The organism is Anaerolineales bacterium (genome assembly GCA_019637805.1).
Classification (GTDB): domain Bacteria; phylum Chloroflexota; class Anaerolineae; order Anaerolineales; family UBA11579; genus JAMCZK01.
The window spans coordinates 225,467-278,722 of the sequence record JAHBVB010000001.1 but is presented as its reverse complement, the minus strand read 5'-3'; the positions used below and the strand labels follow the sequence as shown (position 1 = coordinate 278,722).

General features: G+C 60.1%; 64 protein-coding genes and 2 tRNA genes (2 of these 66 only partly in view). 31 read left to right on the top strand and 35 right to left on the bottom strand.

The window, feature by feature from the left end; all coding sequences use genetic code 11:
- The 4 genes in view from KF885_01375 to rpmH are tightly spaced (at most 27 nt apart) and all read right to left on the bottom strand, a layout consistent with a single transcriptional unit that may run on beyond the window.
- Positions 1-94: the beginning of a PQQ-binding-like beta-propeller repeat protein gene (locus KF885_01375; protein MBX3047805.1), read on the bottom strand. 971 nt of this gene lie to the left of the window's left edge; the window shows 94 of its 1,065 coding nt (coding positions 1-94); its start codon is at positions 92-94; its stop codon lies off the left edge, out of view.
- Positions 95-121: 27 nt separating this feature from the next.
- Positions 122-421 carry a membrane protein insertion efficiency factor YidD gene (yidD, locus tag KF885_01370; protein MBX3047804.1) on the bottom strand — a complete coding sequence of 100 codons (300 nt, stop codon included), beginning with the start codon at positions 419-421 and terminating at the stop codon, positions 122-124.
- A complete protein-coding gene (gene rnpA, locus KF885_01365) occupies positions 418-780 on the bottom strand; it encodes a ribonuclease P protein component (protein MBX3047803.1) in 363 nt (120 codons plus the stop codon). The genes yidD and rnpA overlap by 4 nt, the downstream gene beginning before the upstream one ends.
- A 26-nt stretch (positions 781-806) precedes the next feature.
- On the bottom strand, positions 807-983 hold the full coding sequence (rpmH, locus tag KF885_01360) for a 50S ribosomal protein L34 (GenBank protein ID MBX3047802.1): 177 nt from the start codon (positions 981-983) through the stop codon (positions 807-809).
- Between the two features lie 120 nt (positions 984-1,103).
- On the opposite strand from rpmH, the gene KF885_01355 reads away from it, so the two are divergent.
- On the top strand, positions 1,104-1,376 hold the full coding sequence (locus tag KF885_01355) for a hypothetical protein (protein MBX3047801.1): 273 nt from the start codon (positions 1,104-1,106) through the stop codon (positions 1,374-1,376).
- Here the strand turns inward: KF885_01355 and KF885_01350 are convergent, their stop codons facing one another.
- Positions 1,377-1,799 (bottom strand): hypothetical protein, encoded by a 423-nt coding sequence (locus tag KF885_01350; protein MBX3047800.1) that lies wholly within the window; start codon positions 1,797-1,799, stop codon positions 1,377-1,379.
- Positions 1,799-2,362 (bottom strand): cob(I)yrinic acid a,c-diamide adenosyltransferase, encoded by a 564-nt coding sequence (locus KF885_01345; GenBank protein ID MBX3047799.1) that lies wholly within the window; start codon positions 2,360-2,362, stop codon positions 1,799-1,801. Before KF885_01345 ends, KF885_01350 begins: the two co-directional genes overlap by 1 nt.
- Before the next feature lie 55 nt (positions 2,363-2,417).
- Between KF885_01345 and KF885_01340 the strand changes: the two genes are divergently transcribed.
- The 5 genes from KF885_01340 to KF885_01320 all read left to right on the top strand — a co-directional run bounded on the left by KF885_01340 (position 2,418) and on the right by KF885_01320 (position 8,254).
- Positions 2,418-3,134 (top strand): hypothetical protein, encoded by a 717-nt coding sequence (locus tag KF885_01340; GenBank protein MBX3047798.1) that lies wholly within the window; start codon positions 2,418-2,420, stop codon positions 3,132-3,134.
- On the top strand, positions 3,131-3,457 hold the full coding sequence (locus KF885_01335) for a hypothetical protein (GenBank protein ID MBX3047797.1): 327 nt from the start codon (positions 3,131-3,133) through the stop codon (positions 3,455-3,457). Before KF885_01340 ends, KF885_01335 begins: the two co-directional genes overlap by 4 nt.
- A 227-nt stretch (positions 3,458-3,684) precedes the next feature.
- Positions 3,685-5,601, top strand: coding sequence for a diguanylate cyclase (locus KF885_01330; protein MBX3047796.1), 1,917 nt, complete (start codon positions 3,685-3,687; stop codon positions 5,599-5,601).
- A gap of 61 nt (positions 5,602-5,662) precedes the next feature.
- Positions 5,663-7,171 (top strand): diguanylate cyclase, encoded by a 1,509-nt coding sequence (locus KF885_01325; protein MBX3047795.1) that lies wholly within the window; start codon positions 5,663-5,665, stop codon positions 7,169-7,171.
- Positions 7,172-7,255: 84 nt separating this feature from the next.
- Complete coding sequence (locus tag KF885_01320; protein ID MBX3047794.1) at positions 7,256-8,254, top strand: hypothetical protein; 999 nt, start codon at positions 7,256-7,258, stop codon at positions 8,252-8,254.
- A 55-nt stretch (positions 8,255-8,309) separates the two neighbouring features.
- On the opposite strand, the gene KF885_01315 is transcribed toward KF885_01320, so the two are convergent.
- Positions 8,310-8,921: a hypothetical protein gene (locus tag KF885_01315; protein ID MBX3047793.1), complete on the bottom strand. Its 612-nt coding sequence runs from the start codon at positions 8,919-8,921 to the stop codon at positions 8,310-8,312.
- A 215-nt stretch (positions 8,922-9,136) separates the two neighbouring features.
- On the opposite strand from KF885_01315, the gene KF885_01310 reads away from it, so the two are divergent.
- Positions 9,137-9,334: a hypothetical protein gene (locus KF885_01310; GenBank protein ID MBX3047792.1), complete on the top strand. Its 198-nt coding sequence runs from the start codon at positions 9,137-9,139 to the stop codon at positions 9,332-9,334.
- A gap of 56 nt (positions 9,335-9,390) precedes the next feature.
- On the opposite strand, the gene KF885_01305 is transcribed toward KF885_01310, so the two are convergent.
- The 3 genes from KF885_01305 to KF885_01295 all read right to left on the bottom strand — a co-directional run bounded on the left by KF885_01305 (position 9,391) and on the right by KF885_01295 (position 11,417).
- The gene (locus KF885_01305; protein ID MBX3047791.1) at positions 9,391-10,065 is read right to left on the bottom strand and encodes a hypothetical protein; all 675 of its coding nucleotides are present in this window, start codon (positions 10,063-10,065) and stop codon (positions 9,391-9,393) included.
- Between the two features lie 79 nt (positions 10,066-10,144).
- Positions 10,145-10,951, bottom strand: coding sequence for a hypothetical protein (locus KF885_01300; GenBank protein ID MBX3047790.1), 807 nt, complete (start codon positions 10,949-10,951; stop codon positions 10,145-10,147).
- Positions 10,952-11,198: 247 nt separating this feature from the next.
- A complete protein-coding gene (locus KF885_01295; protein MBX3047789.1) occupies positions 11,199-11,417 on the bottom strand; it encodes a cold-shock protein in 219 nt (72 codons plus the stop codon).
- A gap of 209 nt (positions 11,418-11,626) precedes the next feature.
- Between KF885_01295 and KF885_01290 the strand changes: the two genes are divergently transcribed.
- Both KF885_01290 and KF885_01285 read left to right on the top strand, forming a co-directional pair.
- On the top strand, positions 11,627-11,995 hold the full coding sequence (locus KF885_01290) for a response regulator (GenBank protein MBX3047788.1): 369 nt from the start codon (positions 11,627-11,629) through the stop codon (positions 11,993-11,995).
- A 111-nt stretch (positions 11,996-12,106) separates the two neighbouring features.
- Positions 12,107-12,664: a sigma-70 family RNA polymerase sigma factor gene (locus tag KF885_01285; GenBank protein ID MBX3047787.1), complete on the top strand. Its 558-nt coding sequence runs from the start codon at positions 12,107-12,109 to the stop codon at positions 12,662-12,664.
- Here the strand turns inward: KF885_01285 and KF885_01280 are convergent.
- Positions 12,641-12,772, bottom strand: a complete 132-nt coding sequence (locus KF885_01280) for an SWIM zinc finger family protein (protein MBX3047786.1) — start codon at positions 12,770-12,772, stop codon at positions 12,641-12,643. The genes KF885_01285 and KF885_01280 overlap by 24 nt on opposite strands.
- Between KF885_01280 and KF885_01275 the strand changes: the two genes are divergently transcribed.
- Both KF885_01275 and KF885_01270 read left to right on the top strand, forming a co-directional pair.
- Positions 12,732-13,583 carry a hypothetical protein gene (locus KF885_01275; GenBank protein ID MBX3047785.1) on the top strand — a complete coding sequence of 284 codons (852 nt, stop codon included), beginning with the start codon at positions 12,732-12,734 and terminating at the stop codon, positions 13,581-13,583. The two genes, KF885_01280 and KF885_01275, sit on opposite strands and share 41 nt — an antisense overlap.
- Positions 13,580-14,101 carry a hypothetical protein gene (locus KF885_01270; GenBank protein MBX3047784.1) on the top strand — a complete coding sequence of 174 codons (522 nt, stop codon included), beginning with the start codon at positions 13,580-13,582 and terminating at the stop codon, positions 14,099-14,101. The genes KF885_01275 and KF885_01270 overlap by 4 nt, the downstream gene beginning before the upstream one ends.
- On the opposite strand, the gene KF885_01265 is transcribed toward KF885_01270, so the two are convergent.
- A complete protein-coding gene (locus KF885_01265; GenBank protein MBX3047783.1) occupies positions 14,090-15,772 on the bottom strand; it encodes a HAMP domain-containing protein in 1,683 nt (560 codons plus the stop codon). The genes KF885_01270 and KF885_01265 overlap by 12 nt on opposite strands.
- Before the next feature lie 152 nt (positions 15,773-15,924).
- On the opposite strand from KF885_01265, the gene KF885_01260 reads away from it, so the two are divergent.
- The gene (locus KF885_01260) at positions 15,925-16,134 is read left to right on the top strand and encodes a cold-shock protein (protein ID MBX3047782.1); all 210 of its coding nucleotides are present in this window, start codon (positions 15,925-15,927) and stop codon (positions 16,132-16,134) included.
- A gap of 66 nt (positions 16,135-16,200) precedes the next feature.
- Here the strand turns inward: KF885_01260 and KF885_01255 are convergent, their stop codons facing one another.
- The 8 genes from KF885_01255 to rdgB all read right to left on the bottom strand — a co-directional run bounded on the left by KF885_01255 (position 16,201) and on the right by rdgB (position 22,046).
- Positions 16,201-17,412 carry a tetratricopeptide repeat protein gene (locus tag KF885_01255; GenBank protein MBX3047781.1) on the bottom strand — a complete coding sequence of 404 codons (1,212 nt, stop codon included), beginning with the start codon at positions 17,410-17,412 and terminating at the stop codon, positions 16,201-16,203.
- Between the two features lie 99 nt (positions 17,413-17,511).
- Positions 17,512-18,249: a hypothetical protein gene (locus KF885_01250; protein ID MBX3047780.1), complete on the bottom strand. Its 738-nt coding sequence runs from the start codon at positions 18,247-18,249 to the stop codon at positions 17,512-17,514.
- A gap of 91 nt (positions 18,250-18,340) precedes the next feature.
- On the bottom strand, positions 18,341-19,165 hold the full coding sequence (locus KF885_01245) for an SH3 domain-containing protein (GenBank protein MBX3047779.1): 825 nt from the start codon (positions 19,163-19,165) through the stop codon (positions 18,341-18,343).
- 28 nt (positions 19,166-19,193) lie between these two features.
- Complete coding sequence (locus KF885_01240; protein ID MBX3047778.1) at positions 19,194-20,021, bottom strand: hypothetical protein; 828 nt, start codon at positions 20,019-20,021, stop codon at positions 19,194-19,196.
- 231 nt (positions 20,022-20,252) lie between these two features.
- Positions 20,253-20,429 (bottom strand): hypothetical protein, encoded by a 177-nt coding sequence (locus KF885_01235; GenBank protein MBX3047777.1) that lies wholly within the window; start codon positions 20,427-20,429, stop codon positions 20,253-20,255.
- Between the two features lie 3 nt (positions 20,430-20,432).
- Positions 20,433-20,936 (bottom strand): hypothetical protein, encoded by a 504-nt coding sequence (locus KF885_01230; GenBank protein MBX3047776.1) that lies wholly within the window; start codon positions 20,934-20,936, stop codon positions 20,433-20,435.
- Positions 20,937-20,995: 59 nt separating this feature from the next.
- Entirely contained in the window at positions 20,996-21,424 is a 429-nt protein-coding gene (locus KF885_01225) for a PaaI family thioesterase (GenBank protein MBX3047775.1), read from the bottom strand.
- A gap of 7 nt (positions 21,425-21,431) precedes the next feature.
- Complete coding sequence (rdgB, locus tag KF885_01220) at positions 21,432-22,046, bottom strand: RdgB/HAM1 family non-canonical purine NTP pyrophosphatase (protein MBX3047774.1); 615 nt, start codon at positions 22,044-22,046, stop codon at positions 21,432-21,434.
- 210 nt (positions 22,047-22,256) lie between these two features.
- On the opposite strand from rdgB, the gene KF885_01215 reads away from it, so the two are divergent.
- The 3 genes from KF885_01215 to KF885_01205 all read left to right on the top strand — a co-directional run bounded on the left by KF885_01215 (position 22,257) and on the right by KF885_01205 (position 25,013).
- The gene (locus tag KF885_01215; GenBank protein ID MBX3047773.1) at positions 22,257-22,772 is read left to right on the top strand and encodes a DUF177 domain-containing protein; all 516 of its coding nucleotides are present in this window, start codon (positions 22,257-22,259) and stop codon (positions 22,770-22,772) included.
- A 39-nt stretch (positions 22,773-22,811) separates the two neighbouring features.
- The gene (locus tag KF885_01210; protein ID MBX3047772.1) at positions 22,812-23,948 is read left to right on the top strand and encodes a sigma-70 family RNA polymerase sigma factor; all 1,137 of its coding nucleotides are present in this window, start codon (positions 22,812-22,814) and stop codon (positions 23,946-23,948) included.
- A gap of 96 nt (positions 23,949-24,044) precedes the next feature.
- Positions 24,045-25,013, top strand: a complete 969-nt coding sequence (locus tag KF885_01205) for a hypothetical protein (protein ID MBX3047771.1) — start codon at positions 24,045-24,047, stop codon at positions 25,011-25,013.
- Positions 25,014-25,181: 168 nt separating this feature from the next.
- Here the strand turns inward: KF885_01205 and KF885_01200 are convergent, their stop codons facing one another.
- The 3 genes from KF885_01200 to KF885_01190 all read right to left on the bottom strand — a co-directional run bounded on the left by KF885_01200 (position 25,182) and on the right by KF885_01190 (position 27,330).
- Positions 25,182-26,114 (bottom strand): magnesium transporter CorA family protein, encoded by a 933-nt coding sequence (locus KF885_01200; GenBank protein ID MBX3047770.1) that lies wholly within the window; start codon positions 26,112-26,114, stop codon positions 25,182-25,184.
- Positions 26,115-26,323: 209 nt separating this feature from the next.
- Complete coding sequence (locus KF885_01195) at positions 26,324-26,665, bottom strand: hypothetical protein (GenBank protein MBX3047769.1); 342 nt, start codon at positions 26,663-26,665, stop codon at positions 26,324-26,326.
- Positions 26,666-26,667: 2 nt separating this feature from the next.
- Positions 26,668-27,330 (bottom strand): NifU family protein, encoded by a 663-nt coding sequence (locus KF885_01190; protein ID MBX3047768.1) that lies wholly within the window; start codon positions 27,328-27,330, stop codon positions 26,668-26,670.
- Positions 27,331-27,465: 135 nt separating this feature from the next.
- Between KF885_01190 and KF885_01185 the strand changes: the two genes are divergently transcribed.
- The 3 genes from KF885_01185 to KF885_01175 all read left to right on the top strand — a co-directional run bounded on the left by KF885_01185 (position 27,466) and on the right by KF885_01175 (position 31,036).
- Complete coding sequence (locus tag KF885_01185) at positions 27,466-28,251, top strand: phosphatase PAP2 family protein (GenBank protein MBX3047767.1); 786 nt, start codon at positions 27,466-27,468, stop codon at positions 28,249-28,251.
- 242 nt (positions 28,252-28,493) lie between these two features.
- A complete protein-coding gene (metG, locus tag KF885_01180; GenBank protein ID MBX3047766.1) occupies positions 28,494-30,275 on the top strand; it encodes a methionine--tRNA ligase in 1,782 nt (593 codons plus the stop codon).
- A gap of 2 nt (positions 30,276-30,277) precedes the next feature.
- A complete protein-coding gene (locus KF885_01175) occupies positions 30,278-31,036 on the top strand; it encodes a hypothetical protein (GenBank protein MBX3047765.1) in 759 nt (252 codons plus the stop codon).
- Between the two features lie 52 nt (positions 31,037-31,088).
- Here the strand turns inward: KF885_01175 and KF885_01170 are convergent, their stop codons facing one another.
- Positions 31,089-31,535, bottom strand: a complete 447-nt coding sequence (locus KF885_01170) for a hypothetical protein (GenBank protein MBX3047764.1) — start codon at positions 31,533-31,535, stop codon at positions 31,089-31,091.
- On the bottom strand, positions 31,529-31,711 hold the full coding sequence (locus tag KF885_01165; GenBank protein MBX3047763.1) for a hypothetical protein: 183 nt from the start codon (positions 31,709-31,711) through the stop codon (positions 31,529-31,531). Before KF885_01165 ends, KF885_01170 begins: the two co-directional genes overlap by 7 nt.
- Before the next feature lie 85 nt (positions 31,712-31,796).
- On the opposite strand from KF885_01165, the gene KF885_01160 reads away from it, so the two are divergent.
- A complete protein-coding gene (locus KF885_01160) occupies positions 31,797-32,366 on the top strand; it encodes a TetR/AcrR family transcriptional regulator (protein ID MBX3047762.1) in 570 nt (189 codons plus the stop codon).
- Between the two features lie 653 nt (positions 32,367-33,019).
- Here KF885_01160 and KF885_01155 read toward each other — a convergent pair.
- The 5 genes from KF885_01155 to KF885_01135 all read right to left on the bottom strand — a co-directional run bounded on the left by KF885_01155 (position 33,020) and on the right by KF885_01135 (position 36,664).
- The gene (locus KF885_01155) at positions 33,020-34,246 is read right to left on the bottom strand and encodes an RNA polymerase sigma factor (GenBank protein MBX3047761.1); all 1,227 of its coding nucleotides are present in this window, start codon (positions 34,244-34,246) and stop codon (positions 33,020-33,022) included.
- A 23-nt stretch (positions 34,247-34,269) separates the two neighbouring features.
- Positions 34,270-34,689, bottom strand: a complete 420-nt coding sequence (locus KF885_01150; GenBank protein MBX3047760.1) for a hypothetical protein — start codon at positions 34,687-34,689, stop codon at positions 34,270-34,272.
- Between the two features lie 111 nt (positions 34,690-34,800).
- Positions 34,801-35,700, bottom strand: a complete 900-nt coding sequence (locus tag KF885_01145; GenBank protein MBX3047759.1) for a DNA alkylation repair protein — start codon at positions 35,698-35,700, stop codon at positions 34,801-34,803.
- Positions 35,701-35,843: 143 nt separating this feature from the next.
- A complete protein-coding gene (locus tag KF885_01140; protein ID MBX3047758.1) occupies positions 35,844-36,224 on the bottom strand; it encodes a DUF1801 domain-containing protein in 381 nt (126 codons plus the stop codon).
- Positions 36,224-36,664, bottom strand: coding sequence for a nitroreductase family deazaflavin-dependent oxidoreductase (locus KF885_01135; GenBank protein ID MBX3047757.1), 441 nt, complete (start codon positions 36,662-36,664; stop codon positions 36,224-36,226). The genes KF885_01140 and KF885_01135 overlap by 1 nt, the downstream gene beginning before the upstream one ends.
- 108 nt (positions 36,665-36,772) lie before the next feature.
- Between KF885_01135 and KF885_01130 the strand changes: the two genes are divergently transcribed.
- The 3 genes from KF885_01130 (at position 36,773) to lgt (ending at position 38,236) form a co-directional block, all read left to right on the top strand.
- Entirely contained in the window at positions 36,773-37,147 is a 375-nt protein-coding gene (locus KF885_01130) for a hypothetical protein (protein ID MBX3047756.1), read from the top strand.
- Entirely contained in the window at positions 37,144-37,344 is a 201-nt protein-coding gene (locus tag KF885_01125; protein ID MBX3047755.1) for a helix-turn-helix transcriptional regulator, read from the top strand. Before KF885_01130 ends, KF885_01125 begins: the two co-directional genes overlap by 4 nt.
- An 88-nt stretch (positions 37,345-37,432) precedes the next feature.
- Complete coding sequence (gene lgt / locus KF885_01120; protein ID MBX3047754.1) at positions 37,433-38,236, top strand: prolipoprotein diacylglyceryl transferase; 804 nt, start codon at positions 37,433-37,435, stop codon at positions 38,234-38,236.
- A 156-nt stretch (positions 38,237-38,392) separates the two neighbouring features.
- On the opposite strand, the gene leuS is transcribed toward lgt, so the two are convergent.
- The 4 genes from leuS to KF885_01100 all read right to left on the bottom strand — a co-directional run bounded on the left by leuS (position 38,393) and on the right by KF885_01100 (position 42,109).
- A complete protein-coding gene (gene leuS, locus KF885_01115) occupies positions 38,393-40,831 on the bottom strand; it encodes a leucine--tRNA ligase (GenBank protein MBX3047753.1) in 2,439 nt (812 codons plus the stop codon).
- Between the two features lie 410 nt (positions 40,832-41,241).
- Positions 41,242-41,742, bottom strand: coding sequence for a hypothetical protein (locus KF885_01110; GenBank protein MBX3047752.1), 501 nt, complete (start codon positions 41,740-41,742; stop codon positions 41,242-41,244).
- 102 nt (positions 41,743-41,844) lie between these two features.
- A tRNA-Ala gene (locus KF885_01105) sits at positions 41,845-41,917 on the bottom strand.
- A 119-nt stretch (positions 41,918-42,036) separates the two neighbouring features.
- Positions 42,037-42,109: transfer RNA gene (locus KF885_01100), tRNA-Ala, on the bottom strand.
- 133 nt (positions 42,110-42,242) lie between these two features.
- Between KF885_01100 and KF885_01095 the strand changes: the two genes are divergently transcribed.
- The 7 genes from KF885_01095 to KF885_01065 all read left to right on the top strand — a co-directional run bounded on the left by KF885_01095 (position 42,243) and on the right by KF885_01065 (position 49,813).
- Positions 42,243-43,610 carry an MFS transporter gene (locus KF885_01095; GenBank protein MBX3047751.1) on the top strand — a complete coding sequence of 456 codons (1,368 nt, stop codon included), beginning with the start codon at positions 42,243-42,245 and terminating at the stop codon, positions 43,608-43,610.
- Positions 43,611-43,858: 248 nt separating this feature from the next.
- Entirely contained in the window at positions 43,859-44,830 is a 972-nt protein-coding gene (locus tag KF885_01090; GenBank protein MBX3047750.1) for a substrate-binding domain-containing protein, read from the top strand.
- Positions 44,831-44,850: 20 nt separating this feature from the next.
- On the top strand, positions 44,851-45,804 hold the full coding sequence (pstC, locus tag KF885_01085; protein MBX3047749.1) for a phosphate ABC transporter permease subunit PstC: 954 nt from the start codon (positions 44,851-44,853) through the stop codon (positions 45,802-45,804).
- Positions 45,801-46,670, top strand: a complete 870-nt coding sequence (locus tag KF885_01080) for an ABC transporter permease subunit (GenBank protein ID MBX3047748.1) — start codon at positions 45,801-45,803, stop codon at positions 46,668-46,670. Before pstC ends, KF885_01080 begins: the two co-directional genes overlap by 4 nt.
- A gap of 10 nt (positions 46,671-46,680) precedes the next feature.
- The gene (gene pstB, locus KF885_01075) at positions 46,681-47,433 is read left to right on the top strand and encodes a phosphate ABC transporter ATP-binding protein (protein MBX3047747.1); all 753 of its coding nucleotides are present in this window, start codon (positions 46,681-46,683) and stop codon (positions 47,431-47,433) included.
- 263 nt (positions 47,434-47,696) lie between these two features.
- On the top strand, positions 47,697-48,824 hold the full coding sequence (locus KF885_01070) for an aminopeptidase P family protein (GenBank protein MBX3047746.1): 1,128 nt from the start codon (positions 47,697-47,699) through the stop codon (positions 48,822-48,824).
- A gap of 2 nt (positions 48,825-48,826) precedes the next feature.
- Positions 48,827-49,813, top strand: a complete 987-nt coding sequence (locus KF885_01065; GenBank protein ID MBX3047745.1) for a phosphatase PAP2 family protein — start codon at positions 48,827-48,829, stop codon at positions 49,811-49,813.
- Positions 49,814-49,855: 42 nt separating this feature from the next.
- On the opposite strand, the gene KF885_01060 is transcribed toward KF885_01065, so the two are convergent.
- Positions 49,856-51,922, bottom strand: coding sequence for an elongation factor G (locus tag KF885_01060; protein ID MBX3047744.1), 2,067 nt, complete (start codon positions 51,920-51,922; stop codon positions 49,856-49,858).
- A 206-nt stretch (positions 51,923-52,128) separates the two neighbouring features.
- Between KF885_01060 and KF885_01055 the strand changes: the two genes are divergently transcribed.
- Both KF885_01055 and KF885_01050 read left to right on the top strand, forming a co-directional pair.
- Entirely contained in the window at positions 52,129-53,049 is a 921-nt protein-coding gene (locus tag KF885_01055; protein MBX3047743.1) for an alkaline phosphatase family protein, read from the top strand.
- A gap of 5 nt (positions 53,050-53,054) precedes the next feature.
- Positions 53,055-53,256: the beginning of a hypothetical protein gene (locus KF885_01050; GenBank protein ID MBX3047742.1), read on the top strand. Its footprint extends 2,018 nt past the window's final position; only the first 202 of its 2,220 coding nucleotides appear in the window; its start codon is at positions 53,055-53,057; its stop codon lies beyond the right edge, outside the window.

The following is a 53,256-nucleotide window of genomic DNA, read 5'->3' as shown; positions in this document are numbered from 1 at the left end:
TGACGCCAGGCCAGCTGCCCGCGTCCTGCGGCGTGCCGCAGGCGGCCAGCAACAGCATCAGGGGCAGCAAAATAAACACATGCGTTTTCTTCATCGGGTAGATCAATCCATTTCTGTGGAGTTAGGGTACCGGGTCGTAGCCGCCTTTGCTGAGCGGGTTGCAGCGCAAAATGCGCAGAAAGCCCATCCAGCCGCCTTTGAGTGCACCATATTTGTAAATGGCCTGATAGCTGTAGTGCGAGCAGGTGGGGTAGTAGCGGCAGGTGTCGGCCGGTAAAGTGTGCGAAAGGGTCTTCTGATACAGGCGGATAGGCGCAAGCAGCGCCAAGCGCGGCAGGTTTTGTACGGAAAGCGGCAGAGATTTGAGCGACGGCGAACGGTGCTCTTGGATCTCTACCTGGGGGTGGGTGTGAGTGCTCATTCTTGCTTTAGCAATCCGGCCTTGCCCAGCAAGGCCTCCAGAGCTGTTTGCACCTGGGTGCTTTTGGCATCCCGAATGCCCGTGCGCGCCATCAGCACTAGGTCCAAATCCGGTTGCAGCCGCTTGATCAGCGGCTGCAACCCGGCACGGATGATGCGTTTGGCGCGGTTGCGTTGTACCGCTCCGCCAAGTGCCCGGCTGGCACTAATGCCAATGCGCAGGCCCAAATTTTCGTTGCTCAGCCAAAACAACACCAGATAGGGGTGAGCGGCCGATTGGCCGCGCCGCCGCACACGCTTGAAATCATCGTTCTTGCGAAGACTTGAACCACGTTCCACCTGGCGGTGCGCCTCGCTCAAGCCCGTGGGCTGTACAAGCTCCCGGGCTAGCTGTTCCAGTTGACCTTTTTGACGTGCTGGTTGGCGCTCACGGTCAGGCTGTGGCGTCCGCGCAGGCGGCGGCGTTTCAGGACCGCGCGGCCATCTGCACTGGCCATGCGTTTGCGGAAGCCATGCACACGCAAGCGACGGCGAATCTTGGGTTGATAAGTTCGTTTAGGCATCGTATTTCCTTACTCTTTCGCAATCAAACTTTGCGATTATACCGCATAGCTGGGATCTCTTTCGAGAATGCGCAGCCGTCGGGACTGCTATAATGGCGGCGAATTTCTGGAGGTTTAACTATGAGTGAAACGACAAATGTCCCAGAGTACGGTCCGCCTCCGATGGATGTGCTCATCTCTGCGCTCGGCGCCTTGGTGATTGGCGCGGTAATCTGGGCTGGCGGCTTTGCCACCTTTTGGGGCGTGGATTACCTGACCTCAATGTTCGGTATCTATCCGCCTGCCGATCAGCTGCTCAACAGCGCCATACGCGGCGCCTTCGTGGGGATCCCCATCCTGGCTGGCTTGGGCGCGGCCTGGGCTTCTTTCCGCTTTTTGCTTAAGCTCGACTGATTACTCGTCTTCCGGGGCAGACATGCCGGGCTGCTGGACCTCCAGCAGCTCCCCGTGCAGGTTAATGCGCACGCGGAAGCCGCTCATCCCCAAATAGGCTCGGCTGCCCTCTGGCAGCCCTGACTCGAGAACCTGGTCGAATTGCTCATCCATGTTCTCGAGTTGTTTTTCTATCGCCGCTCGCGTGAAGATATCTTCTTGGCCCAACATTTTGGCCGCTTGCTCGCTCAAAATGTCTTCATGGCCTTGCAGCAGCGACTTCAGCTGGGCCAGCACCTGCCGGTCCACTTGCTCTGAAGGCACATGGCGGCGAAAACCGGCGTCGTTGACCACGTAGAACGCTTCTTCGCCTACGTTGGTGGTGTCCACCGGCTGGTCAAACTCGTCCACCACCAGCCCGCCAAACAAGGCTTGCCTGGCCATCAGGCGTGGGTATCCCAGAGCGGTTCAGAAATCCCCTTCTGCTGGTTTTCGTAGCGCGCCATCACGAATAAGGCATCCGAGAGCCGGTTCAAGTAGTGCAAAGCCTCTGGGCGCACCACGTCCTCGCGTCCGAGGGTCACCAGGCGGCGTTCTGCCCGGCGGCACACGGCCCGGGCTAGTTGTAAACTGGCCGCGCCGGGGCTGCCGCCCGGCAGAATGAAATTTTCCAGCGGACCCAGTTGTGCGTTCAGTTCATCGATCAGCTCTTCCAGGGCTTCGATATGTTTTTGCGCAATGTGGGGCAGCTTGTACTCTGCGCCTTCATCGGCAGGGAAAGACAGCTCCGCCCCCAGGTGAAAGAGCAGGTTCTGCACCACCGGCAGGGTCTCGGCCAGGCGGGGCGCCAACCCCTGAGCCAAGGCCAGGCCCAGCAGAGAGTTGACCTCATCCACCGCGCCGTAGGCGCGTACACGCGGGTGGTCCTTAGGCACGCGTTGCTTGCTGCCCAGCGCGGTGCTGCCATCGTCTCCGGTACGGGTATAGATCTTGGTTAATCGCGGCATGGCGCGATTATACATGCCCCAAAATCCCAATGGGCTTATGCGTTATCATGGCGGCATGTGGCTACGCCCACGCCCCTCGCCCACAGGACAGCTCGACGAATACGGTCAGCGCATCCGGCGCATTGAAGAGCTGGTGCGCCGCCAGTTGGCCCGCCGCCTGCATGACGGGCCGACCCAGTCGGTTTCGGCTCTGGCCATGCGGGCGGACATCGCCCGCCGCCAGCTGGCTGACCCCCAGGTGGCGCAAGATGAACTGGCCAAGCTCGAAGCCCTGGCCCGCCAAACCGCCGCCGAACTGCGCTATATGCAATTTTTGCTCATCCCCCAATCACTGGCCGTGGCTGGGCTGGAGACGGCTTGGGAAGACCTGGCCAGCCAGTTGAAGGAACGCTATGGCCAGGATCTGATCATGGATGTGGACAAACGCGGTGTTCGGGCGCTGACCCCGCAGCAGCAAGAGCTCTTGTACTACATCAGCGCCGAGGCACTGGAGAACAGCTGCCGGCATGCTCGCGCCTCGCAGATCGGACTCAGCCTCAGCTGGCCCGAGGCGGACGTCGTGCTGCTGGAAGTCAGTGATAACGGACAAGGTTTCGATGCGGACCTGATGTTGCAAACCGGCGAGGAGAAACGCAAGTACGGCCTGGCCATCTTGTACGAGCGGGTTAAGCTGCTGCCCGGCGAGCTTTCGATCGCCAGCGAAGCTGGGGAGGGCAGCAAGCTGCGCGTGGCGCTGCTGGCCGCCCGCGGGCGGCTGAACAACGAAGCATGAAAGTTTGGGCGGCGCTCTGGTTCTTCGCCTTCTTTGTCTGGATCCCCGTTGAAGATACGCATATAGGCTTCGTGCTCAGTCTAGCAGCCGCAGCGGCCGGCTGGCTGGCCCTGCGCTGGCACACCATGACGCCCTTACGCGGCGCCTTGTTGGGCTTAGCCATGCCGCTTTTCGCTGTGGGGCTGATGGCCTTTAAAGGTGGGCTGCACGGCCATGCTTTTCCAGACTTCACCGTACATCAAATCTTGACCATCTTGTATGCCGCGCCCTACACCCTGTTGGCGGGTTTGGTCTTAGGCTGGAGTATTCGGCGCCTTTCATAAGTGAAAGGCAAAACTTGTCCTGAACGCTTGTCAAAAACCCATTAAAATCAAATGCCATGCAAGTACTCCGTGTTTTGCTACAAGCGCCGGAATTTGGGGAAGAACGGCTAAGCTCCACCACCAAGCTGCTTCACAGTATCACTATTATTCTTTTGGGGTTGACTTCAGTTCTTTTTTTCCTGAATTACTTCTATATATTTTCAGGCCCAATCCAACTGGGCTTTATTTTGACCGCCCTCTTTGTGGAACTGCTGGCTTTTCAGCAGCTTAAAACCGCACGCATTCAAAATGCCCGCCGCATCCTGGTATATGGCCTTTGGATAGTGATCACAGTCTTCATCCTGACGGTAGAAGGCGTCCGAGGCTCTACGGTATTTGGTCAGTTCTTAGTCGTCTTCCTTAGTGGAGTGCTGGTCGCCGAAGGCACCGCCATACTCTTGGCGGTGCTTTCGATTTTGGCGAATTACCTGGCCGCGCTGCTCGAAAGCGGTCCCGGGCTGCTGTTCGGCGCAGGTTTGCCTTCGCTGGCATCGCATTGGGCCCTGCAAGCCGGCTATTTGCTGCTGGCTGTGGGGTTGGTCATGCTGCTGGCGCGCAGTGGCCAGGCCGCCACGGCCGAGCGTGAAAACAATGAAGATGATCTGCTGGAGCGCCTGGATGAACTGAGCGTGGCCAAGGCCCAATTGGAGATCAGCGAACGCAACCTCAGGCGGCGTGAAGGCGTTTTGGCCGCCATCCGTGACGCCGCCGAGCTTTTGCTGCGGGACGAATCGCTGGAGGCGGCCATCCTGGGCCTGCTGGCGGATCTGGGCGCCTCCACAGATGTGGACCGGGTGTACCTGTACGAAAATTATCAAGACGCGCAGGGCAAACTGAGCATTCGGCTCAAGCATGAATGGGTGGGCGACCTGGCTGGGCTGCCATCAGAACGGGCTAACGCCAATGCACGTCTTGAGGAAATCGGTTTTGCAGACTGGTCAGAGATTTTACGGAAAGATCTGGTGGTACGGTTGCAGGCCAGCAATGCTCCAGAACCGGTGGCTGGTTTACTGCGCGAATGTGGCGTGCAGTCTGTGCTGGCGGCTCCGATATTCTCTGGAGAGACCTGGTGGGGCATTATCGGCTTCCAGCAGACCCGCTGGGAGCGAGAGTGGGGACCGTTGGAAGAAGATGCATTGCGGGGTGCGGGAAGCATCTTGGGCGGGGCGCTTCAGCGCCGAAATATGCAGGCCGAACTCAACCAGAGCGAACTGCGCTATTTGGGCATTTTGCAAGACCAATTCGATCTGATCTGTCGTTTCAGCCCAGACGGGAAACTGGTCTTTGCCAATGATGCCTACCTGCGCTTTTTTGGCTTGCGCCGGGAGGACTTGTCTACGTTGAATGTCTGGAGCTATGTGCAGCCGACACATCATGAACCATTGCGCCGGCGGATTGCCTCGCTCAGCCAGCAGCGTCCGGTGCTGGCCAATCACATCCTGACGCGCCGCGGCGACGGTGTGATGGTGTGGATGGACTGGACCGAGCGCGGAGTCTTTGACCACAATGGCCAATTGCAGGAAGTGCAGTCTGTCGGCCGTGATATCGACCAGGAGATGCGCCTGCGCAAGCAGCTGGAAGAGAACCTGGCGCGTACGGAAAACCTGGCGATGACCGATGCTCTGACCGGGTTACTGAACCGCCGGGCCATCATGGAGCACGCCGAGGCAGAGTGGCAGCGCTCAGACCGGGAGAAAAGCCCGCTTAGTTTGATCTTGGTCGATCTGGATAACCTTAAGAAAGTGAATGACACCTATGGCCACCTGGCGGGCGACCAGGCCATCTCCTATATTGCCTCTGTCATGCACGGCAGCATGCGCCGCTACGATTGGGCCGGCCGCTGGGGTGGGGATGAATTCCTGCTGATCCTGCCTGGCGCAGACAGCCGCGAATCCGCCATGATAGCCGAACGGCTGCGCAGCAAGGTGAACTCCTTCTCCTTGTCGGACGGGAGCACCTTGCAGGTAAGGGTCAGTCTCGGTGTGGCCAGCCGGGATGCGCAGCACAAAGTGCCGGACCTGGAACAACTGCTCACCCAGGCAGATCAAGCACTTTATCTCGCCAAGCAGAAAGGGCGGGATCAGGTCGCCTTGGCTGGTGAGTAACATTCCATATATAATTAGTTTTCTTCAAGAGTTGTTTCTGGTGGGTAAGGGACCAGACATTGTGCATTCCCCAAATTTGCTTACTCGCGCCATCAAATTTAACCAAATAGACGGTATTTCCGCAGAGCTGCGAGAGCGGCTGTTTCTGAGGGCCTTTGGCGGCGTAGCCGTATTGATCGTGCTTGGTCTGCTTCTGTCCGGCGCCCTGATGGGTGGTGACCTTGCAGCTCAAATTGCCGGAATCACGTGTATTGCCCTGCTCATACTCGTTTGGGCTTTGTATGCCCTGCGCCGGACCTATGCCGCGCTTTTCCTGATGGTCTGGGGCGTTTGGCTGATCGTGACCACCATGATCATCAGCGAAGGCGGCAGCACCGGCATTTGGATGTTGCCCCAGTTCCTGATCGTGGTCTTTGCGCGGTTCGTATTGACCGGACGCGTCGCCACCGTATTGGGTGTGCTGACCGCCCTGATCGACTTAGCAGTTTATCAGTTTCAGTTGTATCGCTTCTTGCCCAATGGACTGGGGGGTATGGCTCTGCAAAACGAAGGGCTGGCGATTGCCAGCAGCTTGTTCTTTGTTTTGCTCATCTTTCACCTGACCGATATCGTCTTGCGTGAAACCGTGCGCCAGAATCAATTGAGTGAAGGCCGCTATCGTTCCCTGTTCGATAACATTACCGACGCGGTGCTGCTGATTGATAAGGACTACTGCTTTCTGGAAGTTAACCAGCAAGCAGAAGAACTGCTGGGGGTCTCAAAAGAAACCCTGGCCGGCCGCTCGCTGTTTGATGTGACCACTCAAGAGGAGTCGAAGATCTTGCAAGGACACTTTGATCGCCTCGAAAGCGAAGGCAGCCTGGCGCCCTTTGAGCGACCGCTGGCACGCGCAGATGGAAGCCGCCGTGTGGTGGAGACCACCCTGAGCATGGTCACCGACGAAAAGGGAGCGCCGCGTTTTTACCAGGCCGTAATCCGCGATATTACAGAGCGCAAGCGCCTGGAAGATGATCTGCGCCTCTCGCTGGGCGAAATGGAATCGCTGGCCATGCAGGATTCATTGACGGGCTTGCTCAACCGCAGAGCGATCATGGAACACGCTGAGGCCGAATGGCATCGCTCACGGCGTGAACATCGACCTATGTGCATCATGCTCGTCGATCTGGATAACTTCAAGAATGTGAATGACACCGTGGGCCACCTGGAGGGCGACAAAGTCATCCGCCAGGCTGCCCAAGTGATCCAGTCTTGTCTGCGCCGCTACGACTGGGCAGGTCGCTGGGGCGGCGACGAATTTTTGCTTATCTTGCCCGGCACCAGCCTCAGTGACGCCGGGCAGGTGGCTGAGCGCCTGCGCAACGAATACGTGGCTTTGGAAGAGCGCAACCGGGTCGTCCTGCATTTGCAGCCTTACCTAAGCATTGGCATCTCTGTGTTTTCGGGCCGCGCCGCAGATGAGACCAGCTTGAACGAGTTGTTTGCCCAAGCGGATAAAGCCTTGTATCTTGCCAAGCATCAAGGCAAGAACCGGGTGGAGATCTTTCGCCAAGCGGATGAGACTCTCATTTGATTTTTAGGCCCAGGTCCTGGTCTGGGGTATTCAGCCGGTAGAATCGCTGCTCGTCCTTCCTCATAGACTCACGGAGGTGAACCTTTGAAGATTCGAATTCCGCTTTTCTTGGGGATTGTTGCAGGTCTGTTGGCTTTGGTGCTTGTCTACCACGCCCAGGCCGAGACGCTCAGCGAACAGCCTGCAGAGGAAGCCAGCCTCGTGCAGGTAAACACCCAATGCGACAACCAAACCCGCCACGCCGCCTTCCCGCGTTTCGCGCGCCTGATGCACGACCCCCAATGGATGGAATATCCGTCACGCATGGCTGCGCCCGACTGGCCGTCGGGCTTTCACTATGATTGGTACCCGCAGACGGTTCAACTCCTTGTCAACCCCAAGTCTGGCGACGGCCGTTTCGCTTACACCCGCGCTTGGTTGCAGTACTTGCGTGACCTGCAGCCGGATGATGCCACGGCTGTTTGGATCGCGCGGATTGCTGCCGGCTTGTTCAACCGCAACGGGAATGTGCCTATCCCGATCTTGAACCTGGAGCAGCTAAAGCAGGAGCCGGTGGCTGAAAGCATTTCCTCGGGCGGCAATGTCGTCAGGATCCTGGAGACGCGCAATGGATCGGGCCGCATTGAGATGATCTACTTTAAAGACACCCCGCCAGAGGCTGAGTACATGAACTACCAGAACTTCCCCTGGTTGGTGACCAAATTTACCTCGGTGTCCATGGACGGCGACCTGGGCAATGCGGGCGGGATTGATGTCTATTTCCCCAATTTGTCCAAACAGAAAGAAGGCTACTGGGTGGACCTGAAGCGCGTGGAGTTCTTCCCGCAGTTGCCTTACTGCGCCACGGCCAAGCGTGACTTGCAAGTCCTGAACGATACCAACGGTTTGGCCAAGCAGCTCGCCACCCTGGCTGCGGGTCAGAGCTTTAGCATTCGCGAATATCTACCGCAGGGCAGCGATGTCTGGGGCCGCATAGATGAAGGCTGGGTGCTGCTTCAGTACCTTAACGCAGCAGGCCAGCCGGTCTACACTACAGACTGGCAAATGGACACCCGGCCGCCCATCCTCTTCCCCAACCGATAGACAACAAAAAACGCCTGGATTTCCAGGCGTTTTTTTTATTTGTCTATCGGTTGGTTTACTTGCAGCTGATTTCACGCACTCGATTGGCAGAGGCGGTCAAGTTGCCACGCTGATACTCGCCGTTATTGCAGGCGAAGTGACCCCAAGTGTATTCACCACGGGTGATGCTGACCACCTTTTCGCTGCCAGCAGGGATGGTGAAGACATAGGTCTGAGGGCCGCGCAGGGTCAGCACCAGGCGCGCCCCGGTCTTGTTCACCAGGGTCACTTTGGTCAGCGCCAAGATCCTGCCCACGTCCTGAGTGTTGGGGGCCTTGCTGCCGGGGCCACCCTTGTCACCGCACTTGGGGACCATCCACTTGAACTGATGCTTGCTCAGATCCAGTTGTCCACGAGTGGTAATACCGCAGGCAGTCAGGTGATAGCTGTATTGACCGCGTTCAGGGGTCATGAACTTGGTTTGCTGGGAGCTCACGCTCATGTAATACGCCCGTCCGGCGCCATCACTGGAATACAAGCGCACCGTCACAGCTTGGTTCGACTTGTTCTCTATGATGAAACGCATCAAGTTGGACTGGGCAAACACGGAACTCGGCAGGGCGGCAGACAGAAGCACCATCGCCATCAGCGCTAAAAACAGTTTCCGTAGGAAGCTCGCGGGTTTCATAGGGTCGTTCTCCTTTGGGGTCTGGGGAAATCCAGCTTGAATCCTATTGCATTGAATTTGGAATGTCAAGCTGAACCCGTGAAGATTTAGTCGCGCCTAAAAGGCGAACTTTTTCGCTTTCAAATTTGATTGCAGTTCGTTTGTTTAGGGTGCTAGAATCGCGTATGTTGGGTTAATCAGTACTCAGCTCTATAACCTCTATAAGGAGTACTAGCATGGCATACGAATTTACAAATTCCAAGGGACAGAAGTATTACTTGCACGCCCAGACGCGCACCAGTAAGAACGGCAAGCCGCGCACGCTGCATTTCTTCTCCAAGGAGATCAAGGAAGGCGCAATTGACGCCGTGCCCGCCGGCTATACCGTAGCGGAAATGGCCACTGGCCTGCCCGTGCTTAAGAAGAGCTCTTAGCTTTTTAGGCCGCAGCACACCAACAGCGCAGCATTGCTGCGCTGTTGGTTTTTAACCTACACCCTGCGCAAGATCACCTGGGCCGGTGTAACCCCCTTGCGCTCCCAGAATTGCTGGAAGCGAGATTTGTGCAGGCCCTGCACCCCAAGCAAGTAGGCTTCGGGATGCGTCTTCACGAAGCGTTGGTCTTGTTCCACCTCAGCCAGCATGCTTAAGAAGTAGTCGTGTTTGTCGCTGGCAATGCTCAGCTCCCCGCCGGGCGTCAAAACGTGCGCCATGGCATCCAAAAACCCCAGGCGGAACAGGCTGCGCTTTTGGTCCCTGCGCTTGTGTTCCGGATCTGGGAAGTGCAGGCTGGCGCGCTGCCAGCCTGCTGCGGGCAGCAACGGCCGCAGCAGGCTGAAGTTGGCGCGTACAATGCGCAGGTTGTCCAGCCGGCGCCGGGCGGCCAGATGGGCGGCATAGGTCGCCAGCCGGTGCGAGACCTCGATGCCCACGAAGTTCGTGCCCGGATCCTCAGCGGCCAGCTCCACCACGTATTCCCCGGTGCCTGTACCTACGTCTACCGCCAGCGGCCGACTGTCACCGAAGAGCGCTTCAGCGCTCAGGGGCGGGTGGGCGAGGGGATCATGGCGCAGGCTCTCGGCAGGCAGGTCGAGCAAATATTTGGCCGCGGTTTGTGGGTCCAGAGTGATGTGCTTAAGTCGAAAAAGACGGCGTCCGCGGGCCATGGCAAACAGATTATATGCGCTGGTTTAGGGTTAAAAAGAAAGAGGCGCCTTGGGCGCCTCTTTGGAGTTGGTGAGGGGATTAGGGACGCAGCGGGCTGATGGTCACCCAGGCGCCGGATTCACCGACGGTCACCGTACCGCTGCGGGCGATACCGTAAGCGGAATAGTAGTAATCATAGGTGCCCGGGAACACATTGAAGCGGTTCATACCCAGAGACGCCACCACCGAATAGCTGGTGGGGCCAATCAGCGTGATGCGGATGGGGAAGCTGTAATGGCTGCCAATGCGCAGATTGCTGCTGCCAAATTGGTCAGGATCCGAGGCCAACTGGGCCAGCTTCACATCCACCACTTCACAGGGGTAGATGATCAGGTTGCCGGTGCCGTTTTTGAGGATACGAACCTCGCCACCATAGGTGCCGCCGCAGGCCTCATAGGAATAGGCGTAGTTGCCGACTGCCAGGCTAAGGAAGCGGTTGTTCTCAAGAGGAGAGATAGCCAAGTCGTAGCTTGCCGGCCCGGTCAACTTGACAGTTACCTGGCTCGGGATGCGGCTGCTGACTGTGAACTTGGCATACTCCAAAGGAGCGGAACAGGGCGGGATCACCAGCCACTGCAGCGAGGAATTTACGGTGATTTCACCGCTCACCTTCTCGCCGCCACAGGCCGTATAGGTGTACTTATAGGTGCCCTCTTCCACGGTCTTTAATAGCTTGCCGGGCTCCACATCAAAGCTATAGTTCTTGGGGCCGGTCAGGGTGATCTTTACGGTGCCTTCCGTGTCGTTGTGCACGTTTAGATCATAGGTGGCCGCGGCCATAACCGGGGTAACCACACCCAGGGTCAGGGCAAATACAGTAAGCAATACAATCCAGGTTTTCTTCATCTCAGGCAAACTCCGATCGCTTTCAGGGGTGGGCGGCGCCAGGGCACCTGCCAGGGCTGAGCGAGCTGATAATAGCTTCTGCAAAAGCAGATGTCAATGTAAATGTAAATGCCCTGAGTTTGTATAATCTTTTACTCATATGTCGGGAAAACCTCTCTCGCATCACCAGCAGTGAGCCCATTTTGGCTTGCCCAGCGGACTTCCAATTGAATAAAAAAAGCGCAGCCATTGGGCTGCGCTTTTAAAGTTACATTTGCATTACTGGAGTGACGTCCTGAGCCTGGGGACCTTTTTGTCCCTGGACGATCACAAATTCCACCCGTTGTCCTTCATCCAGGCTACGGTATCCATCGCCTACGATCGCACTGAAATGCACAAAGACATCTTCGCCGTCATCGGGTGAGATGAAGCCAAAGCCTTTGGTGGCATTAAACCACTTTACCGTGCCGGTAACGCGTTCCGCCATGATCTCGGTCCTCCTTTCTTCAAATTCTGCTAGAGGTCCTGATCAGTTGGAACAGCTACTGCGCAAAGGAGAGCTGCTAGCACCGCAAAAATTCTAGCATGCGCAGATTTGCGTGTCAACGCGCGCATAACCTCCAAGTCAGCCTAATAAAGTTGTTAGCTCTTGCTGTACTTGAATGTGCTACCGTCAAGTTCTTGAATAGGTGAGGGATGGCTAGAGTTCTGGTAGTGGAAGATATGCCCGACAGCGCTGAAATCGCGGCCCAAATTTTGCGGAATTATGCCCATGAGGTTTGCCTGGCGCAGAGCGCGCATGAGGGGTTGGAACTGGTGGCTCAATTTTCGCCTGAGCTGATTCTCTATGATTATTGGCTTCCAGACATGGACGCTCGCACCTTTCTGAGCCGCTTGGGGGCGCAGAACGCATCGGCTGGCATTCGGGTGGTGGCCTGCACGGCCGCACCCCGCGCAGTGATCGAGCAGGGTCTGCAAGGCCAGCAATTCCACGCCTACATCTTTAAGCCTTACCGGCTTAGTGCGTTTATGCAAGTGGTTGAGGAACAATTATCCTTAGTCTAGCGGCGACTATGTGCGCGTTCAGAGCGGGGAGATGCCTGTTAATTAATCGTTCGTTCATTTATGGCGAAACAGGTATACTGCGCAGGCTAACGTTAGGTTAAGAAGGAAAGCTTGCAAGAGACACCACAAATCCAGGAAGACCAGCTGGTACGCGAGGCGATGAATGGCGGCGAACAAGCCTTTGCCGCGCTCTATGACGAGTACATAGACAGCATTTATCGCTTTATTTTTTTGCGGGTTGAAGATCAGCAAACTGCAGAAGATATCGCTGCGAACGTCTTTATGCGCGCCTGGGAAAAACTGGGCAGCTATCAGTTCCGCGGGGTACCCTTTAGAGCTTGGCTGTTCCGCATCGCACGCAATGCTGTGGTTGACCACTACCGCACCCGCAAGGAAACCGCGCCGCTTGAGGCGGTGGTTAACACACACGACGAGAGCGCTATTCCCGTTTCGCAGCAAGTTGGCCTGCGTATTGAAGTGCAGCAAGTTATGGATTGCATGCAAGAGCTAACCCGGGATCAGCGTAACGTGCTGACCTTGAAACTCGTTCATGGGTTAAGTACAAAAGAAATCGCTAAGAGCCTGGGTAAACGCCAGGGTGCAGTACGGGCTCTTCAAATGCGCGGTTTACAAGCCCTGGCAAAACTATTGGAGAAGAATGGTAACTAAGCTGGATATTGCTCTGGAAGAATGTTTGGAGCAATTACGCACAGGCGAAGCCACTGTGGAGCAATGCTTGCAGCGCCACCCCGAGCTGCAAGAGCAATTGCGACCCATGCTGGCGGCCGCGGCTCAAGTGCAGGAGCTCGGCGAGTTTAAACCCCGCCCAGAATTCCGCATGCAGACCCGCGCCATGCTGCATGGATACATGCGCGCCAGCCCGCGGCGTCGCCCCGCGTTCTCTTCAGGGTTCTTGCGTTTGGCAACCAGCCTGGGGGTGGTTGTCCTCGCGTTGGTGAGCACCGGGGCGGCGCTGGCCCAATCGGCTTTGCCAGGTGACCCTCTGTATCCTGTGAAACTAACCACGGAGCAGGTGTGGCGCAACCTGCAGAGCGACCCTGTGCGAGCGGATGCAGCCTTGGCCAACCGCCGTGTCCAAGAGCTCGTGGCCGTTCAAGGTCAGGCTGAGTTGGAAGAGATCAGCATTAATCTGTACGCCGAAACGGTGCAGCAGCTGCGCAGCGCGGCCAAAGACGATCCTCAACTGACTGCTTGGTTGAATCAGGTATTGCTGGTGCAGCAAGATACTCTGGAAAAGTTACTGGTGAATTCTGAGGCAGATTTGCGTGAAAAGCTGTTTGAGCTTCTTTTCCAGCCGTTGAACAACACTAACCCTGCGCCGGCCATCACCCCCACACCCGCAACGCCTGAGGCCTCCGGTGCTGCCCCGGCAGACAAGGCTATAGTCGCCACCGCTACTGCCGGTCCTTTGCGCGAGATCATCCCGACAGTGTTCCCCATCCTTGCTTCTCCGAAAGAAGAGACCCCCGCAAATCGGGGGGTTCTTCCGATTCTAAGTGATGCAGTGGATGACACCTTAGACACCACTTTAGACATTATCAAAGGTCTTTTCGGCACCAAAAAATGAGCCAGTCCAATAGGGGAAAGCGGCTGGAGGTTCGTTTCGGCTACCTGGTGCCGATTTTTGTGGTGTTGGGGGCGCTGTTAAACCTGGCCATTACCCAACCGCCTCACTTGCGCCTAGGGCGCGTCTCGGGTATCTCGATCAAGGCAGGCTACACCGCAAACTATGGCCGGAATATGCCGGGCCTGAACTTTCCGGCCATCAACCCGGGCATTATTGAAGAAGCTCAGCGCGATGCAGAGGCTGGCGGGTTCGCCCCAAGCGAGACGCCTAATTTGGCTGCGGCCACCGCCACGGCGACGCCTTTGCCCCCTGGTCAGCCGACTGAGACCAGTGGCAGCGTGCTGCCCGTGGTTCCCACCTTGGTGGGTGCCGTACCCACAATTGCCGGCGTGGTTCCAACGGTGATTGGCGTTGTGCCCACGGTGGTCAATGTGGTCCCTACTGTTGTCAATGTGATCCCGACAGTGGTGGGCATTATCCCGACCTTGCTGCCTATCTTGCCGCCGTTATTTCCCTGACGTAGGCTCCATCAATTCCAAGAAAGCTTGCGCCATAGCGGGATCAAAGTGTTTGCCACTTTGTTCTTTAATATAGGCCAAGGTTTCAGCCTGGCTCCAGGCTCGGCGATAGGGCCGGTCGCTGGTCAGCGCATCCCACACATCCACCACCGCAAAGATGCGCGCAGGCAGCGGAATTTCCGTGCCCTTTAGGCCACGCGGATAGCCGCTGCCGTCCCAGCGTTCGTGGTGCGCGTAAGGCACATCCATGGCAGGCTGCAGGAATTCGATCTTTTCCAGGAAATCCTTGGCCAGCACCGGATGCTTTTGCATCTGGACCAGCTCTTCTGCGTCCAGTTTGCCGGGCTTCAGCAGTATCTCGTCCCGAATGCCAATTTTGCCAATGTCGTGCAACAGTGCGCCGCGATAGAGGTGCACCAGGTCAGAGCCGTGCAACCCCAGGCTTTTGGCCAGCTCCACTGACAGGTCTGCCACCCGGCGGCTGTGGCCCTCGGTTTCGTGGTCACGCATGTCTGTGGCTTGCGCCCAGCCCTCGATGGTTTCGTTGTAGGCCTTGAACAATTGCCGGCGGGACCCGCGCAGGCTTTTGGCCATGGCATTAAATGACTGCGAGAGGACACTGATCTCGTTTTGGCCCTGCTCGGGCACGCTGACCTGCAGGTTGCCTGCCGCGATCTGCTGCGCGGCCAGCTTTAGCTCTTGAATTGGGCGGCTGATGTAATTGGCGATCAGCAGGCCGATCAGAATCACCAACAGCAGCGAGGCCACCATCAGCACCAAAGTGTTTTCTCGGGTGAATTGACTGGCCTGCACCAGGAAACGCGGCGCCAGAGCCACGCCCAGGTAGCCTAAAGCCTGTGTGTCTCTGACCTGCCAAACGCTGATCAACTCATTTTGGCCGGATTGTGCACTGCCCAAATTTCGGGAAACGCCATCTTCCGGGTGGGTGCGCAGGTCATTGAGCTGGAATAGGTCAAGAGGCATTGCTTCTTCAAAGGAGCTGCTCAGCGGGAAGCCGTTTTCGTTATAGAAGCTGACCTGAGCCAATGTCTCGGCGCGCACCTGAGCGCTCAAAGTGTTCAGGGAGATGCCCGCCAGCGCCGCCCCCACCAGCTCCCCGTTGGCTGAGTAGACGGGTCCGCTGACAAAAAGGTATTGCCCCGCCGGGGTGGGCACCAAGCCCACGAACTTATCCCCAGCCGTGTCCTCAGCGCCGGTCAAAGCCTTGCGTACAAAATCCTGCTGGCTGTAAGCTGATTGGGTCGGCAGCTCCTGATAACCGTTGCCGGCGTCATCCAAGCCGAGCGATAGCAATGCCTGCCCGTCTGCCTGCAGGATGGCAAAAGCTTCTAAGCCGGTGTTGAAGGCGCCTGGTTCCACCAGCGCGCGCAGCAACTCTGTATCGCCGGCGCTGATCGCTTGGGCAACACCGACAGTGTTGCCGGCCAGACGCTGCGCTGCCAGCAGGTTCTCCTCGGTGCGCACCAGGCTTTGTTTGGAAATGATGGTGGTCTGAATAAGCTCGTTGAGGAAACGCTCCTCCAGCGATTGGAAAATGAGCCGCGTGACCACATAAGTCCCCCCAGCCGCGATCAAGAGCGCCAGCAGGATGTAGGGGACGGTAATTTGCGTGAAAAGAGGAATATACGCTTTGCGTAAACGCTCGATCATTGTTGGCCCCACGGACATTGTAGTCCACAGTGGCGATTTGCTGCATGAACATGGTGTAGGCATTTGCTTGCAGAAATGGTTATCCTATGTAAAATCGGCACAGGCTGTGGCCGGGTTGGCTGCCCGGCAGTTGAGAGGAGATTTTCAGAAACATGGCAGAACGTGAACAAGGAACGGTCAAATGGTTCAATAGCGCAAAGGGTTACGGCTTTCTCGAGCGCGATTCTGGCGGCGACATTTTTGTCCATTTTTCCGCGATAAACATGGATGGCTTTCGTTCTTTGAAAGAAGGCCAGCGTGTTGAGTTTGTCGTTGGCGACAGCGACAAGGGCCCTCAGGCCCAAGACGTAACCCTGATCTAAGCAAGCCTTTTGAAGCCTAAGAACAGAAAACCCGCCAACAGGCGGGTTTTCTGTTCCTAGGCCCGGTTAATTTCCGGTGGAAAAGACCGAAAAGTCGTCAAAAAAGATGCTGGTGGTGCTTTCATAAGTCCCCGCGATCAGCCCCACCTGCCCATTGGTGAGGGCGTTGTCCTGGGTTTCAAAGACCAGTTCCCCATTCACGTACAAAGCCAGGCGGGGGCCATCGCAGACAGCTTCGATCAAGTTCTCCTCAGTCCCCAGACGAATTTGCCCGCTGGGCAACAATTGGCTTTGGCCAATGCCTTCCAGTTGGCCTTGGTTGATGCGCTTGGCGATCACGTAATAGCCATCGCTGCTGATCAGGAAGGCGTAAAAACTTGCCGTGACGCTGGTGCCCTGAATGCGACAGAGCACCCCATAAAAGTTGTTGTCCGTGCCGGTTTGCTTGTGGGCCGTTACCTGCACGCGTGTGTCGCTGAACAGGCGACCGGGCATGGCCCATACGCCGGTGGCCCCGCCGCTGACCCCTTGGGTCACGCGCAACACATAGCCATCGCCTGCATATAAACCCGGGGAAGATGGGTCGCCATTGGTATACCATCCGCTGCCGGGGTCAGAGAAATCATCGAAGAAGAGCAGGCCATCTGCCGCCGCCTGCGCAGCCAGCTGCTGTTGCAGATCGGCAATTTGGGCCTCCACATCGGCATGATCTGGCGCGTTGGGCACAAAGGTCAGGTAGATCTGCAGATCCAGGGCGGCCGCGGCGCTGTTGCCCAGCGCGGTGTGTACCGCGGCCCGGTTGCGGTACACCAGGCCGAAGTTGGGGTTCAGTTCAATCGCACGCGCCAGGTCTGCCAGTGCCTGGCTGTGATTGCCTTGCTCGAAGTGCAGCATGCCGCGGTTTTGAAAGGCGGAAGCATAGTTGATGTCTGCGGTAACCGCCTGGTCATAATCGTTCAACGCCTCATCTACCCGGCCCAGCTGGCGGTTGGCGTTGCCGCGCAGCAGCCAAGCCTGGGCATTCTCGCCATCCTGTGCCAGGGCCTGGTCCAGCAGGATCAGGGCTTCATTCAACAGGCCCTGGTTGATGGCATCTTGCGCCACTTCGATCAGACGGCTGGCGGGCAGCGTAGGAGTGGCGCTGGCTGTTGGCGCCGGGATGGGAGTGGAGCTGGGCTGCAACTCCAGGCTGATTTGCAGCGGCCCCTCATCCAATGCGCTGCACGCGCTCAGCGAGAGCATGACCAGGAGGCCTAAAAGGACCCAATAGTGTTTCACAGTGGGCCTAACTGTACAGCAAAATTGCCGGCGCCGCAAACCGCACAAAAAAAGAGGCGCACGGATCCGTGCGCCTCTTTTACTCTTTGATCTGATGGCTTAGCCGCGGACGATGATCTCGATCCAGATGGGCAAATTGAAGTCCGGGCCGACGCCAAATGTATCGCCGCCCTTGCTGCGCAGCATCCATTCGCCGCGGTAGGTGCCCGGCTCGGCCGGAGCCACTAGGTTGATGCTGAAGTTGGCATAGTTGCCTGCGAGCACACCGAAAGTGATCGTCAGCGGGTTCTGGCCGTTCATGCGCGTGCCGCCAATAAAGACCAACTCGTACTCGCCCGCCACCCAGTTGCAGGTGCCCACGTTTTGCAGGCGCCAGGTTTTTTGCATGGCCTGGCCGGCATTGACCCGTGTGCCGTCCGGATAGGTCTCGTCGTACACATAGCGGGCGCCATAGCAGCTTCCTGCGGTGGGGTTGGCTGTGGGGCTGGCAGACGGTGCTGTCGTGGCTTGTGCGGCCTCGGTAGCTTCGGGTGTGGCGTCACTGCTGGCGGCTTCGGTCAGCGCCAGGGCCAGGGCAGTCAGCTGGGCCTGTTCCACCGTCGCCGTGGGTTCGGCGGCCTCCTCAGTCGGCGTAGCTTCCGGCGTCTCGCTCGGCACTTCCAGCGTGGCCGCGTTCAACAACGCTTCCAGGGTCATTTGAACCTGTGCGTCTGCCGTCGCGGCAGACATTTCGGTGGCCAAATCGGCAATCTGCTTATCGCTGTCTGTGGCGCTGCGCACACAGGCACTGAGCAGTAAAGTTAGAACAATTAGGAAGAAAAATAGCATTTTGCGCATGAGCGCACTATACAAGAAAGCTTTTGCGCACGCAACCAAAAAGAGGCGGCCGTTGTAGGTCGCCTCTTTATTGGTTGGGGATGTAGATTGGCTAAGGGCCAAGGCAGGGATCAGGCAGTGAGCTGCCCGGCCGGGCGCCGCAGAACTCGTAGTCACCGCCGTCCGTGAACTTGCCCACAAATTGGTTGAGGTTGTTGGCCTTGATTTGGGTTGACCAGGTGCCGCTGCCTGGTGCATTCACCGAGCCGCTCGCCGATTGGCGCGAGCCACTCAACGTGCCAGAAATGCTCACGGCCAGGGCGCCTGGGTTTAGCGTCATCGAGCAGTTGATCGAATTGCCGCTGACTGTGCAGCTCATCGGTCCGGTGTAGGTGGTGCCCAGGATGACCGTGCGCATATTCCAGTTGCCTTCCCAATCGTACGACGGGGTCGGCGTCAGGGTGGCGGTCGGCGTGGGCGGCTGGGTGGCCACCGGCAGGTTCCACTCGGCAAAGTTGGCCGGGGTGGCATACTGCAGCCACAGCCAGCAGTCGCCGGAACCGGCCGGGTTGCGCACCACCACGTAGTTGGTGGCATTGTAGACCTTGAGCACTTCCACGCTCTGCCCGGTCTGGATGGTGGTCAGCAGCGTGTAGTTGCTGCTGGGGCCGCTGCGGCAGTTGGTGTTCTGGCCCACCGACACCATCGGAAGCGCCGGCGTGGGGGAGAGCGTAGCTGTCGGCTCACCGGCCTCGGTTGGCGGTACCAGCGGCGTGGCTGTGTTCTGTGCGCCGGCCGCGGCGGTTTGCAGCTCGGCGATCTGCAGGGTCTGCGCCACGCCGGTTTGGATCGCCGCAGCATTGGACCCTGGCGCGCAGGCCTGCAACAACAGCGCTGCGGACAGCACGATGACTAAGTGAACCAAACGAAGCTTCATAGAACCGCTTCTCCTCTAGAGAAAGATCTTACGGCCACTGGCAAGGGGCGGGCATGGAACTGCCCGAGCGCCAGCCGCAGAATTCCCAGCTGCCCATATCCAGGTTGCCCACAAACTGGTTCGTGTTGCCAGACTTGATCTCCGCGGCCCAGTTGCCGCTGCCGGTGCCACTGTATGTGCCACTGGCAGACAGCTTGTTTGCCGCAATCGAGCCGCTAAACACATAGCTGAACGCTCCGGGGTTGCCCACGCCAGAACAGGTCAGGGTGGAACCGCTGACATTGCAGCTGATCGTGCCGGTGCGTTCCACGCCACCGTGATACACGCGGAAGTTCCAGCTGCCCGGCCAATAGGACACTGGGGTGGCGGTCGCTGTGGGCAACGGGGTGGGGGGCAGTGTGGCCTTCGGCAAGCCATAGGCCGAGAAATCAGTTGGGTCGGCGTAGCGCAGCCACAGCCAGCAGTCAGCGTTGTTGTCCGGAATTTGAATGACCACATAGTTGTGGTCGCCGTCATAGGTCTTGATAACCTCAGCCTCTTCGCCTGCATACAGGATGGTTACTTGGTCATAAAAAGTGCTTGGACCGCGCCGGCAGTTGGTATTCTCGCTCACCGAAACAATGGGGGGCGGGGTGGCTGTGTCCACCACAGGCGTAGCGCTGGCTGCTTCGGCCGGGGGCGGCGTGGCTGTGTCAGCTGGCAGGTTGGCCGCAGCCGCCTGCGTCTGCAGATCAGAGATTTGCAGCGTCTGAGCGATGCCGGTCTGGATGGCTCCCTCGCTGGAGGCGGCAGCACAGGCTTGCAACAGCAGGGCGCCCAGGATGAATACAATCGGGATTATTTGACGAAATTTCATTTTTCTCTTCCTCCAGATAACTATACACGCAAAATGCCGGGTAAAGCACGCTTACCTGGCCAATCGTGATGCTGTTTGGAATACGAGAGACAAGGGAATGTGTTACGAGGGCTTTTAGTCACATAAAGAGCGGTGGCCCGGCCCAAACACCAAGCGTGTTGGTGCCTTGCGATGCGCCGCCTGAGCAGCCCCCGCTGCCCGGACAACGGTCGGGGCAGCTGAGCGCTCTGGCTAGTTGCGCCCTCGCGGCCACAGCACCAAGCCGATGATAGCCAGCACCACGCCGATCACGGCCCAGGTCGGGTCATTGTTCATCACGCTGTCTGTTGCCGTAAATAACCCGGCGCCCTGGGCAAAGAAGACCAGACCGGGCAGGCCAATCGCAAGGGCGAGCAGTTTGCGCAGCATGGGTCAGATCTTCCCTTCGGGAGGCGGGGGAGAAGCGTAGGTGTCTTTGTCCAAGAAGTCGCCCTTGCGCGCGCTGGCCTGCTCGTAAGCGCTGGTTTCACGCTGGCGACGGCTGTAGCATTCATTGCACTCCCAGGCACGCCGCGGGTCGGCGTCTGCGCCGCTGCGCTCAAAATCGGCCGCAGGCCGGAACTGCTTGCAGGTGTAGCATTGCTGCAAAACCAGCTGCGAATAGCCGGGGTTGGCTTTGGCCGCTTCGTTGTCGATCGGAGTGGCGCGTTTGGGCAGTCCCGCCACCCAACCCCAGCCGTCTTGGCTGCGGTGAATCGTGCCGCCCTGGCTGACCAGCTGCGGGGAGAAGTCCCAGGCGCCCTCTCGGGCGGTCAGGCCGCGGGCCTGATATCCGCCGTCTTTCAGGCGGTACACAAAGGCGGTATTGTCGCTCAGCCGGTAGGCGCGGATGGCGCCTTCGGCCGCCGCTTTTTCCAAGATTTGTTCATAGCTCATGCTGCGGTCACCTCTGTGATGGGGGCAATAATAAGAGGATTATAACGGCTCGCTCGCTGCTACTCCACCGGCTTGAAATAGTTGGTCATGCGGCCGCGGCAGAGCAGTTCCCCGCTCTCCTCCAGCAGCACATCCACCTCGTGCACGGCGTGCGTCCGCCCCCGGCGCAGCAGGCGGGCGGTGGCCCGCAGCGTGCCCGCCGTGGCGGAGCGCAGGTGGCTGGCGCTGACCTCGATGCCCACCGGGCGCGCCAGTTCCAGGTCGGCGCCAAAGGCGGCGTGGCTGCTGGCTGCGGTCTCGATCAAGAACAGGCTAATGCCGCCGTGCAGCAGCCCGAAAGGCTGGCGCAGGGCATCGGTGATCGGCAGGCGCAGGGTCAGGCTGTCTTCGTCCACATCCAGCACTTCGCCGCCCAGGCGGCCAAAGGCGGAGCGGGCGTGGCCTTCGCGCGCCATCGCCAGCCAAGTATCTTTGTCTAAGGTAGGCATGGCTTCATTATAAAGTGCCGTCTAAACCAAAGGCGGCGCGCAGTTGGGGCTTGATCTTGGTCACGGCATCTGCCCGGTGGCTGAGCTTGTTCTTTTCCCTAAAGCTGAACTCGGCCATCGTGCGCCCGGTGCCGGCCACTACGAAGATCGGGTCGTAGCCGAAGCCGCCCACACCGCGCTCTTGGGCCACGATCTCGCCGCGGCACTCCCCTTGCGCAAAGTGCTGCTGCGGCTGCGGGTCGCCCGGCAGCGCCAGGCACACGGTGGAGACGAAGCGCGCCGTCCAGGGTTGCGGGTGGCCGGCCAGCAGTTCCAACAACCGGGCGCGCCGCTGAGCATCGTCGCCCGGGCTGAGCCGGGCGGAGTGCACGCCCGGGGCACCGCCCAGCGCCGCCACCTCCAGACCGCTGTCGTCCGCCAGGCAGGGCAGGCCGCTGGCCTGCGAGAATGCCGCCGCTTTCAGTGCCGCGTTGGCGGCATAGTCGGCCCCGTCTTCGAGCACATCCAGGTCGTCCAGGCCCACGTCGACCGGCGTCAGCAGCTGCACGGGCACATCCGCCAGCAGGGCGGTCAGCTCACTCAGCTTGTCGCGGTTCCCGCTGGCCAGCAAAAGTCGTCTCATGGCTTGCATTCTAAGCCATTCTGCGGCATCACCCCACGCGCGGGGGTGGTTTCGCCTTACAGCGCTGTATGTGCGGTTGCTTGTTGACTATTTTGCAATTTTTGTTATACTTTTCCCAAGTTATTCAGAATCCTTTGCAATATCGGCTGCGAAGGATTCTTTTGCAAAACAGCGCCGGACTCGCCAAAAAAGGCGCATTGCGACACGAACATGACCACGCGCGTGAACCCTCTTCGCATCAATGTCGGCTTTTTGGTCAAAGCCGAGGTGGGTTACACCCGCACCATCGAATTTGATGAAGCTGAGATGGTTCTGCCGCCAGACCTGACCGTGTATGACCTGCGCGGCGCAGCCACATTTGGCCGCACGCCCCAGGGCCTGGTGGCGGAGGTGGCCCTCAGCGGGCGCACCACGGTGGAATGTGTGCGCTGCCTGGAAGAGTTTGACCAGGCCATCGCCACGCAGTTCACTGATTTGTACGCCTTTGATGAACGCTCGGTGACCGAGTCGCAGCTGCTGGTCCCCGCCGACCATCACATTGATCTGGCTCCATTGGGCCGCGAGTACCTGTTACTCGACCTGCCGTTCACCCCGCTGTGCCAGCCGGACTGTCAGGGCCTGTGTCCGGTATGCGGCAACAACCGCAACCACCAGGCCTGTGAGCATGCCGACCCGATTGATCCGCGCCTGATGGCGCTCAAGGATTTATTAGACCCCAAGGAGTAGTGTCCGGCGCGCGCCTTGCGCCGTGGCCAAGGAGGCATTATGGCTTTTCAATCCAAGCAGCAAATCGATGAACAGAACGCCACCCTGCTGGGTGAGCGCCTGCAGGGTTTGCCGGTTTCGCCGGATGGCTTTACCGTGCTGGACGAAGATCAGGATTTCCAGCGTCTGGAAATGCACTTCATGACCCATGCGGAGCCTGAAGACGCGGCTGATGATTTCCATGCGCTCGACATGGAAATGCCGGAAGCCTACGAGCTGCCTCAGGATGAAGTCATCGACACTGTCGGCCTCTATTTGAAAGAGATGGCCCGCGTGCCCCTGCTGACCATGGAGCAGGAGGTGGACCTCGCTAAGCGCATTGAAGCCGGCAAGAAAGCCCGCCGCCAGCTGAACAAGCTCAATGGCAGCACACCGCCGGCCAAGCGCGCCCAGCTGGATGCCGTCATTGAAGACGGCCGCCTGGCCCGCGAACACCTGATCAAGGCCAATACCCGCCTGGTGGTCAGCATCGCCAAAAAATACATGGGCCGCGGCGTGCCCTTCCTGGATCTAATCCAGGAAGGCAACCTGGGCCTGATGAAGGGCGTCGCCAAGTTCGACTATCGCCTGGGCTTCCGCTTCTCCACCTATGCCACCTGGTGGATCCGCCAAACCATCACCCGCTCGATCGCTGACCAGGGCCGCACCATCCGCGTGCCGGTGCACATGATCGACCGCATTCGGCTGATGTATAAGGCCGCCCACACGCTGGAACAGCGCCTGGGCCGCCCGGCCAGCATCGAAGACCTGGCTGAGGAGCTCAACGAAGACATCGAGAAGGTCGACTGGATGCTACGCGTCTCCTGGCTGCCGCTCTCACTGGAGAGCCCGGTGGGCGACGAGGAAGACTCCGAGCTGGGCATGTTCGTCGAAGATGAGAGCAGCCCCAGCCCCAGCCAGTCTGCCTACAAGAACATGATGGAACAAAAGGTGGCTGAAGTGTTGGCCACGCTCACCCCGCGCGAGGCTCGTATTCTGCGCCTGCGCTTCGGCCTGGAGAACGGCCGGGCGTACACGCTCGAAGAAGTTGGCGAGAAGTTTGGCCTGACCCGCGAGCGCATCCGCCAGATCGAGGGCAAGGCTCTGCGTCGCCTGCGCCACCCCAAACGGGCCCGCCAGTTGCGCGAGTACCTCTAAAACCGAAATCCTTCTCCTCTTGGAAAACAGAAAGGCCGCGTCCCCGAAGCGCGGCCTTTCTGCTTAAGGTTTACTATAAAGGGCGTGGGGCAACCAATGCGCGCCAGACCAAAATCACTCTCCGCCTTCTTTGCTCTGTACCGGCTGCCACTGGCCCTGGGCGCCATCGCGTTTCTGCTGCCCTTGCTGCCACGGGTGTTGTCTGGTAGCCAGTCGGTTTTGCTGGGTGTGCTCTGGCTGCTGGCCTTGACCCTGCTTGCACCCCTGGGGGCCTTGCTGGGTTGGGCTTTGGCCTGGTTCGGCCGCGGCACAATCGCCCAGCTCGGCGCCCTGGCGCTGAGCATCGCGGCAGGGTTTTTCATGCTGATTGTGGGGCTGAGGCTGGTTGACCTGCTGGAAACGCACCTGGTTGCCCACTGGCGGCGGGAATACTCCATCCTGGTAGCCGGCCTGATGATCTGGGCTTTGTTTCGCGGCGGCTTTGCTCTCATGCGCTTTTTGACCGCCCGGCTGCTGGCCCGCATGCAGCAAGACCGGCGTACCGGGCGGCTGGCCGCGCACAAAGACCACCAGCGTGTGCGCTTTCCCGGCTATATCGCCAAACCGGCCAAGGCCCTGGCCTATCCGATCCTGACGCTTCTGGTTGTCTTCATCAGCAGTTCAATGGCGTTCTTTATCCCCAGCTTTTCGGCTCCCCTGTTCTGGTTTGTGATTGTGCTTTCAGGCGTGGCAGCGCTGGCCATGTATGTCTATCTGCAGCGTGGCGCGCAAGCCAAGCCACTTGTGGGGATTCTGTGGTGTGCCGGAGCCCTGCTGGCCACGGCCAAGGCCCTGCAACCCAAACTGTTTGCCAACCTGCCCACGGCATTGCTGGTGGTGCTCAGCTTGGCCGCGCTTTTCGTGTTCTTACACTTCGCCTTCCCAGCCGCGACTTTGTGGGTGCGCCGCGAGATGTTTGCCCCCACCCCAAGCTGGGCCGGGGCTGTCTCTCGATCTCCCTTGGGCTGGTGGGCACCGGCGGGGCTCTCGGGGCCAGCTGGGGGCGCCGGCTGGCACAGCAGATAGACGACAGAAATACTTCGTTTGCCATCATGGGTGCCTGCCTGTTGTTTGTGGCCTTCCTGGTACTGAATACGGTGGTGTCTCAGTACATCCACGACAGGCAGCCTCGCCAAGAGTAGAAAAAACGCCCCTAAAGGAGGGGCGTTTTTGGGCCGTTGTCTGCTTGGGTGGCTAAAACCAGCCGCGCTTGCGAAAGATCAGGATGGCGGTCAGCATCAGCGCCAGGCTGATGCCCACCGTCAGCCAGAAGGCGTGAGGTGTCTCGCTGAACGGCAGGCCCACGTTCATGCCGTAAAAACTGGCCACCAGGGTGGGCAGACCCAACACCAGCGTCACCGAGGTCAGCACTTTGACTACGTCGTTCTGGTTGTTAGAGATCATCGAGGCGAAGGCATCCATCATCTGGTTCAAAATGTTGCTGGAGATGTTGTTCATTTCGATGGCCTGCATCGTCTCGGTCAATACATCATCCAGCAGGTCCTGGTCTTCCTCAAATTGGTTGAACAGGCGCATGCGCTGCAGCCGCTCGATCATCACTTCATTGGTCTTTAATGCCGTAGAAAAATACACCAGGCTCTTTTGGTACTTCAACAGCCGGAAAAGGTCTTTGTTGTCGATGGACACGGTCAAGCGCTCTTCCAGGTTGTCCACCAGGCGGTTAATGGTGGTCAGGTGCTTGAGGTAGAGCTTGGCCGTATTGAACAGGATGTGCAGGATAAAGGTGTTGTGCTTGCGCGTGTGTAGCGGATATTCCTTGTTCTTCTTGGACTCGCGCAGGCTTTCCGTGTTGAACTTGGACACGGTCATGATCCACTTGGCCGAGGTGATGATCGCCAGCGGCACCGAAGTGTAAGGGATATCTTCATGGTCGCCCTGGAAGTAGGGCACGCGCAAAATAATGTAGGTGATGCCGTCGTAACGCTCCACCCGGGCCAGCTCGTCCACGTCCAAGGCGTAGGTGATCGCCTCTTCGGGCGCGCCCCAGTCCACCAGCTGCTCAATTTCGTCGGCGTGCGGCGCCACAGCGTTGATCCACACGCCTTTGGAGACGCGCTCCTGCTGGACCAGTTTGCCGTTCGGCATGGTCTTGAAGATTTGGATCATGTATTGCTCCTTCCGGAGCAAGCGGGGTTAAAAACAAAACCCGGCACCTGAAGACGGCCGGGTTGGGAGAGGCAGGCAGGCTTAAGCCAGGCGAGCTAAGCGGCTCTCCAAACAAGCACGTCGAACAAGGCGCAACGCTTGCTCGATAACGGATCGATGTCTAAACTACTGTCAACTTCCATAGTTACCCAGCCAGTCTACTCCTCCGGCTAGCCTCTGTCAACACTGCCCATGCGCTTGCGCCGCCAGCTCATGAAGCCGGTCAGCGCGGCGCCCAGCAGAATGGCGCCCAGGTCGTCTGCCGGGCCTAGGATCAGGTCTGGCAGCACGGCGTACAGGCCACCGGCCACGGCCGGCAGCCAGGCCCAGTCACGTACTTTAATGAAGTGATAGGCTGCCAAAGCGGCGAAGACCACAAAGGTCCCCAGCCCCAGCAGGGCGCCGATGCGGTATTCGCCGGCGCTCCAGCCGATGATGTTGACCACTGCCGCGCCCAAGAGCGCCACCAGCAGGAACACCAGACCGAATAGAATGCGTTTGCGATCGCTCATGATTATTGATTGAAGGGCGATGCGCCCTCTGCGGTTTGCGGCGCGTAATAGGGGCTTTCGCCCTCGTCGTGGTCGGTCACGTCAATGATCTGGCGCACAGCCGGCACGGCTTCCATGATGGCTTTTTCAATGCCGGCGCGCAGGGTCACCGCCGCCATGCCGCAGCCCTGGCAGCCGCCGCCCATCTCTACGTAAATGTCCTCGCCCTTGACGTCCTTCAGCAGCACCCAGCCGCCGTGGCCGGCCACACCGGGGTTGATGAAGTCGTCGATGACCTGCTGCACCTGCTGGGCCAGTGGGTCTTCCCAGTCACGGCGGGCTTCCACACCCGGCGGCAGAATGCTGCGCGGCGGGTATTCGATGTTGAACCCAGCCGAGTAGCGCTCTTCGTCAAAGTCAACCTTGGCGCCTTGCACCTTTTCGGCCACATCGGGCTCAAAGAGCAGCTCAAAGGCGCCTACGCTCTGCACCAGATCGTTGTCTGTGGCTTCGCTGCGCTCCTGGAACTTGAATTCAGTTTGGTAACCGCCACCGGGCAGCACGCCGCGGATGGCGACGCGCACGGCCAAGCCGGGCTTGCCGCGTGTTTCGATCAGCTCGCTGATCTTGCTGGCTGCCGCAGGGCTGATGTTCAAAATGTCTTGGCTGGAGAGGGCTTCGCTCATAGTATTTAGATTGTTCTTTCAGGCGCAATCTTACCCGAAAGCGCGCCAAGCGGTAAGCAAGCTTTTATAAAGAAACTCAGGATTTGCGAATATGGGATTCAGAAAATGCGGTTAAGATTAGCCCCGCTAAAAGCCATGGAAAAGACGCAAACTCCCCCGCCGCCGCCGCCCATTCTGCCCAAACCCACCGGTTTTTTGGCCCGCGTGCTGAAGCTGCGCCGGCCGGTGACGGTGCTGGGCCTGCTGCTGGCGATCACGCTGTTCCTGACCTGGCTGCCGCCTGAGCAGCGCGGCGAGATTGGCCGGGCGGTGCTGGCCCGCCGCAGCCTGATGGTGGCGCTGGGCTTGTTCACCCTGGTGAGCCTCTCGCTGCTGTGGGCGCGCGGCCAGGCCATCGACAATCACGTCTTTCTGCTCTTCAACCTGTGGGGCTTCCGGCCGCGCTGGCTGGATATCTTGATGTGGATCGTGACCCAGATCGGCGCCGGCCTGGTGGCGATTGGTCTGGCGATTTACCTGTACTTCTTCAAAGCGGACCCCATGCCGGCCCTGCAGCTGGCTCTGGGCACCATGACCCTGGCCCTGCTGGTCGAAGGCTTGAAAGAGATCATGAACCGAGCCCGCCCGTACCTGATCAACACCCAGGCCCGCGTGATTGGCTGGAAGGCGCCCGGGCGCTCCTTCCCCAGCGGGCACACCGCCCACGCCTTCTTCCTGGTGACCTTGCTCAATTTCCTGTGGGAGCCGCCGCTGATCGGCACGATTGGCCTATTTGCCGTGGCGGTTGCAGTGGGCATCACCCGCATGTATGTAGGCGCCCACTTCCCGCGCGATGTGGTCGCTGGCAGCATCCTGGGCTTCGCCTGGGGCATCTTCATGATCCTGATCGACCCCTTTTGGCCGTTGTGGTTTCCTTTCTAGGCGTTGTTGACATGGGCGGCGCCCATCCTATACACTAGTCGTACGATGACTACTTTCCTTATATATGCTGCGGTTTCCGTTGTGATCATGCTGGGGATAATGCGCGGTTCCCCCGCCCGGGTCGCCGTGCCTTTGCGCCAGTCGCCGCTGCGCCGCAAGCGTTGATCGTCAGCTTCCAGACCCGGGCCGCCGCAAGGCGGCCTTTTTGTTGGCATTACAATGGAACAGATTCTGGAGAAGACATGACCCAACACATCCTCGTCGCCGTCGCCTGGCCCTATTCCAACTCCGACATTCACGTGGGCAACGTGGCCGGTTCGTACCTGCCTGCCGATATTTTCGCCCGCTACAACCGCCTGAAGGGCAACCAGGTGCTGATGGTCTCCGGCTCGGATGCCCACGGCACACCGATCACGGTGAAAGCCGATGCCGACGGCGTGACACCGGAGGAGATCTACCAGCGCTACCAGCCGCGCTTTCTCGACCTTTTCCAACGTCTTGGCCTGAACTACGACCTGTTCACCACCACCCACACTGAGAACCACTTCAAGGTCTCGCAGTCGCTCTTTTTGGCCCTCAAGGAGAATCAGCTGTTGTACACCGAAGAGCAGCAGCAGTGGTTTTCACCGGCGCTCAATCGCTTTTTGCCCGACCGCTATGTGGAGGGCACCTGCTACATTTGCGGGTACGACAACGCCCGCGGCGACCAGTGCGACAACTGCGGCAACGTGCTGGACGCCACCCAGCTGATTAACCCCCGCGCCAAGATCGACGGCTCGGTGCCGGAGCTGCGCAAGACCACCCACTTCTTCCTGGACCTGGCCCAGCTGCAGCCGCAGGTGATCGAATTTCTGGAGAGCCGCAAGGACTACTGGCGGCCCAATGTGGTCACCCGCTCGCTGGGCTGGATCCGCAGCCAGGGGCTGCACGGCCGCCCGATCACCCGCGACCTGGATTGGGGCATCCCCGTGCCGGTGGAGGGCTGGGAGCATAAGCGTCTGTACGTGTGGTTCGAGGCGGTCATCGGCTACCTGTCGGCGGCCATCGAATGGAGCGAGATCAGCGGCCAGCCGGACGCCTGGCACCGCTGGTGGACCGACCCGGCGGCGCGGGCCTATTACTTTTTGGGCAAGGACAACATTGACTTCCATGCCATCCTATGGCCTGCTGAGCTGGCCGGGGCGGGCGATCAATTCAGCTTCATCTTTGAAGGCACCCAGGGCAAGCCGCTCAACCTGCCCTACGACGTGCCGGCCAACGAATTCCTAAATATTCAGGACCGCAAGCTGTCCGGCAGCCGCAACTGGGCGGTGTGGGCGCTGGACTTTCTGGAGCGTTACGACCCGGACCCGCTGCGCTATTACCTGACCGCCATCATGCCCGAGACCAGCGACAGCAACTGGGACTGGGACGACTTCGTGGCCCGCAACAACAACGAACTGGTGGCCACCTGGGGCAACCTGGCCAACCGGGTGCTCTCGTTTGCCCACCGCCACTGGGAGGGCAAGGTGCCGGATGCCGGCGAACTGCGCCCGGCGGACAAAGAACTGCTGGCCAAGATCGAAGCCGGCTTTGACAGCGTCGGCGCGCATCTGGAGGCGGTGAAGCTGCGCGCCGCGCTGGGCGAGGCCATCCGCCTGGCCAGCGAGGTCAACGCCTACCTGGACGCCCAGGCGCCCTGGTCGGCGGTCAAGACCGATAAGGCCGCCGCCGGGACGACGATTTACACCGCCATCCGCGCCATCGACAATCTCAAGACGCTGCTTTCGCCCTTCCTACCGCACACCTGCGAGCAGCTGCACCAGACCCTGGGCTACGACGCGCCGCTGTTCGGCGAGCAGTATACCGAGATGCAGCACGACGCGCTGGGCGAGCATCTGGTGCTGCGCTACCGGGACGCCGGGGCCAGTGGCCGCTGGGCCCCCAGCACCCTGGAGCCCGGCCGCGCCCTGCGCCAGCCGGCGCCGCTGTTCAAGAAGCTGGAGCCGGCGGTGGCCGACGAGGAGCGGGCGCGGATGGGGTAAATATGGAAGAAAAGCAATTGGAGTACCGTCGCGATTTACCAGATGAGTATTACCGTATGCTAGGTTTGCTATTAGTCGAATATAGTTATTTGGATGTGCTTTTTGATCAATTCTTTGCACTGTGTAGCTTTGATGAGACCTTTTCCCAGGCAGTGAAAAAACACCCAAATACACTTGGTGGTCGAAGGAAAGATCTTGTTTCCTTGGTGAAGGAACTTAAAAGTAAACCTTTGGGGCAGGAATTCTTCGAAAATTTAGACTTGAATTTTTTGCAAACACTTGTCGAGAACCGAAACGAGATAATTCATTCTCAATACGGGTTTCGGGAGAACAAAGTGTTTGTTTTTAGCAGAAACTCAAATTTCGAACCTAGAGAGATAACACTTCAAAAGTTGCAACGCCTTGCTAAAGATATAGAAGAAGTTTCATTCCAATTAGTGGGAATGCAGTTATTGGCCAGGAATCGGCGTACAGCATTTGCAGATTGCTTAATTTCTTTTTTGAAATCAAATTATTTAGTATGTCCAATACCCGCAGAATGGGACCGAATTTGGAAATTACTGATGTCAAAATTTAGCCACTCGGTTTCACCACCTTCAGAATTTCTGGTATCGGATCATGATACAAGTGGAAACCAAGAGAGACGGGAAAAACTTTTTCAACAGATTAGATTTGTTGAGAAGAATGGTGGCCTCGGAATATTTGACAAAGAACTTAGAAACTTGGAATTAAAAAATTGGATAGTAGATAAAGGACTGTAAGTCAATAGTTTGTAGAACTCCAAAACGAGTGTAGAAGTGACGTCACTGCGAACTAAAAATCCCACTGTGTTCGGCCGAGCGGCTTCAGAACATTTAGCCCGGTGATGACGAGAAGCACCACCAGCCCGCCAATCGAATGAAGCAGCGTATGGCCTTGCAGGTGCCCCTGGCTGATGTGGCTGGCTTGCAGAAGCAGGACGACGGTAGCGAACAGAGTCAGCAGCAGCGAGATCAGCACCCACCAGTGTCGCAGCAGCCCCCAAGGTGTGCCTAGCGATTGGATGACGCCGGTAACCAGCGTGGCCAGGGCCAGCGGAACGATCAGGTAGGTGGCCAGCAGTTGCATCCCTGTCAGGGCTGCCTGCACGGTGGCGATATCCCGGTTGGTAGTCACCGTCAGGTCGAGCACCAGATAGGCCGCCACCGCCCCCAGCCAGCCGACCGAGACGGCGATGTGCAGCGCCAGCATCAGCTTGCGCAGGGTCGGGGGCATTAACATGTCGCGACGAGGACCTGATCCAGCCCGCCGCCATGAAGGCCGGGGCCGTGTTCGGTGCCGCTGAACATGGATAGGATGACCAGCACTGCCATGACGGCGATCGCAATCCAGGCGAAAATCTTTACCCAGCGAGGCGTGGGGGGCTTCTGTTTGGTTTCAGAGCCTGATTGTGGCATGTGAACCTCCTGCGCCATTTTACTATACATTATGTCTATATAAATGACATTGTGTCCATGCCGTAGGCACCTGTATACTTGAGATATGCCAAAACTCTGGCGACACACAGTGGATGCCCACCGCCAGGAAGTTCGGGAGAGGATTCTTTCCAGCGCAGCTTCACTGGCGGTGGTCAATGGTCTGCGCGGCGTCAGCATGGCGCAAATTGCCGAGCAGGTCGGCATCACCCGCACTACCTTGTACAAATATTTCCCCAGTGTCGAGGCCATCCTGGATGCTTGGCATGCCGGTCAAATCCATACCCACCTCGATCATTTGGCCAGGGTGGCTGCGGGCGAGGCTGATCCCGGCGGGCGTTTGCGTGCTGTGCTGCAAGCCTATGCACTGGTTTTGCAGAGCACTAGCCGCCACGATAGCGACCTGTCCGCTTTGCTGCATGCGGGCAGCTCGCTGGCAGAAGGCCGGCGGAAACTGGACGCCCTATTGGAACCCCTGCTGGAGGCGGCAGCAGCGGCTGGTCAGGTGCGCGCTGACATTCCGGTGGACGAGTTGGCCAGTTACTGTCTGAATGCTCTAGGCGCGGCCGCCGAGTTGAACTCTGAAGCCGCTACCCGCCGGCTGGTTGGGATGGTGATTGACGCCTTAAAACCCTAGGTTAGATACACTGCAAAGTGCAGTGTAAGAACTGCATTTTGCAGTGTATAGGCTTCGTACCTCAACCCTTTCCTCCGTACTCGGCAAAACCGCGGGTGATGTTCTACTATGCTCTATCTATTCGCTTGGAGATTGCTTCGGGCGGCGAAAGCCGCCCTCGCAAAGACGACCCTGGGAAGGCGCAGCATGCTGCGCCCCTACGCGTATTCGTCATTCTGAGCAGCGGCGCAGCCGCGCCGCGAAGAATTCATCGATGCCAAGCCCACTTTTGGCGTTTGTCTTGTTCGTTGTCTGCGCCTTGAGTGGATTGCCCAATGGCGCACAGCCTCATCGCTTGACAGCAACTATCATTTGCTCATCAGCAACTGTTGCGCGTGGATAATGGCGGCGTGTTCGCTCCCCTTGTATCTCAGTTCAACATAGTGTGCACAAACCCCGGCGCGGTCTTGTCAAGCCGGCACAAACAGCACAAAAACGGCACAACCACAAACTTTCAACAACCACAAACACCAGTCAGCGCTCCCTCGCAGAGATGGTTGAGGCTGGTGTCTCAATCTGCAATCAGCACTCAGAAATCAGCACTCAGTTTTTCGTCAGCCAGCGCGCCGCTCGGCCTTGCCCAACTTTTAGATGGCGGCGCTCCAGCTCGCAGGTCAGAGCGCGGCCGCCTTGGCGCGCAGCACCGCGCGCTCGCGCTCGTTGGTCGCCAGGTCGGCGGCGGTGATCAGCTCGGAACGGGCTTCGTCGGTGCGGCCGAGCCGGGCGAGCAGTTCGCCGCGCACACTCGGCAGCAGGTACGATCCGCGCAGTTGTCCCTGCGACGACAGCCGGTCGACAATGCGCAGCGCGTTGGCAGGCCCGCTCGCCATCGACACCGCCACGGCGCGGTTCAGCTCGACCACGGGGCTCGGGGCCAGCCGACCAAGCGCCTCGTAGAGCAGCACGATGCGCTCCCAATCGGTCCCCTCGACGCTGGGGGCGATCGCATGGCATTCGGCGATCGCCGCCTGCAGCGCATAGTTTCCGCGGCCGCGACCCACGGCATCCGCCCGCTCCAGTGCCGCGCGTCCGCGCTCGATCTGGGTACGGTCCCAGCGCGATCGATCTTGATCGCTGAGCAGGATCGGGGTACCGTCCTGGGAGACCCGCGCCGCGAACCGGGATGCCTGGAACTCCATCAGCGCGACCAGGCCGTGCACCTCCGGCTCACGCGGCAGCAGGCCAGCCAGCACGCGTCCCAGGCGCAGCGCCTCGTTGGCGATCTCGGGGCGCATCCAGCGGTCACCCGAGGTGGCCGCGTAGCCCTCGGTGAAGACCAGGTACACCACACCGAGCACGGCGCCGAGCCGCGCGGTCCACTCGCTCGGGTCGGGCGTCTCAAAGGGCACATGCGCCGCGGAGAGCGTCTTCTTCGCTCGGACGATGCGCTGCTGCACGGTGGCGACCGGTACCAGGAGCAGGCGGGCGATCTCCGTGGTGGTCAGGCCCGCGACGACGCGCAGGGTGAGGGCGACCTGCGCTTCACGCGAGAGCACGGGGTGGCAGGCGGTGAAGACGAGGCGTACGACGTCGTCGTCGATCGGCTGCCATTCGTCTTCGCTGGTCTCCGACAGGTCGTGGGCGATGGCGCGATAGCGCTGGTCGAGACGTTCCCGCCGGCGCCAGCCGTCGATCGCCTTACGCTTGGCGACGGCCGTGAGCCAGGCGCCCGCATTTTGCGGGGCGCCTGACTGCGGCCATTGGGTCAGCGCATCGACGAGCGCTTCCTGTGCCAGGTCCTCAGCCAGGCCTAGGTCGCCAGTCATCTTGGCGAGCGTCGCCACAATGCGCGCGCTCTCGATGCGCCAGACAGCATCGACCGTTCGCTGGATGTCGGTCACGATCTCACCAGGTGACGGTCGTCTCAGCGGCCATCGCTCCGGCGCTCCGCTCCCTTCTTGACGTATTCGTTGTCGGCGTAGTCGGCGAAGGCCTCCTCGGCCGTCGGGATGCGGCGCACCTCCAGCTTGGAGCCCGGCCCGAGCGGAGCGCGGCTGGCCCACTCGATGGCTTCTTCCTTGCTCGAGACCTCGAGGATCCAGAACCCGTTGAACAGCTCGTGCGTCTCGCCGTAGGGGCCGTCGGTCACGATCGGCTTCTCGCCGGCGAAATCGACGACGAATCCCTCGGTGGCCGGTGCCAGGCCTTCTGCGCTGGCGAACACGCCCGCCTTGATCAGGGACTCGTTGTAGGCACCCATGGCGTTGATGATCTCTTCGAAGTCGACCTTCTGGCTGGCTTCGAAGGCTTCCTGGGTGTCGCGCATGATCAGCATGTACTTCATGGTGGTTCTCCTTTCGTGCGAGGCCGCCCGTTGCGTCCTCCTACTATCACGTCGAACGGAATCGCCCCGAATCGACATCGCAACACGGATTTCTTTTCCCGGCACGGCGCGCTACTCGTCCAGCGCCGCCAGCCAGCGCGCCCGCTCGGCCTTGTCCAGCTTTTCGATGGCAGCGCGCAGCATAGGTCGGCGCATGCGGGCAGCGTGCTGCTGCAGGAAGGCGAGCAGCCGCGGCCGGTCAGCGTCGCCGACGCTGCGCAGCAGCCAGCCGGCGGCCTTCTGCACGTATTCCTCGGGATCTTCGGCCAGCATCTCGGCCAGCTTGAGCGCGTCGTCCAGCTCGCCGCGGCGCACGAAGGCGAAGCAGGCCACCAGCGCGCTGCGCCGCTCGGGCCAGAAGTCGGAGGCGGCCAGTTGGTACAGGATGTCGCGCGGCTTATCGGCCAACCAGGCGCCCACGACGTGCTGTGCGCCCAGGTCCACCAGGTCCCAGGTGTTGATGCGGGCGTGGCGGCGCAGGTACAGCTCGTACAGCGCCTTGCGCCGCTCCTCGCTCGTCTTCTTCCCGCGGACCGACTTTTCCATGATGCTGACTGCGCCAGCACGGGCCTCGCGGATGTCGCTCTCCAGCAGCGTCTCGATCTCGGCGAGGGGCATCTGGCTGTGCGCCTTGGCCAGCGCGAAGACCTGGCCCATGCGCACGCCGATGAACTCTTGCGATTGCCCCGGGAAGTAGCGTTCGTAGGCCTGCTGCTGGGCGAGCGAGGCATGGCTTTTCAGCTGCATCAGGAAGCCCGCCGCGCTCAGTTCGCTTTGGACACCCTCCTTGAAGCGCAGGCCGTGCTCGGCCAGCGTTTCCTTGAGGATGCGCAGCGCCTTGGGTCCCATGCCGTGCAGCTTAGCGATCTCCGCTTCGCTGTGTTCGGCTAGCTGCTCCAGGTGGGTGATGCCGGCGGCCTCCAGAGCGCTCTGCGCTGGGCCGGAGGTTTTGGGGAGGGGCGTGTGGGTCATGGGAAGATTATACGGGGCGGTTTTATGTGTGGGAGGGCGAGGCACGCCTCGCCCCTACGCATGACTTGTAGTTAGACTGGAGATTGCTTCGTCGCACTTGCTTCGCAAGTACTTCTCGCAATGACGAAAGGTCTACGGCATGCTCAGCTTGTAGCCTGCATCCAGGCGCGTACCAGATCGGCCAGCGCCGCATTCTGGGCCTGCGCGTCATCCAGACTGGTGAAGACTACGGTGCCGCGTTCGTTGTTAACCCACTCCACCAGGCCGCTGGGGTCTTCAAAACTGAAGGCCGCGTCGCCCTCGGCGCGGGCACCGCGGTGGAAGATCAGGCGCACTTTGTCGGCGTCGCGCAGCATGAAGGTGATGCGGTCTTGGTCAGCGTAGCCAAAGCTGGGCGCATTCCACTTGATGCGCTCGTTCAGCCCGGCATCCGCCGCCAGGATCACCGCCCGCAGCGCCTCGACCACTGGCTTGAGCGGGTGGTCGAGACGCTCCAAGTAGGCGTCAACGTTTTGGCTAGGCATCAGCCGCTTCGCTCCAGCACCACCACGGGGATCGTGCGCTGTGTGTTGGCCTGGTAGGTGTTGTAGCGCGGCCAAATGGCGGCCATCAAGGCCCAGAGGCGCTCGCGTTCAGCGCCCTGCGCAATGCGGGCGGCTGCCTCGAAGACCTCGGTGCCGACCTGCACCTGAACCGTCGGATCTTGCCGCAGGTTGCTGAACCAGTTGGGGTGCTGCGGGTGCCCGCCGCGTGAAGCCACGATCACATAGCGCCCCGCATCTTGCCCGTACAGCAGGGCGGTGCGAAACAGCTTCCCTGACGTGCGCCCGCGGGTGGTCAGCAGCAGTGAGCGGGTGCCGCCCAGCTTGTGCCCCAGGCGTCCACCGCTCTTGAGGTAGGCCAGCATGTGCAAGCGCACCAGCCAATGGCCGGGGCTGCTGTAGATAGGTTCCGGTGGGCTCATCGAAGTCCTCACAGGCTTAAGTATACAAGCCATCAGCCAGCGTGTATGTAAAGATAACTTGACAAAATGTAAAGATATATGTATTATCTTGGCAAGGAGAGACTGAACATGAAACCCAAACAAAAGCTGCTTTTGGCTTTTCTGGCCTATGCCGTCTTGGTCGTCCTGGCGGTCAGCCTGGCCCGCTCCAGCATGTATATCAGTAAGCCCGTCCTGCTGGTTCTGGCGCTCCTGCCTCTCATACCGGGCATCTTCATCGTCATCTTTGTCGCTCGTGACCAGATGATGGCCATGGATGAATTGGAGCGCACGATTCAGCTCGAAGCGCTTTCCCTGGCTTTCGGCGGCATGTTCCTGGTGCTGTTGGCCAGCTCGCTGTTGGGCATTGCTGGTGTGCCGCCGATCGACTTGGGCACCGCCTTGATTTCCATGGGTGTCTTGTGGGGGGCCGGCCAGCTGCTGGCCCGGCGGCGCTACCAATGAAGAACCGTCTGAAGGTGCTGCGCGCCGAACGCGACTGGTCACAGGAGCAGCTCGCCCAGCAGGCAGGCGTCTCGCGCCAGACGATCAACGCCATCGAGACCGGCAAGTACAACCCCAGCCTGGACCTGGCCTTTGCCCTGGCGGCGCTCTTCGAGCTCAAGATCGAAGAGATCTTCTTCCCCGGCGCGGCCGAATAGCTCGGCCGCACAAGCCCAAATCAGACCCCGCAGGGTGGTCTGATTTTGGGCGCTTAACAAAGCGAGTATGATTTAGGGCGGAGAAATTATGTCTATAGACGAACTGGGTATTCATCTGGGGCCGCTGTACATTCGCTACTATGGCCTGATCGTGATGGGGGCGGTGGTTGCCGGCGCGGCGCTGGCTGAGTGGCACGCCAAACAGCGCAAGCTGCGCAGTGACTTTATCTGGGAGAGTTTGCTGTGGGTGGTGCTGGCTGGGGTGCTCGGAGCCCGGTTATGGCACATCTTCACTCCTTCGCCCTCGCTGATCGCCGCCGGCGTGACCACGCAGTATTACCTCACTCATCCGCTCGATGCGCTGGCCATTTGGCGCGGCGGCTTGGGCATCCCCGGGGCGGTGATCGGTGGTGTGCTGGCCCTCTACATCCTGGCCCGCCGCCGCGGCGAGGCCTTCGCTGCCTGGCTGGATGTCTTTGCGCCAGCCATCGCCCTGGGGCAGGGGCTGGGCCGTTGGGCCAATTACGTCAACCAGGAGCTGTACGGCGCTCCCAGCGATTTGTCCTGGGCCATCACCATCGACCCGGCCTATCGCCTGCCGGAATTCGCCGATGTGGCCCGCTACCATCCCATCTTCCTTTACGAGTCCCTGTGGAGCCTGGGCACTGCGGCCTTGCTGATCTGGCTCGGCCGCAAATTCGGCCAGAGCCTGAAACCCGGGGATCTGTTCCTGGTCTATCTGATCACCTACCCCACCATCCGCATCCTGTTGGACTTCATCCGCCTGGACGCGGCCGAGATCGCCGGCTTCAACGCCAACCAGACCTTCATGGCCGTGGTGCTGGTGCTGGCGGCCGGGCTATTGGCGTGGAGGCACAGGACGAAAGTATGAGGGCAGAGGGTGAAGGATGAAAGGCTGGAATTCATTCCAGCCTTTCTTTTTGCCTTGGCCCGTCATAGGGATTCCTTGTCGGGCCTGCGACCCTCCTCGGAATGACAAAATGATATCGTTGGGACTTGCTTATAGCTTAGAGCCTGCGGCTTACAGCTAAAGAACGATATTCACCAACTTGCCCTGCACTACAATCACCTGCCTGGGCGGCTTGCCTTCCAGCGCCTTGATCACCGCTTCGCTGGCCAGAGCCTGGGCTTTGGCGTCCTCATCGCTGGTGCCGGCTGGGATGGTGATGCGGTCGCGCAGCTTGCCGTTGACCTGCACGATCAGGGTCACTTCGTCTTCCTTGGCGGCTTGCGGGTCGGCTTGCGGCCAGGCCTGCAGGTGCACGGAATAGGGCTTGCCCAGTTTGGCCCACAGCTCTTCGGCAATGTGGGGGGTGACCGGGGCCATCAGGCGCAGCAGAATGTTCTGGGCCTCGGCCCATTCCGGGCTGCCGGTGGCCCCGGCGTCATAGGCTTCCTGCATGGTGTTGGTCAGTTCCATCAGCGCAGAGACGATGGTGTTGAACTCGAAGTTCTCCATGTCGCGGCTGATGCGCTGGATGGTTTGGTGCGCCTTACGGCGCAGTCGTTTAGTGACGTCCGGGCCTGCGCTCTTCTGGGTACCCGGTTCAAACAGCCCCCAGACGCGGAACAGCCAGCGCACCACGCCCTGGATGTTGTCGTCGCTCCACGGGCCGCCTTCGGACCAGCGGTAGCCGAACATTAGGTAGGCGCGCACCGTGTCGGCGCCGTACAGCGCTACCTGGGCGTCCGGGTCGACCACGTTGCCGCGTGACTTGCTCATGCGCTGGCCGTCCGGCCCCAGGATCTGGCCCTGGTTGCGCAGCTGCATGATCGGCTCGTTGCCTTCCACCAGGCCCATGTCACGCAGCGCCTTGTGGAAGAAGCGCACATACAGCAGGTGCATCACGGCATGTTCGGCGCCGCCGGTGTAGGTGTCCACCGGCGCCCAATAGTTGTACTCATTCTCGTCGAAGGGCGCCTTGTCGTCGTGCGGGCTCAGGTAACGCAGGAAATACCACGAGGAGCACATGAAGGTGTCCATCGTGTCCGTGTCGCGTTCGGCCGGGCCGCCGCAGTTGGGGCAGGTCGTCTGCTTCCAAGTGGGGTGCAGCTTCAGCGGGCTTTCGCCGGTGGGCGTCCATTCCACGTCGTCCGGCAGCACCACCGGCAGCTGGTCCTCCGGCACGGGCTGCACGCCGCAGTCCTGGCAGTAGACCATCGGGATCGGCGCGCCCCAGTAGCGCTGGCGCGAGATCAGCCAGTCACGCAGGCGGTAGCCCACCGCGGCTTCGCCCAGCTTCTCGGCCTTCAGGTAGGCGATGGTTTTGGAGATGGCTTCGCTGGAAGGCGTGCCGCTCAGCACGCCGCTGTTGGCCATCACGCCTTCGCCGCTGACGGCGGCGGTCATCGTCGCGCCGTCCAGCACTTCGCCTTCCGGCTGGATGACTGGGCGCACTTCCAGCCCGTACTTGCGGGCGAATTCGAAGTCGCGCTGGTCGTGGGCGGGCACGGCCATAATCGCGCCGGTGCCGTAGGTCATCAGCACATAGTCGGCCACCCAAACGGGGATGCGCTCGCCGTTGACCGGGTTGATGGCGTAGCCGCCGGTGAACACGCCGCTCTTCTCTTTTTCGGTGGACTCGCGCTCGATCTCGGTCTGGCGGACGGCCTCGGCCACATAGGCTTCCACTTCGGCGCGTTGTTCGTGGCTAGTGACTTCAGCCAGCAGCGGGTGCTCGGGGGCCAGCACCATGAAGGTGGCGCCCCACAGCGTGTCCGGCCGGGTGGTGAAGATGGTGAATTCCTGGCCGGTCTCGGTCTTGAAGGTCACATTGGCGCCTTCGGAGCGGCCGATCCAGTTGCGCTGCAGGGTTTGAATCTGCTGCGGCCAGTCGATGCCGTCAAAGTGCAGCAGCTCATCGGCGTAGTTGGTGATGCGGAAGAACCACTGCTCCAGCTCTTTTTTGATCACGGGCGTGCCGCAGCGCTCGCAGACGCGCTTTTCGCCCACCACCTGCTCGCGGGCCAGGGTGGTGTTGTCCTTGGGGCACCAGTCCACCGCGGCCAGCTTGCGGTAGGCCAGGCCTTGCTTGTACAGCTTCTGGAAGAACCATTGCGTCCATTTGTAATATTCAGGGTCGGAGGAGACCGCCTGGCGGCGCCAGTCGAACATGGCGCCCATGCTGCGCAGCTGGCCGCGCATGCGCTCGATGTTGGCGTAGGTCCATTGCTTGGGGTGGATGTTGCGCTGGATGGCGGCGTTTTCGGCCGGCAGGCCGAAGGCGTCGAAGCCCATGGGAAAGACCACGTTGTGGCCGCGCATGCGCATGTAGCGGGCGCGGGCGTCGGAAGGCGTCATGGCATACCAATGGCCGATGTGCAGGTCGCCGGAGGGGTAAGGCAGCATGGTCAGGGCGTAGTGCTTGGGGCGCTTGGGGTCAATGTCGGCATGGTATAGGCCGTCCGCTTCCCACTTCTGCTGCCATTTGGCCTCGATCTCGGCCGGGGTGTATTTTTCTGCCATTCTGCTCCTTATTAGCTAATAGCTGTTAGCGATTAGCGGTTAGCTAAACAAAAATCTCCCGTCGCGTGAATTGCGTTTTTCGCAATTCACGGGACGAGAGATAGAACTCCCGCGGTACCACCCGCATTGCCCGTGCAGGGTTTCGTGCGCGGGCCGCTCAAGCGTTGATAACGGGGCGTCCCCCCGCCACAGCTTACTGGGCTTCGGCTGTGGACCGTGCTCAGACTTCGTCTGAGCCTGCAGGCGAGTTGGGCTTTTTGGCGTCCGGGTCGCCGCGCGGGACTTGCACCACTGCGTCCCTGCTCTCTGCCGGATAGCTTATTACTCCTGCTCGGCGCTTGCGGCATGCTGCCGCTATGCATTTCCGGTGATTCTACAAGATGCTGGCAGGGGTGTCAAGAAAACAGGCGTCAGGCCAGCCAATAGGCCAGGCCAGCCAGCAGTGCGGCGGCGATTGCCAGCCCCGGCAGCGCTTTGAGGTGGGCGCGACCGTGGAAACCATAGTCCTTGTAGCCGGCAAAGCCTTCCGTGCCCGGGAACACCGTCCATTGGGGCGTGATCGTGTTCAGCACCAGCCAGTCGATGACCACCAGGTCGAAGAGGGAGATGGCCAGCACCAGGATCGCCGCGTGCAGGAAGAGCGTCCCGAAGCTGGCGCCACTTTGCAGGGCGAAGGTATAAGTGGAATAGAAGACACCGCCAACCATGATCAGCAAGAGCGGGATGGCGAGCAGTTTTGCCTCGCGCTTCTCCGCCTCGGTTTGCGGCGGCACGGCGGCCAGGATGTCTGCCGGTGTATCCTGCTTGGTGAGGAAGAGGCGCGGCTTGTAGAGGCCGACATAAAACACCAGGGCGGTGAAAGCGGCGATCAGAATGCTGCCATCAATTAGGAATTTTTGAACGTCCAACATGGGACACCCTATAATTTAGGTATACCTAAATTATAGGGGTGGGCGGCGATTTGTCAAGGTTAAAACGAAAGCACCCTCGTCATTTGCGAGGGTGCTTTCCAGTGGACCCAGAGGGATTCGAACCCTCGACCTTCTCAATGCCATTGAGACGCGCTCCCAGCTGCGCCATGGGCCCGGCGCAGAGCGCAAACTGCTCTGCTTTTCGGCTGCGCCGACAACTCCAGCTTGTGCTTACCCTTGCGAAGAAACTGTGCAGCTTGGGCTACTCGTAGCTTCGCAAGGAGTGCTGCACAGTGGACCTGGAGGGATTCGAACCCTCGACCTCCTCAGTGCGATTGAGGCGCGCTCCCAACTGCGCTACAGGCCCTTCTGTTAAGGTCGCCGGATTGTACTGTACGGTACAGTCGCTGTCAAGAAAAGGATGCTGGCTTGCAACATAGACCGCACGCGCCGAGTAAAATTGTCGCTCGCCTCAAATTCCTCGCGGCCTAAGGAGCCCTATGTCGGAGCACACCCAACCCGGTCCACAAACCATGCGGACTTTTTACATTATTTGGCTGGGCCAACTCGTATCGCTGCTTGGTTCTGGACTGACCGGTTTTGCCCTGGGCGTTTACATCTACCAGACCACCGGTTCCACTACCGCCTTTGCCATGAGCATTCTGGCCTTTACCCTGCCCGGCGTGCTCTTTTCGCCCGTAGCGGGCGCCTTGGTGGACCGCTTCCCGCGGCGCTGGATGATGATCCTGAGTGACACGGGGGCCGGGCTGACCACCGTGGTCATTCTTGCTTTACTACTCACGGACAGTTTGCAAATTTGGCACATTTATGTGGCCAACTTTGTTGCCTCGCTTTTTGGCACTTTCCAGTGGCCGGCCTATTCGGCGGCGACCACCATGCTGGTGCCGCAGGCCCAGCTGGGCCGGGCCAGCGGCATGGTGCAGATGGCCGACGCCGTCGGCCAATTGCTGGCCCCGGGCATTGCTGGCGCCCTTTTTGTGACCTGGGGCATGCAGAGCGTGGTGGCGATCGACATAGTCACTTTCCTGTTCGCAGTCGGCACCCTGTTCTTTGTACGCATCCCCGAGCCGGTGCGTACTGCGGAGGAAGCCGCCAGCCAGTCTTCGATTATGACCAGCATGCGCTTTGGGCTGGATTACATTCGAAACCGCCCCGGGCTTTTCTCGCTGCTGATGTACTTTGCCGGCATCAACCTGTTCTTTAGCATGCTGGGGCCGTTATGGACCCCGCTGTTGCTCAGTTTGGGCAACCCAGACCAGGCGGGCTTTGTGGCTTCGCTGGTCGGGGCGGGGATGCTGGTGGGCACTTTCGTGATGAGCGCCTGGGGTGGACCCAAGCGCAGGGTGTATGGCGTCTTGGGCGCCGGCATCTGGATGGGCGCCATGCTGCTGTTCCTGCTCTTGCCCGCTTCGCTGACGCTGATCGCAGTGACCGGCTTTTTCTCCATGCTGGTGCTGCCCATCATGAATGGCAGCAGCCAGGCGCTGTGGCAGAGCAAGACAGAGCCGGATTTGCAGGGGCGGGTTTTCTCGGTGCGGCGCATGCTGGCCCAGTTCACGGCCCCTGTGGCGATCTTGCTGGCCGGCCCGCTGGTGGACCAGGTCTTCGCGCCCAGCCTCATGCCGGGCGGGGCGCTGGCCACTACTTTCATAGGCGATTGGGTCGGGGTGGGGCCGGGCCGTGGCCTGGCGCTTTTCTTTGCTGTAGTGGGCTTGCTGGTGCTGCTGATCTCTTTCGTTTCCCTGACCAACCCGCGGCTGCGCAACGTGCAGGATGAGATCCCCGACGTGATTGTTAGAAGCCAGAGTGAAGAAGCCTCGGCCAAAGAAGCGCTGGGGGCCAGCTAAGCCGCGCAATTTTTGAGCGGATTTGCCCAGACTGAGGCACCAATCAATGTTGTGGTGAAACTTGACTAAATCTCTTGACAATCAAGGCTTTACGGTTATTATCTTGCGGACGAAACCCGACAAAATCCGTCATCTTAAATTGTGCTGCTGGTAACAGGCGGCCGAGCGTATCGTTAGTGAGGGTGAGCTCCTCTCATTTACGAGTTGTGATGGACAAACCGTAGGTTGGGTTTACTCAGGAGACGACTATGAAACAAGTTGCTTTGCGAATGTTACTTTTGCTGGCCGTTGTGCTGGCTGCTTGTGCGGCCCCCGCTGCAGACACCCCTGCCGGCGAAGCGCCTGGCGCAGGCGAAGAAACCACCTTTGCCCTTTCGGGGGCTTTTGCCCTGTATCCGATGATGGTGCGTTTTGCCGAGGAATACCAGGGCACTCATCCCGGCGTGAACTTTGACATCACTGGCGGCGGCGCCGGCAAGGGTGTGTCGGATGTACTGGCCGGTGCCACGGACCTGGGCATGGTCTCGCGTGAATTGAATGAAGAAGAGATCGCCCAAGGCGCCTTCCCGGTGGCGGTGACCCGTGATGCGGTGTTCTTTGTGGTCAATGCCCAGAACCCCTACATTGATCTGATCCTCGAAAAGGGCGTCACCACCGAAGCCCTGGGCAAGGTCTGGCTGACGGGCGAATACACCACCTGGGGTGACCTGCTGGGCGACCCCAGCATCACGGAGGAGATCCACGTCTACACTCGCTCCGACTCCGCCGGTGCGGCTGAAATGTTCTCCAAGTTCATTGGCGGCAATGCTCAGGAAGACCTGCAGGGCATTGGTGTGGATGCTGACCCGGGCCTGCTGCAGGCTGTGCTCAACGACCCGTTGGGCGTGGGCTACAACAACCTGGGCTACATCTACAGCCTGGCGACTGGCGAAGTTGTGGAAGGCGCGGTGGTGCCGCCGATTGACATCAACACCAATGGCGTCATCGAGGAGCACGAATACCTGGAGACCCGCACCGAGGCCGTGGAAGCCATCCTGAGCGGCGACTATCCCTCTCCGCCGGCGCGCTTGCTGTATCTGGTGAGCAAAGGCAAACCGGAAGGTGCCGTGTTGGACTTGCTGTTGTGGATCCTGCAGGACGGTCAAGCGTTTGTGGCCGAGGCAGGTTATGTACCCATGACCGAGGCTGAATTACAGTCAGAGATTGACAATTTGCGCTAACCTAGTAGTCTAGGAGCATTATGAAGTTATCCCTAGCTGGTTCGCGCTCGGCATTGCGCCGGATCTTTAGCGATAAGCTGGCTGCCAGGAGCTTTCTCCTGGCAGCCAGCTTGCCTTTGTTGCTGCTGTTGTTGATGGCCGCGGCGCTGCTGTTTCGCACACTCCCCATTTTTCAGTTTGTCACGCCCTGGGAATTCCTGACTGGCGACCTATGGCGGCCAAGCCAGGGCGAATTTGGGCTGAGTACGTTCATCAGCGGCACGCTGTGGGTTACCTTGCTGGCCCTGATCCTGGCCGTGCCGCCTTGCATTTTCGCGTCGATCTTTCTGGTGGAGTATGCCCGACGGGGCACTTTGCGCGGCATTCTGCCGGCGATTGACTTACTGGCGGGCATCCCTTCTGTGGTATACGGCGTTTGGGGCTTGCTGGTGGTGGTACCAGTCGTGCCGCGGCTGGGCCAGTTCTTGCGCGGCGTGTTTGGCGATCTGCCCATCCTGACCTCCAGCAATCCCACCGGCTTCAGCATTTTGGCCGGTGGTATTGTGTTGGCGGTGATGATCTCCCCGATCATTGTGTCTATCACGGTCGAGGTGCTGCGCACCGTGCCGCAAGGCGTGCGTGAGGCCGCCCTGGCAGTGGGCGCCACGCGCTGGCAGGCGATCAAACATGCCGTGCTGCCGAATGCCTTGCCGGGCATCATCGCCGCGGCGGTGATGGGCCTGTCACGCGCGTTTGGTGAAACCCTGGCGGTAATGATGGTGGTGGGCAATACGCCTGCCATTCCGCGTTCGGTGTTTGACCCCGGCTATCCGCTAACGGCGCTGATCGCCAACAACTATGGCGAAATGATGTCCATTCCGCGCTATGACGCGGCTTTGATGGGCGCCGCGCTGCTCTTGTTGGTGGTTGTGATCATTTTTAATGTCCTCTCGGCGATCGTCTTGGCGCGTTTGGGGCAAGAGGTGAGCTCATGAGCATGCAGAAACGTTGGTGGCGGCGCGCCCACCTGGAAGAGAGCTTGTTTGGCGTGTTAATGCGCCTGTCTGCGGTGGTGCTGGTGCTGGCCCTGGCGGGCATCCTGGGGTCCGTGTTGGTGCGCGGACTGCCGGCGATGAGTTGGGACATGATCACCAAGGCGCCTGAGGGCGGCTTTTACCTGGGCGGCGGCGGCGGCCTGCTGAACGCAATTTTGGGTTCGCTGTACCTGGCCGGCGGCGGGACGATACTGGCCTTCTTGGTTAGTTTGCCGATTGCCCTGGGTCTGAATGTGTATGCGCCCAGCTCGCGTTGGGCCCTGTTCACCCGTCTGACCTTGGACGTGCTGTGGGGTGTGCCCTCGCTGGTCTATGGCGCTTTTGGTTTTCTGATCATGATCTCGATGGGGATGCGGGCTTCACTGGGCGCTGGTATTTTGGTGGTGAGTTTGCTGCAAATTCCCATTATGGTGCGCGGCATGGATGAGGTCATGCGCCTGATTCCCAGCGGACAGAAAGAAGCCGCCTTTGGCCTGGGCGCCACCAAGTTGGAGATGGCCCGGGCCGTGGTGCTGCGCCAAAGTTTGCCCGGCATCTTTACCGCCGTGCTGCTGGCCTTTGGCCGGGGCATTGGCGACGCCGCTTCCGTGTTGTTCACCGCCGGCTTCACCGACCGCATTCCGACTTCGCTGGCCGGGCCGGCGGCTTCCCTGCCCTTGGCGGTCTTCTTCCAGCTAAGCTCACCGTTCCCGGAAGTGCGCGCCCGCGGTTATGCGGCTGCGCTGATCTTAACCGTATTGATTTTGATTGTGAGCGGTCTGTCGCGCGCCCTGGCGCGCCGCCTGAGCCGTAATGTAGTGAATTAGAGGATAGTTGATGGATAGCCATATCTCGATCAAAGATTTGAATGTGTATTACGGTGCCAATCAGGCGCTTAAATCTGTGGACCTGGAAATTCCGCGCAACCAGATCACCGCCATCATCGGGCCTTCCGGTTGCGGTAAATCCACGCTGCTGAAGACGCTTAACCGCTTCCATGACCTGGTGGACAACACACGGGTCGAAGGCGAAGTCAAATTCGACGATATTGACATTTACGCTCCGGACGTGGACGTCACCGAAGTGCGCACCAAGATCGGCCTGATCGCCCAGCGTCCCTACCTGCTCCCGATGTCTATCTTCGATAACGTGGCCTTCGGCTTGCGCATTCACGATATGACCAACCGCCGCGAGGTCAAAGGCCATGTGGAGAAATACTTGAAGCTGGCCGGCCTGTGGGATGAGGTCAAAGACCGCTTGACCCAGCCAGCCACGAGCCTGTCGATTGGCCAGCAGCAACGCCTGTGCCTGGCGCGCGGCCTGGCGGTGGAGCCTGAGGTCTTGCTGGGCGATGAACCCACCTCAGCGTTGGACCCTATTTCCGCCAAGAACATTGAAACCAGCCTGAAAGAGCTGAAGAGCCAGTACACCATCGTGATCGTCACGCATGTGCTGCGCCAGGCACGCCGCCTGGCAGATTATGTGGTCTTCATGTACCTGGGTGAATTGGTGGAAGCCGGCCCGGCCAGCAAGCTGCTCAGCTCGCCCAAGGACCCTCGCACCAAAGCCTACTTGAGCGGCGAAATGTAATTCCTGCGAGTTCCCATCGCGAAAAACCACACGGTTGCGGAGCGCACCAAAGCCTACTTGAGCGGCGAGATGTAATTCCTGCAAGTTCCCGTTCGCAAAAAACCTGCTCTATTGCGGAACGTACCAAGGCCTGCTTGAACGGCGAAATGTAGCTCCTGCGAGTTCCCATCGCAAAAAACCCATACAGTTGCGGACGCACCAAAGCCTGCTTGAACGGCAAAATGTAAACACGGCAGGACTATAATGGGCCATGGAGATCTGCTATGGCCCAACTACACTCAGTGGAAAATCTTAATAAGCGACAGGCCAAAGCGCTGGCTTTGCTGGCCGAGCGCGGTCTGGATGCCTTGGCGATTAACGCCACTCCCAGCCAGTTCTACCTGGCAGGCAGCCATTTTCACTTGATGGAACGCCCCACCGTGCTGTTCCTGACACCCGGACGCAAGCCGCTCTTCGTTCTGCCCGGTTTTGAAGTGGGTAAGACGCAGGGCTTGGGGTTTCCATTGGATACCGTGACCTTTGGCGAGGACCCGGCGCTGTGGCAGGCCAGCTTTGACCAGGCCGCCAGCCAGCTGGGCGCGCCTAAACGGATCGGGATAGAGAACCTGCATTTGCGCGTGATGGAACTGCGCTACCTGGAACGCGCTTTCCCAGGCGCCAGCTTTGAAGACGCGGGCGACCTGATCGCCCAGCTGCGCATGGCCAAGGATGAGAGCGAACAAGCTGCCATGCAAACGGCCGTGGTGATCGCCGAGGCTGCCCTGGAGGCCACGTTGGCCAAGCTGCGCGTGGGCATGACCGAGATCCAGGTCGCCGGCGAATTGATCCAGCAGCTGTACGCTTATGGCAGCGACCCCGAGCTGCCCTTCCAGCCGATCGTGGCCTCCGGCCCGAACAGCGCCAACCCGCATGCTACGGTCAGCGAACGAGCGCTGCAAGCCGGCGACCTGCTCTTGTTTGACTGGGGCGCCAGCAAGGATGGCTACTTCTCAGACCTGACGCGCACGTTCGCCGTGGGCGAGGTAGAGCCGGAGTTCAAGAAGATCTACGAGACAGTGCGCCTGGCCAATGAAGCCGCCCGCGAGGCTGCCCAACCCGGTGCGCCCTGCAGCGACGTGGACGCCGCCGCCCGCGAGGTGATCGAGGACAGCGGCTACGGCGCCCAGTTCACGCATCGTACCGGCCATGGCCTGGGCATAGAGGCCCATGAGGAACCGTACATGCGGGCGGGCAACCCGATGGTGCTGGAGCCGGGCATGACCTTTACCGTTGAGCCGGGCATCTATCTGGACGGCCGCGGCGGCGTACGCATTGAGGACAACGTGGTCATCACGGAAGATGGCAACAAATCCTTCTCCAGCTTTCCGCGTGAACTGCGCGTAATAGGGTAGCGATGTTCGAATGGTTGATCGATAGCGGCGTCGCTTTCACCCTGGCGGTGCAGAGCTGGGCAGGGGGCTTGGCGGAATTTTGGCAGGCGCTTTCCTTTCTCGGCACTACCGAGTTCTATCTGGTCCTTCTTCCACTAATCTATTGGTGTTTCGATAAGGCCTTTGCTGTCCGGCTTACCTTTTTGCTGCTGATCGGCTCTGCGCTCAATGTGATCCTTAAACTGGCCTGGCGTTTGCCGCGCCCCTTCTGGATCTCTGCGGATATCTACGCCTCGCACTTTGAACCCACCTTTGGCGCGCCCTCCGGCCATTCGCAGACGCCGCTCAGTTTGTGGGGGCTGGCCGCGACGACCCTGAGCCGGCCCTGGTTCACCTGGCTGGCCGCCGCGCTGGTGGCGCTGATCGGCTTCTCCCGGATCGCGCTGGGCCTGCATTTCCACTTTGATGTGCTCTCCGGGTGGCTGCTGGGCTTGCTGGCGCTGTGGGCCTTCCTGCGGTTTGAAAAACCGGTGACGGCCTGGCTGCTGCGCCTGTCCTTGGCCCGCCAGGTCCTGGTTGCGTTGGCTGCCTCGCTGTTGCTGATCGCCCTCGGCGCCTTGGCGATCGCTTCGGCGGGCGACTTTGCCATGCCGGCCGACTGGGAGCGCAATTCGCTGGCGGTGGTCGGCTCTTCCCTGGACGGCGTTTTCAGCCTGAGCGAGCTGATCACCCCGGCCGCCACCCTGTTTGGCTTTGGCGCCGGGCTGGCTTGGTTGGAGAGCCGGGGCGGCTTCCGGGTGCAGGGAACGATTGAGCAGAAATCCCTGCGTTATCTGCTGGGCACTGCGGTGGTCCTGGCGCTGTGGGCCGGTTTGGGCGCGGTCTTCCCGCGCCAGGCAGACCTGCTCAGCTATGCTTTGCGCTATCTGCGTTACGCCCTGATCGGGTTTTGGGGCGCTGGTTTGGCCCCGGAGGCGTTCGTGCGGCTGGGCCTGGCGCGGCGGGCGTAGCCTGACAGAACAAAAAGCGGCCTGCAGGCCGCTTTTTTGTTGTCAGTCTTCCTCTTCGCCCACGTCCTTGTGGGCGGCGATGATGCTGTCCGCCAAGTGGGCGGGCACTTGCTCGTATTGTGCCGGCTCCATGCTGAAGGCGCCGCGGCCGCCGCTGATCGAGCGCAGGTCGCTGGTGTAGCGCAGCATCTCGGCCAGGGGCACCAGGGCGTTGACCACGGCCCGGCCGCCGTCCTGCTCCATGCCCTGTACCTGGGCGCGGCGAGAATTAAGGTCGCCGATGACATCGCCCATCTTGTCTTCCGGCACGCTGATGCGCACCTGCATCACTGGTTCCAACAGCACAGGTTTGGCCTGGCGAAAGGCTTCTTTGAACGCCTGCCGCCCGGCGATCTCAAAGGCCACCGGTTTGGAATCCACCGGATGCTCTTTGCCATCGAAGACGATGGCTTTGACATTCTTGACCGGGTAGCCGGCCACGGCGCCGCTGGCGAGTACGCTGCGGATGCCTTTCTCGATGGCCGGGAAGTAATTGCTGGAGATGGCACCGCCAAAAACCTCACTGGCGAACTCGAACTCATCGCTGGGCAGCGGCTCCAGACGCAGATGCACCTCAGCGAACTGGCCGGAACCGCCGCTTTGTTTCTTGTGGCGGTAAACGGCCTGGCCCTGGCCCTGAATGGTCTCGAGGTAAGGCACTTTGGGCTCATGCACTTCAATGCCCACCTGGAACTTGTCCTGGGCTTTGCGGATGGCCACGTCAATGTGTTGGTCGCCCATACCCTGCAAAATGGTCTGCTTGGTGGCTGGCTCGTTGTGCCAGGAGAGGGTCATGTCCTCTTCGGCCAGCCGGGTCAGGGTCGGACCCATCTTGGCCGAGTCGGCCTGGGTCTTGGGCGTGACCGCCACCTGGTAGAGCGCCTTGGGAAATTCCGGCACGGGCAATTCCAGCGGGTGGCTTTTGTCGCACAGCGTGTCGCCGGTGGCGGTTTCGCCCAGCTTGGCGACCACGAAGATGTCGCCGGCGTGGATGTGCTTGACCGGCAGCTGCTCTTTGCCGCGCAGCACGGCCAGCGAAGTCAGGCGTTCTTCCTGCTCGCGTTTGGGGTTCCAAGCGCGGCTTTCGCTGCTGAGTTGGCCGGAGTAGAGGCGGCCATACGTGATCTTGCCCACGTAGGGGTCGGCGGTGGTCTTCCAGATATAGGCGGCCAGCGGGCCGTCGTCTTTGGCGGTCAGGGTTTCTTCACCGGCCGGACCTGTGGCTTTGGCCGGGCGGGCCTGGGCCGGCGAAGGGATCAGCGTGATGAAGGCTTGCAGCAGCTGTGAGATGCCGACCTGGTCGCTGGCGTCTGCGGCGAAGACTGGCACGAACAGGCCGCGGCGCACCACGCCCTGCAGGCCGAGCATGATCTCCTCGGCGCTCAGTTCACCGCTCTCCAGGTACTTTTCCAGCAGTTCATCTGAGCCCTCGGCGGCCGCTTCGACCAATTGCTGGCGGGCAGTTTGGGCGGACTCGACCAGTTCGGCGGGGATCTCCACCGCCGGGCCGCCGCCGATGGGATAGGCTTTCATGATCAGCAAGTCCACCAGGCCCTGGAAGTTGGGTCCCTGGCCCCAGGGGATCTGCACCGGGATCAGGCGTTTGTCGGTGAGCTGGGCTACGGAGTTCTTGGCTTTCTCAAAGTCAGCCGATTCGCGATGCATGCGGTTGACCAGCACGAAGCGCGGCAGGTCGAAACGGTCACAGGTCTGCCAGGCCAGCTCGGTGCCGACCTGCACGCCGGCCACCGAATCGACCACCACCAGTGCGGCGTCGCTGACACTGAGGGCTGAGATCATCTCGCCGACGAAGTCTGGCGCACCAGGCGTGTCCAGCAGGTTGAGCTTGTGCTGCTGGTATTCGATGGGCAGCAGCGCCGTACTCAGGGAAAGGCCGCGGCGCTGTTCTTCTTCTTCGAAGTCGGCCACGGTATTGGCGTCTTCCACCTGGCCCATGCGGTTGATGGCCTTGGTAAAAAACAAAAAGGCCTCACTCAGCATTGTCTTTCCGGCGCCGCTGTGTGAGACCATCGCAATATTACGAAGATATTCAGTTGTGTACTCTTGCATGAGGAGCCCTCGCTGAAAGAGAAGTGTGTTGGGGATTGTAAGAGGAATGGGGGGTTCTGTCAAAGGCGGTCGGGTAGAGGTTCATGTAGGAGCGAGGCATGCTTCGCCCCTACATGAAGATGTTGTTGGCTTGGTCGACTACTTAAAATGCACGATGATGTGCCTTTGTAGCTATTCTCGCGGGAGGCATCAAGTACAATTTTCCGATGCACTTTCTCTTCCTCTTCATGGATGGTATCGGCCTGGCGGCGAGTGACCCGGAAAGCAATCCCTTCGCCGTCGCCAAAACGCCGAACTTGGATGCTTTGCTCGGCGGAAAGAAGCTGCTGGCTGGCACCGCGCCGCTGCAGACCGAGCGGGCGACATTACTGGCGCTGGACCCCAACCTGGGTGTGGCCGGGCTGCCGCAGTCGGCCACCGGGCAGGCGGCGCTGGTGACCGGCAAAAACGTCTCGCAGCTGATCGGCGAGCATTACGGCCCCAAGCCGACGCGTGAGATCGCCGCGATCATCAAAGAAGATAACTTGTTCATGCAGTTGCAGCAGCGCGGCTACCGCAGCACCCTGCTGAATGCTTACCCTGAGCGCTATTTCGCCGGCATCGAAAGCGGCAAGCGCTTGCTTTCCGCCATCCCACTGGCGGTGACCAGCGCCGATATCCCGTTGATGACGGTCGAGGACTACTATGCGGGGCGAGCCTTCTCGGTGGATTTCACCGGGCAGGGCTGGCGTGAGCAGTTGGGCTATCATGATGCGCCGCTGCTGCAGCCGCACGCCGCCGGGGTCAAGCTGGCCGAAGTCACGCGTGAGTACGACCTGGCCTTCTTCGAGTTCTGGCCCAGCGATTACGCCGGCCACCACCAGGACCATGCCGGGGCGATCACCCTGCTGGAGAACTTTGACGCCGTGCTCGGCGGCCTGCTGGAAGCCTGGAACGATGAAGAGGGGCTGATCCTGATCACCTCCGACCACGGCAATATGGAGGACTTGTCTGTGCGTCAGCACACCAGCAACCCGGTGCCCGGGCTGCTGGTGGGGGCCGCACCGCTGCGCCAGCAGTTCACTGCCGGGCTGAGCGATATCAGCCAGGTGACTCCCGCCATCCTGCAGTTTTACCCGCCTGGATAGAACTCATGCCGGCTGCGCACGTTTTCCTCTCCGGACGCCCCGCTGCCCCCACACCCCTGGAACGTTATTTGCCGCCCCTGCCCGCTGGGGTGGTTTCCGCTTGGCTGGCGTCGGCCTCCCAGGCGGGCCGTCTGGAACCCGGCGACTGGGTGCTGGATCCGTTCGGGGCCGCGCCGCTGGCGGCCCTGGAGGCGGCGCGAGCCGGCT

What these genes read in the sequence shown, in the direction of transcription:
- KF885_01215 (MBX3047773.1), top strand. Translation starts at nt 22,257, where the DNA reads ATGACCACGCGCGTGAACCCTCTTCGCATCAATGTCGGCTTTTTGGTC.
- KF885_01205 (MBX3047771.1), top strand. Translation starts at nt 24,045, where the DNA reads ATGCGCGCCAGACCAAAATCACTCTCCGCCTTCTTTGCTCTGTACCGG.
- KF885_01290 (MBX3047788.1), top strand. Translation starts at nt 11,627, where the DNA reads ATGGCTAGAGTTCTGGTAGTGGAAGATATGCCCGACAGCGCTGAAATC.
- lgt (MBX3047754.1), top strand. Translation starts at nt 37,433, where the DNA reads ATGTCTATAGACGAACTGGGTATTCATCTGGGGCCGCTGTACATTCGC.
- KF885_01185 (MBX3047767.1), top strand. Translation starts at nt 27,466, where the DNA reads ATGGAAAAGACGCAAACTCCCCCGCCGCCGCCGCCCATTCTGCCCAAA.
- leuS (MBX3047753.1), bottom strand. Translation starts at nt 40,831, where the DNA reads ATGGCAGAAAAATACACCCCGGCCGAGATCGAGGCCAAATGGCAGCAG.
- KF885_01350 (MBX3047800.1), bottom strand. Translation starts at nt 1,799, where the DNA reads ATGGCCAGGCAAGCCTTGTTTGGCGGGCTGGTGGTGGACGAGTTTGAC.
- KF885_01125 (MBX3047755.1), top strand. Translation starts at nt 37,144, where the DNA reads ATGAAGAACCGTCTGAAGGTGCTGCGCGCCGAACGCGACTGGTCACAG.
- pstC (MBX3047749.1), top strand. Translation starts at nt 44,851, where the DNA reads ATGAAGTTATCCCTAGCTGGTTCGCGCTCGGCATTGCGCCGGATCTTT.
- yidD (MBX3047804.1), bottom strand. Translation starts at nt 421, where the DNA reads ATGAGCACTCACACCCACCCCCAGGTAGAGATCCAAGAGCACCGTTCG.
- KF885_01250 (MBX3047780.1), bottom strand. Translation starts at nt 18,249, where the DNA reads ATGCGCAAAATGCTATTTTTCTTCCTAATTGTTCTAACTTTACTGCTC.
- KF885_01270 (MBX3047784.1), top strand. Translation starts at nt 13,580, where the DNA reads ATGAGCCAGTCCAATAGGGGAAAGCGGCTGGAGGTTCGTTTCGGCTAC.
- KF885_01110 (MBX3047752.1), bottom strand. Translation starts at nt 41,742, where the DNA reads ATGTTGGACGTTCAAAAATTCCTAATTGATGGCAGCATTCTGATCGCC.
- KF885_01265 (MBX3047783.1), bottom strand. Translation starts at nt 15,772, where the DNA reads ATGATCGAGCGTTTACGCAAAGCGTATATTCCTCTTTTCACGCAAATT.
- KF885_01170 (MBX3047764.1), bottom strand. Translation starts at nt 31,535, where the DNA reads ATGTTAATGCCCCCGACCCTGCGCAAGCTGATGCTGGCGCTGCACATC.
- KF885_01135 (MBX3047757.1), bottom strand. Translation starts at nt 36,664, where the DNA reads ATGAGCCCACCGGAACCTATCTACAGCAGCCCCGGCCATTGGCTGGTG.
- KF885_01145 (MBX3047759.1), bottom strand. Translation starts at nt 35,700, where the DNA reads ATGACCCACACGCCCCTCCCCAAAACCTCCGGCCCAGCGCAGAGCGCT.
- KF885_01355 (MBX3047801.1), top strand. Translation starts at nt 1,104, where the DNA reads ATGAGTGAAACGACAAATGTCCCAGAGTACGGTCCGCCTCCGATGGAT.
- KF885_01230 (MBX3047776.1), bottom strand. Translation starts at nt 20,936, where the DNA reads ATGAGCTATGAACAAATCTTGGAAAAAGCGGCGGCCGAAGGCGCCATC.
- KF885_01060 (MBX3047744.1), bottom strand. Translation starts at nt 51,922, where the DNA reads ATGCAAGAGTACACAACTGAATATCTTCGTAATATTGCGATGGTCTCA.
- pstB (MBX3047747.1), top strand. Translation starts at nt 46,681, where the DNA reads ATGGATAGCCATATCTCGATCAAAGATTTGAATGTGTATTACGGTGCC.
- KF885_01260 (MBX3047782.1), top strand. Translation starts at nt 15,925, where the DNA reads ATGGCAGAACGTGAACAAGGAACGGTCAAATGGTTCAATAGCGCAAAG.
- KF885_01300 (MBX3047790.1), bottom strand. Translation starts at nt 10,951, where the DNA reads ATGAAGAAAACCTGGATTGTATTGCTTACTGTATTTGCCCTGACCCTG.
- rpmH (MBX3047802.1), bottom strand. Translation starts at nt 983, where the DNA reads ATGCCTAAACGAACTTATCAACCCAAGATTCGCCGTCGCTTGCGTGTG.
- KF885_01195 (MBX3047769.1), bottom strand. Translation starts at nt 26,665, where the DNA reads ATGAGCGATCGCAAACGCATTCTATTCGGTCTGGTGTTCCTGCTGGTG.
- KF885_01150 (MBX3047760.1), bottom strand. Translation starts at nt 34,689, where the DNA reads ATGAAGTACATGCTGATCATGCGCGACACCCAGGAAGCCTTCGAAGCC.
- KF885_01245 (MBX3047779.1), bottom strand. Translation starts at nt 19,165, where the DNA reads ATGAAGCTTCGTTTGGTTCACTTAGTCATCGTGCTGTCCGCAGCGCTG.
- KF885_01160 (MBX3047762.1), top strand. Translation starts at nt 31,797, where the DNA reads ATGCCAAAACTCTGGCGACACACAGTGGATGCCCACCGCCAGGAAGTT.
- KF885_01065 (MBX3047745.1), top strand. Translation starts at nt 48,827, where the DNA reads ATGTTCGAATGGTTGATCGATAGCGGCGTCGCTTTCACCCTGGCGGTG.
- KF885_01140 (MBX3047758.1), bottom strand. Translation starts at nt 36,224, where the DNA reads ATGCCTAGCCAAAACGTTGACGCCTACTTGGAGCGTCTCGACCACCCG.
- rdgB (MBX3047774.1), bottom strand. Translation starts at nt 22,046, where the DNA reads ATGAGACGACTTTTGCTGGCCAGCGGGAACCGCGACAAGCTGAGTGAG.
- metG (MBX3047766.1), top strand. Translation starts at nt 28,494, where the DNA reads ATGACCCAACACATCCTCGTCGCCGTCGCCTGGCCCTATTCCAACTCC.
- KF885_01295 (MBX3047789.1), bottom strand. Translation starts at nt 11,417, where the DNA reads ATGGCGGAACGCGTTACCGGCACGGTAAAGTGGTTTAATGCCACCAAA.
- KF885_01210 (MBX3047772.1), top strand. Translation starts at nt 22,812, where the DNA reads ATGGCTTTTCAATCCAAGCAGCAAATCGATGAACAGAACGCCACCCTG.
- KF885_01095 (MBX3047751.1), top strand. Translation starts at nt 42,243, where the DNA reads ATGTCGGAGCACACCCAACCCGGTCCACAAACCATGCGGACTTTTTAC.
- KF885_01175 (MBX3047765.1), top strand. Translation starts at nt 30,278, where the DNA reads ATGGAAGAAAAGCAATTGGAGTACCGTCGCGATTTACCAGATGAGTAT.
- KF885_01190 (MBX3047768.1), bottom strand. Translation starts at nt 27,330, where the DNA reads ATGAGCGAAGCCCTCTCCAGCCAAGACATTTTGAACATCAGCCCTGCG.
- KF885_01235 (MBX3047777.1), bottom strand. Translation starts at nt 20,429, where the DNA reads ATGCTGCGCAAACTGCTCGCCCTTGCGATTGGCCTGCCCGGTCTGGTC.
- KF885_01305 (MBX3047791.1), bottom strand. Translation starts at nt 10,065, where the DNA reads ATGGCCCGCGGACGCCGTCTTTTTCGACTTAAGCACATCACTCTGGAC.
- KF885_01340 (MBX3047798.1), top strand. Translation starts at nt 2,418, where the DNA reads ATGTGGCTACGCCCACGCCCCTCGCCCACAGGACAGCTCGACGAATAC.
- KF885_01130 (MBX3047756.1), top strand. Translation starts at nt 36,773, where the DNA reads ATGAAACCCAAACAAAAGCTGCTTTTGGCTTTTCTGGCCTATGCCGTC.
- KF885_01335 (MBX3047797.1), top strand. Translation starts at nt 3,131, where the DNA reads ATGAAAGTTTGGGCGGCGCTCTGGTTCTTCGCCTTCTTTGTCTGGATC.
- KF885_01280 (MBX3047786.1), bottom strand. Translation starts at nt 12,772, where the DNA reads ATGGGTCGCAATTGCTCTTGCAGCTCGGGGTGGCGCTGCAAGCATTGC.
- KF885_01070 (MBX3047746.1), top strand. Translation starts at nt 47,697, where the DNA reads ATGGCCCAACTACACTCAGTGGAAAATCTTAATAAGCGACAGGCCAAA.
- KF885_01165 (MBX3047763.1), bottom strand. Translation starts at nt 31,711, where the DNA reads ATGCCACAATCAGGCTCTGAAACCAAACAGAAGCCCCCCACGCCTCGC.
- KF885_01200 (MBX3047770.1), bottom strand. Translation starts at nt 26,114, where the DNA reads ATGATCCAAATCTTCAAGACCATGCCGAACGGCAAACTGGTCCAGCAG.
- KF885_01240 (MBX3047778.1), bottom strand. Translation starts at nt 20,021, where the DNA reads ATGAAATTTCGTCAAATAATCCCGATTGTATTCATCCTGGGCGCCCTG.
- KF885_01345 (MBX3047799.1), bottom strand. Translation starts at nt 2,362, where the DNA reads ATGCCGCGATTAACCAAGATCTATACCCGTACCGGAGACGATGGCAGC.
- KF885_01315 (MBX3047793.1), bottom strand. Translation starts at nt 8,921, where the DNA reads ATGAAACCCGCGAGCTTCCTACGGAAACTGTTTTTAGCGCTGATGGCG.
- KF885_01090 (MBX3047750.1), top strand. Translation starts at nt 43,859, where the DNA reads ATGAAACAAGTTGCTTTGCGAATGTTACTTTTGCTGGCCGTTGTGCTG.
- KF885_01225 (MBX3047775.1), bottom strand. Translation starts at nt 21,424, where the DNA reads ATGCCTACCTTAGACAAAGATACTTGGCTGGCGATGGCGCGCGAAGGC.
- KF885_01310 (MBX3047792.1), top strand. Translation starts at nt 9,137, where the DNA reads ATGGCATACGAATTTACAAATTCCAAGGGACAGAAGTATTACTTGCAC.
- KF885_01080 (MBX3047748.1), top strand. Translation starts at nt 45,801, where the DNA reads ATGAGCATGCAGAAACGTTGGTGGCGGCGCGCCCACCTGGAAGAGAGC.
- KF885_01055 (MBX3047743.1), top strand. Translation starts at nt 52,129, where the DNA reads ATGCACTTTCTCTTCCTCTTCATGGATGGTATCGGCCTGGCGGCGAGT.